Source organism: Methylobacterium bullatum, from assembly GCF_014845095.1.
Lineage (GTDB): Bacteria > Pseudomonadota > Alphaproteobacteria > Rhizobiales > Beijerinckiaceae > Methylobacterium > Methylobacterium bullatum.
The window spans coordinates 1-50,982 of the sequence record NZ_NKUG01000039.1 but is presented as its reverse complement, the minus strand read 5'-3'; the positions used below and the strand labels follow the sequence as shown (position 1 = coordinate 50,982).

At 67.8% G+C, this 50,982-nt stretch carries 45 protein-coding genes and 1 other RNA gene; 16 read left to right on the top strand and 30 right to left on the bottom strand.

What is annotated here, in order from left to right; genetic code table 11:
* Positions 1-102: DUF1674 domain-containing protein (locus MBTS_RS05700; RefSeq protein ID WP_192215234.1), on the top strand; the 102-nt coding region annotated here is incomplete at its 5' end.
* Positions 103-110: 8 nt separating this feature from the next.
* Here MBTS_RS05700 and MBTS_RS05695 read toward each other — a convergent pair.
* Together MBTS_RS05695 and bluB are read right to left on the bottom strand one after the other, a co-directional pair.
* Positions 111-626, bottom strand: a complete 516-nt coding sequence (locus tag MBTS_RS05695; RefSeq protein ID WP_026176170.1) for a L,D-transpeptidase — start codon at positions 624-626, stop codon at positions 111-113.
* A gap of 188 nt (positions 627-814) precedes the next feature.
* The gene (bluB, locus tag MBTS_RS05690; protein ID WP_192215233.1) at positions 815-1,471 is read right to left on the bottom strand and encodes a 5,6-dimethylbenzimidazole synthase; all 657 of its coding nucleotides are present in this window, start codon (positions 1,469-1,471) and stop codon (positions 815-817) included.
* A gap of 475 nt (positions 1,472-1,946) precedes the next feature.
* On the opposite strand from bluB, the gene MBTS_RS05685 reads away from it, so the two are divergent.
* Positions 1,947-2,321, top strand: coding sequence for a DUF2794 domain-containing protein (locus MBTS_RS05685; RefSeq protein WP_018045158.1), 375 nt, complete (start codon positions 1,947-1,949; stop codon positions 2,319-2,321).
* A gap of 9 nt (positions 2,322-2,330) precedes the next feature.
* Here the strand turns inward: MBTS_RS05685 and MBTS_RS05680 are convergent, their stop codons facing one another.
* The 4 genes from MBTS_RS05680 to MBTS_RS05665 all read right to left on the bottom strand — a co-directional run bounded on the left by MBTS_RS05680 (position 2,331) and on the right by MBTS_RS05665 (position 7,063).
* Positions 2,331-2,588, bottom strand: a complete 258-nt coding sequence (locus MBTS_RS05680; protein WP_238254141.1) for a hypothetical protein — start codon at positions 2,586-2,588, stop codon at positions 2,331-2,333.
* Between the two features lie 91 nt (positions 2,589-2,679).
* Entirely contained in the window at positions 2,680-3,456 is a 777-nt protein-coding gene (locus MBTS_RS05675) for a Bax inhibitor-1/YccA family protein (RefSeq protein ID WP_147833443.1), read from the bottom strand.
* 301 nt (positions 3,457-3,757) lie between these two features.
* Positions 3,758-6,328: an ABC transporter permease gene (locus MBTS_RS05670; RefSeq protein WP_192215232.1), complete on the bottom strand. Its 2,571-nt coding sequence runs from the start codon at positions 6,326-6,328 to the stop codon at positions 3,758-3,760.
* A 39-nt stretch (positions 6,329-6,367) separates the two neighbouring features.
* On the bottom strand, positions 6,368-7,063 hold the full coding sequence (locus MBTS_RS05665; RefSeq protein WP_056254854.1) for an ABC transporter ATP-binding protein: 696 nt from the start codon (positions 7,061-7,063) through the stop codon (positions 6,368-6,370).
* A 150-nt stretch (positions 7,064-7,213) separates the two neighbouring features.
* Here MBTS_RS05665 and MBTS_RS05660 point away from each other — a divergent pair, with 150 nt between their 5' ends.
* Complete coding sequence (locus tag MBTS_RS05660; RefSeq protein ID WP_238254144.1) at positions 7,214-7,831, top strand: arylesterase; 618 nt, start codon at positions 7,214-7,216, stop codon at positions 7,829-7,831.
* Positions 7,832-7,835: 4 nt separating this feature from the next.
* Positions 7,836-8,378 carry an RNA 2',3'-cyclic phosphodiesterase gene (thpR, locus tag MBTS_RS05655; RefSeq protein ID WP_192215231.1) on the top strand — a complete coding sequence of 181 codons (543 nt, stop codon included), beginning with the start codon at positions 7,836-7,838 and terminating at the stop codon, positions 8,376-8,378.
* Between the two features lie 15 nt (positions 8,379-8,393).
* Here the strand turns inward: thpR and coaA are convergent, their stop codons facing one another.
* The 6 genes from coaA to MBTS_RS05625 form a co-directional block, all read right to left on the bottom strand.
* A complete protein-coding gene (gene coaA, locus MBTS_RS05650; protein ID WP_056140833.1) occupies positions 8,394-9,389 on the bottom strand; it encodes a type I pantothenate kinase in 996 nt (331 codons plus the stop codon).
* A 26-nt stretch (positions 9,390-9,415) separates the two neighbouring features.
* The gene (locus tag MBTS_RS05645) at positions 9,416-9,739 is read right to left on the bottom strand and encodes a phosphoribosyl-ATP diphosphatase (RefSeq protein WP_056140283.1); all 324 of its coding nucleotides are present in this window, start codon (positions 9,737-9,739) and stop codon (positions 9,416-9,418) included.
* A gap of 101 nt (positions 9,740-9,840) precedes the next feature.
* On the bottom strand, positions 9,841-10,617 hold the full coding sequence (hisF, locus tag MBTS_RS05640) for an imidazole glycerol phosphate synthase subunit HisF (protein WP_056140829.1): 777 nt from the start codon (positions 10,615-10,617) through the stop codon (positions 9,841-9,843).
* 157 nt (positions 10,618-10,774) lie between these two features.
* Positions 10,775-11,764: an N-acetyl-D-Glu racemase DgcA gene (dgcA, locus tag MBTS_RS05635; RefSeq protein WP_056254156.1), complete on the bottom strand. Its 990-nt coding sequence runs from the start codon at positions 11,762-11,764 to the stop codon at positions 10,775-10,777.
* The gene (dgcN, locus tag MBTS_RS05630) at positions 11,761-12,783 is read right to left on the bottom strand and encodes an N-acetyltransferase DgcN (RefSeq protein ID WP_192215235.1); all 1,023 of its coding nucleotides are present in this window, start codon (positions 12,781-12,783) and stop codon (positions 11,761-11,763) included. The genes dgcA and dgcN overlap by 4 nt, the downstream gene beginning before the upstream one ends.
* 150 nt (positions 12,784-12,933) lie before the next feature.
* Positions 12,934-13,326 carry an energy transducer TonB gene (locus tag MBTS_RS05625; RefSeq protein ID WP_056140272.1) on the bottom strand — a complete coding sequence of 131 codons (393 nt, stop codon included), beginning with the start codon at positions 13,324-13,326 and terminating at the stop codon, positions 12,934-12,936.
* Positions 13,327-13,572: 246 nt separating this feature from the next.
* Here MBTS_RS05625 and maiA point away from each other — a divergent pair, with 246 nt between their 5' ends.
* From maiA to MBTS_RS05610, 3 genes are all read left to right on the top strand, one after another.
* Positions 13,573-14,217, top strand: coding sequence for a maleylacetoacetate isomerase (gene maiA, locus MBTS_RS05620; protein ID WP_147832476.1), 645 nt, complete (start codon positions 13,573-13,575; stop codon positions 14,215-14,217).
* Positions 14,218-14,333: 116 nt separating this feature from the next.
* On the top strand, positions 14,334-15,665 hold the full coding sequence (locus MBTS_RS05615; RefSeq protein WP_027172039.1) for an NAD(P)/FAD-dependent oxidoreductase: 1,332 nt from the start codon (positions 14,334-14,336) through the stop codon (positions 15,663-15,665).
* Positions 15,666-15,725: 60 nt separating this feature from the next.
* Positions 15,726-16,049, top strand: coding sequence for a hypothetical protein (locus tag MBTS_RS05610; RefSeq protein ID WP_018045172.1), 324 nt, complete (start codon positions 15,726-15,728; stop codon positions 16,047-16,049).
* Positions 16,050-16,059: 10 nt separating this feature from the next.
* Here MBTS_RS05610 and MBTS_RS05605 read toward each other — a convergent pair whose 3' ends face one another.
* From MBTS_RS05605 to rnpB, 11 genes are all read right to left on the bottom strand, one after another.
* On the bottom strand, positions 16,060-19,719 hold the full coding sequence (locus MBTS_RS05605) for a PAS domain S-box protein (RefSeq protein WP_147832475.1): 3,660 nt from the start codon (positions 19,717-19,719) through the stop codon (positions 16,060-16,062).
* 184 nt (positions 19,720-19,903) lie between these two features.
* Positions 19,904-21,130 (bottom strand): O-antigen ligase family protein, encoded by a 1,227-nt coding sequence (locus MBTS_RS05600; protein WP_147832474.1) that lies wholly within the window; start codon positions 21,128-21,130, stop codon positions 19,904-19,906.
* Between the two features lie 164 nt (positions 21,131-21,294).
* Positions 21,295-22,398 (bottom strand): acyltransferase family protein, encoded by a 1,104-nt coding sequence (locus MBTS_RS05595; protein WP_187273428.1) that lies wholly within the window; start codon positions 22,396-22,398, stop codon positions 21,295-21,297.
* A 106-nt stretch (positions 22,399-22,504) separates the two neighbouring features.
* Positions 22,505-23,863, bottom strand: coding sequence for a UDP-N-acetylmuramoyl-L-alanine--D-glutamate ligase (murD, locus tag MBTS_RS05590; RefSeq protein ID WP_147832472.1), 1,359 nt, complete (start codon positions 23,861-23,863; stop codon positions 22,505-22,507).
* A 136-nt stretch (positions 23,864-23,999) separates the two neighbouring features.
* A complete protein-coding gene (gene mraY, locus MBTS_RS05585) occupies positions 24,000-25,082 on the bottom strand; it encodes a phospho-N-acetylmuramoyl-pentapeptide-transferase (RefSeq protein WP_018045176.1) in 1,083 nt (360 codons plus the stop codon).
* Between the two features lie 126 nt (positions 25,083-25,208).
* The gene (locus MBTS_RS05580; RefSeq protein WP_147832471.1) at positions 25,209-26,675 is read right to left on the bottom strand and encodes a UDP-N-acetylmuramoylalanyl-D-glutamyl-2,6-diaminopimelate--D-alanyl-D-alanine ligase; all 1,467 of its coding nucleotides are present in this window, start codon (positions 26,673-26,675) and stop codon (positions 25,209-25,211) included.
* 259 nt (positions 26,676-26,934) lie between these two features.
* Positions 26,935-28,404, bottom strand: a complete 1,470-nt coding sequence (locus MBTS_RS05575) for a UDP-N-acetylmuramoyl-L-alanyl-D-glutamate--2,6-diaminopimelate ligase (protein ID WP_147832470.1) — start codon at positions 28,402-28,404, stop codon at positions 26,935-26,937.
* Entirely contained in the window at positions 28,401-30,116 is a 1,716-nt protein-coding gene (locus tag MBTS_RS05570) for a peptidoglycan D,D-transpeptidase FtsI family protein (RefSeq protein ID WP_210322679.1), read from the bottom strand. The genes MBTS_RS05575 and MBTS_RS05570 overlap by 4 nt, the downstream gene beginning before the upstream one ends.
* Before the next feature lie 121 nt (positions 30,117-30,237).
* Positions 30,238-30,714: a cell division protein FtsL gene (gene ftsL / locus MBTS_RS05565; RefSeq protein WP_147832468.1), complete on the bottom strand. Its 477-nt coding sequence runs from the start codon at positions 30,712-30,714 to the stop codon at positions 30,238-30,240.
* Positions 30,711-31,778: a 16S rRNA (cytosine(1402)-N(4))-methyltransferase RsmH gene (gene rsmH / locus MBTS_RS05560; RefSeq protein WP_056140246.1), complete on the bottom strand. Its 1,068-nt coding sequence runs from the start codon at positions 31,776-31,778 to the stop codon at positions 30,711-30,713. Before rsmH ends, ftsL begins: the two co-directional genes overlap by 4 nt.
* Positions 31,779-32,196: 418 nt before the next feature.
* Positions 32,197-32,590: RNase P RNA component class A (gene rnpB, locus MBTS_RS05555), an RNA gene on the bottom strand.
* Positions 32,591-32,757: 167 nt separating this feature from the next.
* Here rnpB and MBTS_RS05550 point away from each other — a divergent pair.
* On the top strand, positions 32,758-32,934 hold the full coding sequence (locus MBTS_RS05550) for a hypothetical protein (protein WP_018045182.1): 177 nt from the start codon (positions 32,758-32,760) through the stop codon (positions 32,932-32,934).
* A gap of 52 nt (positions 32,935-32,986) precedes the next feature.
* Here MBTS_RS05550 and MBTS_RS05545 read toward each other — a convergent pair whose 3' ends face one another.
* A complete protein-coding gene (locus tag MBTS_RS05545; protein WP_018045183.1) occupies positions 32,987-33,427 on the bottom strand; it encodes a VOC family protein in 441 nt (146 codons plus the stop codon).
* A 167-nt stretch (positions 33,428-33,594) separates the two neighbouring features.
* On the opposite strand from MBTS_RS05545, the gene pepN reads away from it, so the two are divergent.
* Positions 33,595-36,237 (top strand): aminopeptidase N, encoded by a 2,643-nt coding sequence (gene pepN, locus MBTS_RS05540; RefSeq protein ID WP_192215230.1) that lies wholly within the window; start codon positions 33,595-33,597, stop codon positions 36,235-36,237.
* Between the two features lie 191 nt (positions 36,238-36,428).
* Positions 36,429-38,834, top strand: coding sequence for a PAS domain-containing sensor histidine kinase (locus MBTS_RS05535; protein ID WP_192215229.1), 2,406 nt, complete (start codon positions 36,429-36,431; stop codon positions 38,832-38,834).
* 101 nt (positions 38,835-38,935) lie between these two features.
* Here the strand turns inward: MBTS_RS05535 and fae are convergent, their stop codons facing one another.
* Positions 38,936-39,475, bottom strand: coding sequence for a formaldehyde-activating enzyme (gene fae, locus MBTS_RS05530; RefSeq protein ID WP_056140822.1), 540 nt, complete (start codon positions 39,473-39,475; stop codon positions 38,936-38,938).
* A 257-nt stretch (positions 39,476-39,732) separates the two neighbouring features.
* On the opposite strand from fae, the gene MBTS_RS05525 reads away from it, so the two are divergent.
* A complete protein-coding gene (locus MBTS_RS05525; protein ID WP_147829894.1) occupies positions 39,733-39,954 on the top strand; it encodes a hypothetical protein in 222 nt (73 codons plus the stop codon).
* A gap of 17 nt (positions 39,955-39,971) precedes the next feature.
* Here MBTS_RS05525 and MBTS_RS05520 read toward each other — a convergent pair whose 3' ends face one another.
* The 4 genes from MBTS_RS05520 to MBTS_RS05505 form a co-directional block, all read right to left on the bottom strand.
* Positions 39,972-40,406 (bottom strand): hypothetical protein, encoded by a 435-nt coding sequence (locus MBTS_RS05520; protein ID WP_056140233.1) that lies wholly within the window; start codon positions 40,404-40,406, stop codon positions 39,972-39,974.
* Positions 40,407-40,520: 114 nt separating this feature from the next.
* Complete coding sequence (gene metH, locus MBTS_RS05515; protein ID WP_147829892.1) at positions 40,521-44,273, bottom strand: methionine synthase; 3,753 nt, start codon at positions 44,271-44,273, stop codon at positions 40,521-40,523.
* Positions 44,274-44,451: 178 nt separating this feature from the next.
* Positions 44,452-45,372: a methylenetetrahydrofolate reductase [NAD(P)H] gene (gene metF / locus MBTS_RS05510; protein ID WP_056140226.1), complete on the bottom strand. Its 921-nt coding sequence runs from the start codon at positions 45,370-45,372 to the stop codon at positions 44,452-44,454.
* Positions 45,373-45,437: 65 nt separating this feature from the next.
* The gene (locus MBTS_RS05505; protein ID WP_056140223.1) at positions 45,438-46,454 is read right to left on the bottom strand and encodes an ArsR/SmtB family transcription factor; all 1,017 of its coding nucleotides are present in this window, start codon (positions 46,452-46,454) and stop codon (positions 45,438-45,440) included.
* 176 nt (positions 46,455-46,630) lie between these two features.
* Here MBTS_RS05505 and minC (MBTS_RS05500) point away from each other — a divergent pair, with 176 nt between their 5' ends.
* From minC (MBTS_RS05500) to minE, 4 genes are all read left to right on the top strand, one after another.
* A complete protein-coding gene (gene minC, locus MBTS_RS05500; RefSeq protein ID WP_281406071.1) occupies positions 46,631-47,329 on the top strand; it encodes a septum site-determining protein MinC in 699 nt (232 codons plus the stop codon).
* A 121-nt stretch (positions 47,330-47,450) separates the two neighbouring features.
* Positions 47,451-48,149, top strand: a complete 699-nt coding sequence (minC, locus tag MBTS_RS05495; protein ID WP_051074338.1) for a septum site-determining protein MinC — start codon at positions 47,451-47,453, stop codon at positions 48,147-48,149.
* 12 nt (positions 48,150-48,161) lie between these two features.
* Complete coding sequence (minD, locus tag MBTS_RS05490; RefSeq protein WP_018045194.1) at positions 48,162-48,977, top strand: septum site-determining protein MinD; 816 nt, start codon at positions 48,162-48,164, stop codon at positions 48,975-48,977.
* The gene (gene minE, locus MBTS_RS05485) at positions 48,974-49,279 is read left to right on the top strand and encodes a cell division topological specificity factor MinE (protein WP_192215228.1); all 306 of its coding nucleotides are present in this window, start codon (positions 48,974-48,976) and stop codon (positions 49,277-49,279) included. Before minD ends, minE begins: the two co-directional genes overlap by 4 nt.
* A gap of 10 nt (positions 49,280-49,289) precedes the next feature.
* Here minE and MBTS_RS05480 read toward each other — a convergent pair whose 3' ends face one another.
* On the bottom strand, positions 49,290-50,537 hold the full coding sequence (locus tag MBTS_RS05480; RefSeq protein WP_192215227.1) for a NupC/NupG family nucleoside CNT transporter: 1,248 nt from the start codon (positions 50,535-50,537) through the stop codon (positions 49,290-49,292).
* 152 nt (positions 50,538-50,689) lie between these two features.
* On the opposite strand from MBTS_RS05480, the gene MBTS_RS05475 reads away from it, so the two are divergent.
* Positions 50,690-50,818, top strand: coding sequence for a hypothetical protein (locus tag MBTS_RS05475; RefSeq protein ID WP_056140220.1), 129 nt, complete (start codon positions 50,690-50,692; stop codon positions 50,816-50,818).
* The last annotated feature ends 164 nt before the right edge of the window (positions 50,819-50,982 follow it).

Here is a 50,982-nt window from a genome sequence, read left to right as displayed (position 1 = left end):
GCGGCGGAGATCTCCGCCGCCCGCGAGCGCCAGGGCCGTGGTGGCCTGGAGCCCGTCCGCTACGACGATTGGGAAGTCAAAGGCATCGCCGTCGACTTCTGAGAGCGGGCTCAGCGCGTGACGTAGACCTGCGTGCCCACCGAGACGCGCCCGTAGAGATCGACCACGTCCTGATTGTACATGCGGATGCAGCCATAGGACGCGTAGGTGCCCACCGAATTCGGACGGTTGGTGCCGTGGATGGCGTACTCACCGCCCGCCAGGGTCATCGCCGCCGCGCCCATCGGGTTGTGCGGCGAGCCGCCGGCGATCACGTCGGGCAGGCGCGGGTTGTCACGCTTGACCTCGCGCGGCGGCGACCAGGCCGGCTCGACATATTTGCCGTCGATCTTGGTGGCGCCGGTCCATTGCTTGCCGGGCTTGCCCACCGCCACGGGATAGCGGATCGCCGTGCCGTCGCCGTTGACGAGGTAGAGCCGGCGCTCCGAGGTGCGGACCACCACGGTACCGGGCATGACGGCCTGGTCGAAGGCCACGAGTTCGCGGGACGCGGCCGGTGACGCGGCAAACCCCACACTCAAGACCGTTGCGGCCAAACAAGCGGCGAACCCATTACGCGCGAACATCTGTCGTCATCCCCGAAAGCGAGACCGTGAGCTTCACGATAAGCAGCGATCGAGATTGCCGTTCCGGTTACCGGTGGGGGTCATCGGCCGGATACGCACCGGAATGATGGAGCGCGGTTAAACGGCGCCCCTCACACTCGCGCTAAAGGCGAACGGTCCGATTAGGCTTTGATAAAGGCTCACCTCGCTCACCGCTCCAGCAGGACGGAAGCCGTCTCGTCGCGCTCCTGCCAGCCATGCCGGACGAGTTCGGGATCGTCGTGCTCTTCCACCGGATAGCCGACGCAGAGATAGGCGACGAGGCGCCAGGAGGCGGGAACGTCGAGGTGCGACGCGACGCAATCGGGCTCGATGATCGACACCCAGCCGACGCCGAGGCCGTGCGCCCGCGCGGCGAGCCAGAAGGTGTGCACCGCCGTGACCACCGAGTAGCGCAGCATTTCCGGCATGGTGGCGCGGCCGAGGCCGAACCCGTTTGTCGTCTTCTCATCGCATAAGACCGCGAGATGGATGGGCGCCTCGCGCAGGCCCGCGAGCTTCAGGCGGGTATAGGCTTCGCGGCGCTCGCACTCGTAGGTCTCGGCCGCCGCATCGTTGCAGCGCTCGAAACTCGCGGTCACCGCCCCGCGCCGGGCAGGGTCGGCGACACGGACGAAACGCCAGGGCTGGCTGTTGCCCACGGACGGGCTCAGCATCGCCAGGGCCAGGCAGCGCTGGAACACGGCCTCATCCACGGGATCGCTGCGAAAGCGGCGCACGTCGCGACGCCAGGCAAACAGGTCGCCGAGCGTCTCGCGAAAGCCGGGATCGAACCTCACCAAAACCCGCCGTCCAACCACTGCCATCCCTTGTCGACGAGGCCGCCCCGCCTGCCCCTGTCTGTCACCGCCGGGACCCAGCTGTCCACGAACGTGGTGGTAGAACACGAAGGGCGGCCGAGGCCATCGAAAAGGATTTTTAGACCAGAGCGGACCGTCATGGCAGAAAAAAAGGCCGCACTCCGGAGAGGCGGCCTGAAGTCCTTGGGTCTCGAAACCTCTGGAGTGTCGCTCCCGTGACATCGGCAGGCTCCCGAAAGCTGGGGAGCGTGGATATCGGCCGCCCGACCGAGCACGGAACCGACGAGGTTCGGCCACAGGTATCATCTTCTATCGCGGCCGACGATGGGCGATAACGGGGCGAAATCGTGACGTTGTGTTGCCAGTCCGTGGCTGGTGCCGGTGCGCACGCGGCAATCGACCGGGCTTGCAGGCTCGGAGTGGGAGGCCCATCATTCCTCCTTTGCGGCGATCGTCGAGTCGCCGGAACCGAGGAGCGAGGATGGACGAGGGGACCGGAGCCGAGCCGCGATCGAAGGATTCCACCGGCCGTGTCGTGCCGTTCCCGACGGCTCCGGTGGTGCCACAGGTCGCCTTCGACCGTTCCGAACTCAGGACCTTGTTCAACCTCTACGGCCGTATGGTCTCGGCCGGCGAATGGCGTGACTACGCCCTCGACTTCCGCCGCGACAAGGCGGTGTTCTCGATCTACCGCCGCTCGTCCGAGACCCCCCTGTTCCGGGTGGAGAAGGATCCCAAACTCGCCCGCCGGCAGGGCGCCTTCGCGGTGATTTCCGCCGCCGGCATCGTGCTGAAGCGAGGGCACGACCTCGCCCGTGTCCTGGCGGCGCTGGAAAAGCCTCTTCGCGTGGTGTGATCGCCCCGGTCACGGGATGAAGAACGGGAGCGCCTCCCAACGGATCGGAGGCCAACCCCATCGCCGCGCGCCGATGGAATACAGGGCGCCGAGCACGAACAGCGTGGCGATGCCGGCAATGATGGCCGCGCCGAAGCCGGCCCATGCGCCGGCGCCGATCGCAGCGGCGACGCTGACGCCGACGATGGCGTAGGTCGGCACGTCGCTGGGCTGCGGCGTCTCCCGCCCTGGGCCACGCCCGATTTTCGGCACCACCGGTTTACCCACCGCGACATCCTCGCAGGTTCGCAGCAGCGGAAACGAAAAAAGGCCCCGGCGTTTCCGCCGAGGCCTTTCGATCCGCGTTCCGATGGCTCGCTTAGCGGCGATCGCCGAGGAGCTGGAGCAGGAACTGGAACATGTTGATGAAGTCCAGGTAGAGCGTCAGAGCGCCGTTCACCGACAGCTTGGCCGCGCCTTCGGCGTCGGCACCGCTGTAGAGAAACATCTCCTTGAGCTTCTGCGTGTCGTAGGCGGTAAGGCCTGCGAAGATCAGGACGCCGAGCACCGAGATGGCGAACTGAAGCGCGCTCGAGGCCAGGAAGATGTTCACGATCGAGGCGATAAAGAGGCCGATTACGCCCATGATCAGGAACGAACCCATCCCCGAAAGGCTGCGCTTGGTGGTGTAGCCGTAGAGGCTGAGACCGCCGAACGTCGCCGCCGTGATGAAGAAGACCCGGACCACGCTGGCGCCCGTGAAGGCGAGCAGCATCGACGACATCGAGGCACCCATCACCGCCGCGAAAGCGAAGAACGTGAGGCGTGCCGCAGAGGCCGACATCCGATCCATGCGCATCGTGAAGATGAAGATGAAGGCGAGCGGGGCCAGCATCAGAACGTACTTGAACCACGTGCCGTAGATGAAGACGCCCGCCTGGTTCAGCGGAACGCCCTTGTAGTTGGCGACAATGGTGCCGGTCTGGACGGCCATGTTCAGGCCGAGGGCCACGAGGCCGGAGATCCCGAGGCCGACGACCATGTTGTTGTAGACGCCGAGCATGAAGCTGCGCAGGCCCTGATCGACCTCGACCTGGGAGCCGGCATAGCCCTGGGGCTGGGCGCCGTAGCGGAAGGGACTGTTATCGAATGCCATGGGAGTTTCCCTTGGAAGCTCTCTCAGCGTGTGATTTGGAACCGAGGCTCACGCACAGGACCTCTGGCACGTGACCGCGCCTTGAGCCGAAATATGTTCCGTCATGCCGCTCCGCACAAGGGGGCGGCCGAGCTTTGCGGCCCGGGAATCACCGCTTCTGACCTCTATCTTTATTTGGATGAGGGCGGATTAAATCTCGTTCATCATCCGCGCGGCGCACCAGAGCTATAGTGACAAGTCATAAACCATGACTTCGGCGTCGTCTTTCTCCGTCGATGGGGAGGCGGACGACAGTCCGGCCTCAGAATTGACGCAGGTAGGGAGCCGGTTTCTGGCCGAGGATGCGCCATGTCCCGGCCAGTCCGAGGACGATCGCGAAGACCACCGCGAGGGTGGATGCGACGAGGGCACCGGAGAGGTCCAGGACGAAGTCGAGCTTCATCACGCGGGTCACGATGGTCCAACCCGCGAGCGTGCCGGCGAGAAGCCCGAACAGGGCGGTGGCGATGCCCAGGGCGCCGTATTCCAGCGTGTAGGCCAGGAGCAGGCGCCCGCGCGTGGCACCCAGGACCTTCAGCACCACGGCATCGTACAGCCGAGCGCGGTGCCCCGCCGCGATGGCGCCGGCGAGCACGAACAGGCTCGCCACGACGGCAACGCCGCTGGCGGCGCGAATCGCCAGGACCAGCTTGCCGACGATGTCGTTGACCGTGTCGAGGGCGTCCTTCACCCGCACGCTGGTCACCGACGGAAAGGCGCGGGCGACGTCGCGCAGGATCAGGGCCTCGGTCTTGGCATCCGGCCCGCCCGCCAGGGTAAGGGTGGCGAGGTCCGAATGCGGCGCGCCCCGGAACGTGCCGGGCGAGAAGACCATGACGAAATTGATGCCGAGGTTGCGCCATTCGACCTTGCGCAGGTTCGCGACTTTCGCCGTCAGATTCCGCCCCAGGACGTTGACCGTGACGGTACCGCCGACCGCCAGATTCAGCGCACGGCCGAGTTCCGCATCGAAGGACACCAGGGGTTTTGCCCCCTCCTCCGCATTCCACCACGAGCCGGCGACGAGGTTCGATCCCTCCGGGAGATCCTCGGCATAGGTGATCCCGCGGTCGCCATCGAGCACCCAGGCGGCATCTTCCGGCGGCTTGATCGCGGCGGCGGGGGTGCCGTTGATGGCGACGATGCGCCCGCGCATCATCGGCACGCGCTCGATCTTGCCCCCCGGCGCGAGCTTGCCGAGCTCCGCATGGAACCCGTCCGCCTCCGCAGCCGGGATGTCGAGGAAAAACAGGTTCGGTGCACGGGCCGGCAGCGAGCTCGTCAGCGTCCGCCGGACATTGGCGTCGATCAGGCTCAGCGTCACCAGCAGGGTCACCCCGAGGCCGAGCGACAGGACGATGGCGGGGGTGAGCGCGCCGGGGCGATGGAGGTTGGCCAAAGCCATGCGGGGTGCCGCCGAACGCGGCCGGGGCAGGCGCCGCGCCCCGGCCATGAGGCCGAGGGCGACGAGACGCAGAAGCCCGAAGGCGAGGCCGGCCGCCACGATGAACATCAGCGCGACCCTACGGTCGAAAGCCGTGGCCAGTGCCAGCGCCACCAGGGCGGCGAGCGCCGCGACGAGGATGAGCCGGTAGCGCAGCCGCGTCTTGCGGGTGTCGGGATCGACCACGTCCCGGAACAGGCCGGAGACCGGCACGTCATGGGCATGGCCCAGGGGAATGATGGCGAAGGCGAGCGCCGTGAGCAGGCCGTAGGCGGCGGCGAGCAGCAGTTCCGCCGGCGCCAGGGTCGGGTTCAGCGGCAGCGGAAGCGCATCGTGGAACAGGGCATCGAGGAGGAATGGCAGGCCCGCCCCGATCGCGAGTCCGATCACGGTACCGAGCCCGGCCACCAGCATCACCTGCGTGAGATAGATGGCGACGACCTGCCCTCCCGGCGCACCGACGCTCTTCAGGGTGGCGATGGACCCGCGCTTCCGCGCCACGAAGGCATTGACCGCATTGGCGACCCCGACCCCGCCGACGATGAGCGCCGTGAGCCCGACCAGGGTGAGGAACTGGGTGAAGCGCTCGACGCTCTTGGCGAAACGCGGATCGGCATTGGACCGCGAGCGCATCTCCCAGCCGGCATCCGGCGCCGCACGGGCGACGGCCGCGATCCGCCGCTCCAGTTCCGCATCGTCGGCGGCGGGCGCCTGGATGCGATAGCTCCACCGGTTGAGGCTGCCCGGCCGGATCAGCCCCGTCGCCTGAAGCGTCGCGGCGGAGACGAGGAGGCGCGGGCCGAAGCCGATGCCGTTGGCGATCTTGTCCGGCTCGGAGACCAGCGTGGCCCGGATGGCGATCGGCTTGCCGGCGATCTCGATCCGGTCGCCGACCGTGAGGTCGAGGCGCGTCAGCAGGACCGGATCGGCGACGGCGCCGAACACCCCATCCCTCTCGGCCAGCAGATCGGGGAGCGGCAAGGCCGGGTCGGTGACGAGGTCCCCGGCGGCGGGATAGGCGGCGTCCACCGCCTTGAGTTCCACCAGGGCCGCGCCCTTGTCCCCGGCCAGCGCCATGGCCCGCAGGGTCGTGACCACGGAGACCTTACCCTGCGCGTCGAGGGCGGCCCGCTCGTCGGGCGTCGCCTCGCGGTTGATCAGACTGTAGGTGAGATCGCCGCCGAGGATGCGCTTGCCCTCTCGGCCGAGACCATCCGTGAGCGAGCGCGAGATCGAGGCGACCCCGGCAATGGCCGCGACGCCGAGCGCGATGCAGGCGAGGAACACGACGAAACCGCCAAGCCCGGCGCGCAACTCGCGGAAGGCGAGGCGCAGGGTGAGCGGGACGCGGCTGGGGCGCGGAGCGGGACGAGGCAGGGTGCCATGCATGGGGTCAGGCCTTCCGCCGAACGCGCGGGTTCAGGCGGATCACGCCGCCACCGCCTCGTCCACAAGCCCCGAGCGCAGGCGCACGGTGCGGTCGCAGAGCTTGGCGAGGCCGGGATCGTGGGTGACCAGAACGAGGGTCGCGCCGCGACCGCGCTTCAGGGCGAAGAGAAGGTCCACGATCTGCCGGCCCGTGGCCTCGTCGAGATTGCCGGTGGGTTCGTCGGCCACCAGGATCGCCGGGTCGGGCGCGATGGCGCGGGCGATGGCCACGCGCTGCTGCTCGCCGCCCGAGAGCTGGGCGGGGTAGTGGTGCAGCCGGTGACCGAGGCCGACCGCTTCCAGTTCCGCCCGCGCCCGCTCGTGCGCACCCGGCTTGTCGGCGAGTTCGAGGGGCAACGCGACGTTCTCCAGGGCCGTCATCGTCGGCACGAGGTGAAAGGCCTGGAACACGATGCCGATGCGCCGGCCGCGAAACCGCGCCAGGGCATCCTCGTCGAGCGCGCCGAGATCGGTGCCCTCCACATGGATCGCTCCCGATTCCGGCCGCTCGAGGCCCGCCATCACCATCAGCAGGGTCGACTTGCCCGAGCCGGAGGGGCCGACGAGGCCGACCGCCTCGCCGCGCGCCACGTCGAGGGAGATGCCACGCAGGACATGGACCCGCGCCGCCCCCCGGCCGAGGCTGAGATCGATCCGCGACAGGGCGATCGCGGGAGCGTCCACCTTGCCGGGCATCACGGCAGGACCGATCTGTGTGAGACCATCGTCATGAACACCATAGGTCGAGGCTGTGCGGGAATGGGTCTGTGTCATACGTCACGCGACGAGGTCGATATGGTTCGTCTCGCCCCACCACGCCAGCATTCCCGCCGGGCGACGCTGGTAATGGCACTCTTTGCCGCATTGGGTACGGGAATCGGCCATGCCGCCGCACGCCCCCTCAACCTCGTGGCCTTCGGCGACAGCCTGACCGCCGGGTACCGCCTGCCCTCGGCCGCGGCCTTCCCCTCCGTGCTGGAACGCGAACTGAAGGCCAGGGGCCGCGCCGTGTCGATCGCCAATGCGGGCGTTTCCGGCGACACCAGCACCGGCGGGCTCGACCGGCTCGACTGGTCGGTCCCCGACGGGACCGACGGGGTCATCCTCGAACTCGGCGCCAACGACATGCTGCGCGGCACCGACCCCGCCGTGACGAGAAAGGCCCTCGACACCATCGTCTCCCGGCTCAAGGCCCGTAACATCCCGGTCCTGCTCGCCGGCGTGAAGGCCTCGACCAATCTCGGGCCGGACTACGTCGCGCGGTTCGACGCGATCTATCCCGATCTCGCCCGGCAACACGGCCTCGTCCTCTACCCATTTTTCCTTGAGGGCATCCTCAACGACCGGCGCTTCAACCTGGAGGACGGGCTCCACCCCAACGTGAAGGGCGTCGAGACCATCGTCGCCGGCATCCTGCCCACGGTGGAGACCTTCCTCGACCGGCTCGGCACGGCGCAGAAATAGACCGATGCCGCGCCTGTTCACCGCCCTGGAAATTCCCGACGACGTCGCCGAAGCGCTGTCGCGCTATCAATGCGGCCTGCGCGGCGCGCGCTGGATCGAGCGCGGCGACCTCCACATCACCCTGCGCTTCCTCGGCGACGTGGACGACGAAGTGGCCGAGGCGTTCCATGCCGGCCTCGTCGAAGCGCGCCCGCGCCCGCCTCTCGACGTGACGCTGTCCGGCCTCGACGCGTTCGGCGGAGACAAGCCTCGCGCGATCGTCGCAAGCGTGACTGTCGGCGCGGATCTCCTCGACCTGCAGGAGGAGCACGAGCGCATCGCCCGCGCCGCCGGTGCCGAGCCGGAGCGACGCAAGTTCACGCCCCACGTGACCCTGGCTCGTCTCGCCAAGCGCGACACCCAGGCACCGGACGTGGCGGAGTATTTCGCCGAGAGAGGCCTGTTTCCGGCTTTGCGGTTCACCGCGACGCGGGTGGCGCTGTTCTCGGCGCGGGAATCGCGGGGCGGCGGGCCGTATGTGGTGGAGGCGGCGTATCCGCTGGGCTGAGGGATACGCTCCGGCTCACAGCCGCCGCAGCGCCACGCTCTCGATTCGATGGCTCGCGCCCTTGGCCAGGATCAGGCTCGCGCGCTGGCGCGTCGGCAGGATGTTGTCGCGCAGGTTCGGCAGGTTGATCGTGGTCCAGAGGTTGTCGGCGATCTCCAGGGCCTCGGCCTCCGTTACTTCGGCGTATTTGCGGAAATACGAGAGCGGATCACGGAAGGCGGTCTGGCGCAGGCGCAGGAAGCGGTTGACGTACCAGCGGTGCAGGTCGTCCTCGTGCCCGTCGAGATAGATCGAGAAATCGAAGAAGTCGGAGACGAAGGGGATCGCGGTGCCGTCGCGCGGCAGGCGCGCCGGCTGGAGGACGTTGAGCCCCTCGACGATGAGGATGTCGGGGGATTCCACCACCCGCTCCTCGCCCGCCACCACATCGTAGACGAGGTGGGAATAGAGCGGCGCCGCCACGCTCTTCTTGCCGGCCTTGATGTCGGTGAGGAAGCGCAGGAGGGCGGCGGTGTCGTAGCTCTCGGGAAAGCCCTTGCGCTCCATCGCGCCCATGCGCTTCAGCTCGGCATTGGGCAGCAGGAACCCGTCGGTGGTGATGAGGTCGACCTTCGGCGTGTTAGGCCAGCGGGCGAGCAGCGCCTTGAGGACGCGGGCGGTGGTGGATTTGCCCACCGCCACCGAACCGGCCACCCCGATGATGTAGGGGACCTTCGCCTCGCGCTCTGCCAGCAGGAAGCGCTGGGTCGCCTTGAACAGCCCCTGCGTCGCCGCGACGTAGAGGGAGAGCAGCCGCGACAACGGGAGATAGATCGCCACCACCTCCTCGATGGAGATGGGATCGTTGAGCGATTGCAGGCGGCTGACATCGTCCCCCGTCAGCGTCAGCGGGGTGTCGGCGCGCAGCTGAGCCCATTCTTCACGGGAAAACAGGCGATAGGGCGATAGGCGCTCGGGGCCGATCCCCGTCACCGGGTCCTGGCCGAGGGCGGGATCGCGCTCGGATACGATGGCGATGGGCCGTGACGGCTCGACGGTCACGGGTGCCTCCGGGCCGCTTTCTCGGCGATGCCGCTCTGGGCGGTGCGGCGCTCGAGTTCCGCCATCACCTCCGGCAGGGCGACGCCGCCGGCGCGCAGCAGCACGAGGAGGTGGTAGAGCACGTCCGCCGCCTCGCTCACGAGCCCTTCGCGATCGCCCTGCACGGCGGCGATGGCGGCCTCGACCGCTTCCTCGCCAAGCTTCTTGGCGGGCTTGGCCGGCCCGCCGGCCAGGAGCTTGGCCGTGTAGGACTGGTCCGGCGGCGCGGCGGCGCGGTCGGCGATGAGGGCGTCCAGGTCGCTCAGGGTGAAATCGGTCATGCGATCCTAGCTCTCGGCAGGCCGGACGATGCACGCAACGGCGACGAGCCTGCGGCACGGGAAGGGATTGGGCAAGGGTCGGACCTCGGCGCCGTGACCCGTCACGGGTCGAGCCGCATGTGCAAGCCGGCCTTCGCCATATGCGCCTTGGCCTCGGCGACGGTGTGCTGGCCGAAATGGAAGATCGAGGCGGCCAGCACCGCGCTGGCGCCACCGTCGCGCACGCCTGCCACGAGGTCGTCGAGGCCACCGACGCCACCCGAGGCGATGACCGGCACCGAGACCGCGTCCGAGATCGCCCGCGTCAGGGCGATGTCGTAGCCGGAGCGCATCCCGTCCCGGTCCATGGAGGTGACGAGGAGTTCGCCGGCGCCGCGCGCCGCCACGGTCCGGGCGAACTCGATGGCGTCGAGCCCGGTGGGCTTGCGCCCGCCATGGGTGAAGATCTGCCAGGCATCCGGCTCGCCCGGGGCGGAGGTCCGCTTGGCGTCGATGGCGACGACGATGCACTGGCTGCCGAACTTGAGGGCGCCGCGCTCCACGAAGGAGGGGTCGTTCACCGCCGCCGTGTTGATCGAGACCTTGTCGGCCCCGGCGAGGAGCAGGGTGCGGATATCCTCCACCGTGCGCACGCCGCCCCCGACCGTGAGCGGCATGAAGCAGGCCTCGGCCGTGCGGCTCACCACGTCGAGCAGGGTGCCGCGGGCCTCGTGACTCGCGGTGATGTCGAGAAAGCAGAGTTCGTCGGCGCCGGCCGCGTCATAGGCCTTGGCCGCCTCCACCGGATCGCCGGCATCGCGCAGTTCCAGGAACTGGACGCCCTTGACGACGCGCCCGTCCTTCACGTCGAGGCAGGGAATGATTCGGGTCTTCAACATGGTGGACCTGTCACGCTTGCGGCCGATCCGGGTCGCACGCATCGGGCCATGCCCGTCCCTGCACCATTCCGTCAACTCGGCGACGGGGATCGGCACCATTTTGCAGGGTCGTTCGCCGAGATTTGAAACCCGAACCGGGCGTCGAGAACTCTCGGCCCTATCCCCACAGATCCGGCGTCGGCGGATGGATCAGGCTGCCGTCGAAGCGCAGGGCCGGCTCGCGGTCCCGCGCCAGCAGCAGGGGCCCGTCGAGATCGACATAATCGGCGTGGTGGGCGAGCAGCATGGCGGGCGCCATGGCCAGCGACGTGCCGACCATGCAGCCGATCATCAGCGAGAGCCCCCGCGCCTTTGCCTCGTGCGCCAGCATCACCGCCTCGGTGAGGCCGCCGGCCTTGTCGAGCTTGATGTTGATGGCGTCGTAGCGGTCGGAGAGCGCGTCGAGGCCGGCGCGGTCGTGCAGGCTCTCGTCGGCGCAGATCGGGATCGGCCGGGCGATACGGGCGAGCAACGCGTCCTCGCCGGCCGGGAGCGGCTGCTCGATGAGGCCGACCCCCGCGGCGAGGCAGGCGGCCAGGTTCGCCTCGATGGTCTCTCCGCGCCACGCCTCGTTGGCATCGACGATCAGGCGCGATTCCGGCGCGCCGCGACGCACGGCGGCGATGCGCTCGGGATCGCCTTCTCCGCCGAGCTTGACCTTGAGCAGGGGCCGGTGCGCCGCGCCGCGTGCGGCCTCCTCCATGCTCTCCGGCGTGCCGAGGCTCAGCGTATAGGCGGTGGTGGCGACCTGCGGCGGGCTCAGGCCCGCGATTTCCCAGGCCGGGCGGCCGCGCTGCTTGGCCTCCAGATCGAGCAGGGCGCAATCGACGGCGTTGCGCGCCGCTCCCGCCTTCATCAGCGTGAGCAGATCGGTGCGCGTGGCCCCCGCCGCGATCGCGTCGGCCTGCTCGGAAATCAAGGCGCAGACGCCCTCGGGGGATTCGCCGTAGCGCGGGTAGGGCACGCATTCGCCCCGGCCCAGATGGCCGTCGGCATCGTCCGTGATGGTGGCGAGCACCACCACCGCTTCCGTGCGGCTGCCCCGCGCGATGGTGAAGGCTCCGGCGATGGGGAAGCGCTCCACCGCGACCGTGAGGCGGCGGGTCATGCCGCGCTCCCGGCGGGGAACTCCGCCAGCAGACGGTCGATGATCCCGTCGACTCCGAAGCGGACCGGATCGGTGGCGGGCAACCCGTGCTCCTTGGTCAGATCCTGGAGCAGGGTACGGGCCTCGTCCTCCCCGAGTTTCTGCGTGTTCACGGCGATCCCCACCGGGCAGATGCCGGGATTGGTGAGGCTGCCGAGCTGGATCGTGAGGTCGATCACCTGCTGGATCGACGGCAGCGGATGCGCCACGCCGCGCATGGCTTTGCGGCTCGGCTCGTGACAGACGACGAAGGCATCGGCCTGGGCACCGTGGAGCAGGCCGAGGCTGACGCCGGCGAAGGACGGGTGGTAGAGCGAGCCCTGTCCCTCGATCAGGTCCCAATGGTCCGGATCCGCCGCGGGGGCGATCCATTCCACGGCGCCGGAGATGAAGTCGGCCACCACCGCATCGATGGCGACGCCTCGGCCGGAGATGAACACGCCGGTCTGGCCGGTGGCCCGGAAATCCGCATCGAGGCCGCGCTCGCGCATGCCGCGCTCCAGGGCGAGGACGGTGTATTTCTTCCCCACGGAGCAATCGGTGCCGACGCTCAGCAAGCGACGTCCCGGCCGCCGGATGCCCTTGCCGGTGTCGAAGGTCTCGGTGGTGTGGCGCACGTCGTGCAACTGGCGGCCGTTCTTCTCGGCCGCCTCGGCGATCTCCGGCAGCGAGCCGAGGCGCACGTGAAGGCCGCTGGCGATGTCGAGCCCCGCATTCAGGGCGGCCACGACCTCCGACACCCAATGCGTCGGGAGCACGCCGCCGGCATTGGCGACACCGATGACCATGGTCCGGCAGCCCTTGGCCACGGCCTCGTCCAGGGTCAGGTCCGGGATGCCGAGATCGGCGGCGCAGCCGGGCAGGCGCAACTGGCCGACGCACCAGTCCGGCCGCCAGTCGGCGATGCCGTAGGCGGTCTTGGCCGCCAACGTATCGGGCACGTCGCCGAGGAACATCAGGTAGGGCGTTTCGATCTGCATCTCGCGGGCACCCATCGCAATCGCGGTCTTCCGAACCGTTCCCGCCGTCTATGCGCGAAGCGGGCGGTGCTGCCAAATGCCGGACGACGACCGACCGCCACGGGCGGAGTTCCGCGAAACGATCTGGCGCCGACGAGGCCGCGTCAGTCCTCAGCGAGGATGGCGAACGAAGCGGATCGGGACCGTGATCACCATGTGGGACATCGGAGCGCCTTCGGGGAACGGGATGTAACGCGCGCCCACTCGAAGGATCTCCTTGGCAAGGGAGTCGATATACGGAGACCCGGAACTCTCCTTGATATGAAATTCCTCGATGATTCCCGAACGGTTTATCGTGAACATCACCGTCGTCATCCCACTGAATTGGGAGCGGTAGCCGGTGTTTCGCGCACGAACGAGGATAATCTTTGCAAGCTCGATCTGATATTCGCGCATCGGGCCGGAAAATTGGTCCGGATCGAGCCTCCAGGCAAACGAGGAGGGGATCGACACGAATATCAGACAGATTGCGACGGCGATTCTCAAAACATAGAGTTTACTCATTGATAGCGCCACGGCTCTCGCCAATCTTGAATACTAATTCTGTGAAACATAGCCATTAGAAGATCGCCGCCGCAAGCCTTCCGTAACGGCCCGTCGTTGGCCGCCCCCCGGCAGGCATTCCATCACGCGGTGACATCCGGCGAGCGCTCGTCCGACCGGCGCGGTGCACTGACGGAATCGGCACTTGCGGTCGGCATCGTTGTCGGGTGTGGTCCGCGGCGACCAAAGGCTGAAGGGGAGACGGCCATGAAGATGTACGGCAACTGGCGCTCGGCCGCCGCTTTCCGGGTGCGCATCGCCCTCAACCTCAAGGGCCTCGCCTGCGAGGAGACCTTCATCGATCTCGATGCCGGCGACCAGTTCAAGCCCGAGTATCTCGCCATCAACCCGCAGGGCGCCGTGCCGGCCTTCTTCGACGGCGACGGCCCTCCCCTCACCCAATCGCTGGCGATCCTCGACTATCTCGAGGACATCCATCCCGAGCCGGCCCTGCTGCCGAGCGATCCGAAAGCCCGGGCGCGCGCCCGCTCCCTGGCGCAGGTGGTCGCCTGCGATACTCATCCGCTCTATGTTCCGCGGGTGCGCAACTACCTGATGTCGGCCTACGACATCCCGAAGGACGGCATGATGGGGTTCGTGCGGCACTGGTTCGAGACCGGGCTCAAGACGCTGGAGACCCGCCTCGCCCACGAGCCCGGCACCGGCCGCTATGCGCAGGGAGACGCGATCAGCCATGCCGATCTCTGCCTCGTGAGCCTCTGGGTCGGCACCGGCATCTTCGGCGTCGAGACCGCGCCCTATCCCACCGTGAGGCGGATCGCCGAGGATTGCCTGGGGCAGGAGGCGTTCGCCAGGGCGCATCCCCTGCGCCAGCCCGGCGCGCCCGCGTGAGAATATCGGCCGGGCTGCGTAGCTGAGGCTGCCGTTCAAAAAAGATTTTGCCTATAAGACCCGAGCGGAGAAAAAGGCGGGCTGCCTGCCGCTCAAGTTTAAGGGACGAGGGACGCATGGTACCGGGCGAAACCGTGGACAACCTCCACCGCATCGTGGTCGTCGGTGGAGGCGCGGCTGGGCTTCAGCTCGCCACCAAGCTCGGCGACACGCTGGGCCGGAAGGGCAAGGCGCACGTCACCCTCGTGGACAGGGCACGGACCCATATCTGGAAGCCGCTGCTGCACGAGGTCGCCGCGGGCAGCCTCGATGTCGGCCACCACGCCGTGGACTATCTCCACCACGCGCATCAGCATCATTTCCGCTATCGCATCGGCTCGATGACGGGGCTCGACCGGACCGCGCGCACGATCCAGCTCGCCGCGAGCCACGATGCCGAGGGCCGCGAGGTCACGCCCGTCCGCTCGATCCCCTACGACACGCTGGTCCTGGCGGTGGGCTCGACCACCAACGATTTCGGCACGCCGGGGGTGAAGGAGAACGCCATCGCCCTGGACACGCCGGACCAGGCGGTGCGGTTCCATCAGCGCCTCGTCAACGGCATGCTGCGCGCACACACCCAGGTCGGGCCGGTGCGCCCCGGCCAGCTCCACGTGACGGTGATCGGGGCCGGCGCCACCGGCACCGAACTGGCGGCGGAGCTTCATCGCACCACCCGCGACGTGGCCTCCACCGGCCTCGACAAGATCGACCCCGCCAAGGACCTGAAGATCACCCTCGTCGAGGCGGCGAGCCGGATCCTGCCGGCCGTCCCCGAGCGTCTCTCTGCGGAGGTGATGGCGCTGCTGAACAAGATCGGCGTCGAGGTCCGCACGCAGGCACGGGTGACGGAAGTCCGAGCCGACGGCGTCCAGCTCGCCGATGGCGGGTTCATCCCCTCCGAACTCGTGGTCTGGGCGGCCGGCGTGAAGGCGCCGCCGTTCCTGCAGGAGATCGGCGGCCTCGAGACCACGCGCAACAATCAGCTCGTGGTCACGCCGACGCTCCAGACCACGCGCGATCCCGACATCTTCGCCATGGGCGATTGCGCCTATCTGGTGGAGCAGGGCTCGGACACGCCGATCCCGCCGCGTGCGCAGGCGGCGCACCAGCAGGCGAGCCATCTCATCAAGCAGATCCCGATCAAGATGGCCGGGGAGCCCCTGAAGCCGTTCAAGTACCGGGATTTCGGCTCGCTGGTGTCCCTCGGGGAATATTCCACGGTGGGCAACCTGATGGGCTTCATCCAGGGAAAGAACATGTTCATCGCCGGGCTGTTCGCGCGGATGATGTACTGGTCGCTCTACAAGATGCACGAGCGCGCCCTGCACGGCACGATCAAGACCGCCCTCGACGCCACGGCCCGCGCCCTGACGCGGCGCACGGAGCCGCGGGTCAAGCTTCATTGAACGACCGGATTCGCCGGGGGCCGTGCCGCGCCCCCGGCAGGAACGTGACGAGACACGATCATGATCGACATCATCCAGGGCCTGCAGCAGCGCAATCCGACGCTCGGCCCCTACGTCCTCGTGCTGCGCTCGGATTCCCGCGCACGAGATCCCTCCGACCCGGCACGTCTCTGCGCCGAGGCGGAGGCCTGGATCGCCGAGAAGACCCCCGGCGCGCGTCTGTCTCAGGAGACCGTCCTGATCGCTCCTTATCCGGGTGGAATGCCCACCGAGCGCAGTGTCTCGGTCATGGCCTTCAAGGATGCCATGCAGCTCGCCGCCTTCGCCACGGCCTGGACGGCGGAACCCGAGCCGGAAGACGAGCCGACACCCGAGACCGAGTGATACCGGACGGTCAGGCGGCTTGCAGCATCCTGATCGTTCCAAGGGTACCGTCCCGGACGACGACGAGGCGCTGGACCAGCAGAGCGAGGTCGTCCCCGTTGCGGCAGGCGGTTTCGATCTCGCGGCAGAGATCCGACAGACCGACGAAGCCGAGCAGCCCGGCGGCCGACACCATGACGTGCGCGTCGTAGGCCAGATCCGCCGGCTCCATGCCCGACAGATCCACGGCCTGCGGCGACGATCCGAACCGGTCGATGAGTTCGTCGGCCAGCATCGACAGCAGGACCGTCGCCCGCTCCGGTCCCACCATGTCCCTCAGCGACTCGTAGACCTCGCGATCCAGGATGGTCGGTAGGGCCGGCGCGTCGCCGGCAGCCACGGGGCCGCTCCAACGGGCGATGGCCGCGTAGAGCGCATCGCGCTTGAACGGCTTGCCGACATGATCGTCCATGCCGGCGGCCGTCAGCGAGGCGACCTTCTCGGGCAGGACGTTGGCGGTCATGGCGATGATCGGCACCGCGCAGGCGGGGGCAGGCAGGGCGCGGATCAGGCGCGTGGCGGCGAGCCCATCCATGCCGGGCATCTGGACGTCCATGAGGACGAGATCGAAAGCGAGCGGTCCGCCCGCATGGGCCTGGATCGCGGCCACCGCCTCGGCACCGTTGCCCACCACGTCGACACTGTGGCCGGCGAGTTCGAGGACCGCCCGAGCCAGGGTCTGGTTCACCGGAACGTCCTCGGCGACGAGGATCCGCACCGGCCTCGGGACCAAGGCGTTCCTCGCCACCACTCTCCCCTCCCCGGCCTCAGCGGGGCCGCTCGCCGCCTCCGCGCGCGGCAGGGCGAGGGTGAACCAGAAGGTCGATCCTTCGCCGGGACGGCTCGTGACCCCGATTTCCCCATCCATCATCGAGACGAGACGGCGGCAGATGGCGAGGCCGAGTCCGGTGCCGCCGAAGCGACGGCTGATGGAGGAATCGACCTGGCTGAAGCGCTGGAACAGATGGATCTGCTCCTCCTCCGAGATGCCGATACCGGTATCCACCACCTCGAAGCGCAGGACGGGGCCGCCCGCCTCCTCGCCGCATTGGCTGACGTTCAGGGTGACGGAACCCGCAGGAGTGAACTTCACCGCGTTGTTGAGGAGATTGAGCAGGACCTGCCTGAGCCGGTTCGCATCCCCCAATGCCCAGGGCGGCAGCGCGGGGTCGAGCCGCGAGAGGATGGTCACGGGGCTCTTGAGCGCGCTGCCGCGCACGATCTCCACCGTATTCTCGATGAGGTCGCGCAACGGGAAGGGCAGCAGTTCCAGGGTGAACTGCCCCGCCTCGATCTTCGAGAAGTCGAGAACGTCGTTGACGATGGTGAGAAGCGCGGCGCCCGCCCCTCCGATCAGTTCGAGGCGGTGCCTGTCGTCCGGCGTCCGGCTCGGCTCCTCCAGCAGGAGGTCGGCATAGCCGAGGATGCTGTTGAGCGGCGTCCGGATCTCGTGGCTCATGGCGGCGAGGAATTCGCTTTTCGCAGCGCTGGCCTGCTCGGCCCTGACTGTGGCCGCCTGCAACGCGGCCTCCACCGTCTTGCGCTCGGTGATGTCGAAATGCAGGCCCACCATCCGATAGGGCGCGCCGGCCGCGTCGTAGAGCACGCGACCGCAGGTCGAGATCCAGCGCTCCTCCGCGTCCACGACAATGCGGTACTCGGCGACGTAGTTGGTCCGGTTTCGGATCGCGTTGGCTGCTTCCTCTCGGACCGCCTCCCGGTCATCGGGATGGACCAGCGGGATCCAATCCTGGACGGGCATGGCCCGGGCGCCCTCGCAGGGGAGGCCGAACAGGCCGACGGCTTTCGGGCTGAGGGTGATGGTATCCGTCCAGAGGTCGAGATCCCAGGTGCCCGCATCGGCCGCGTCCTGGGCGATGCGCAGCAGGTCGGTGGTCTCCTCCAACCGCTGGCGTGCAGTGATGATGTCGTCGATGTCGAGGGCGGTGCCGAGCCATTCGGCGGCATCGGGCGCCCGGTCGTCATGGGTCGGGATCGGGATCATCACGATCTTGTGCCAGCGGTAGACGCCGTCATGGCGGCGCAGGCGTCCCTCAACCGTGAAGGTCCGCCCCCAGGCATGGGCGTTCCGCCAGGCGACCGCCATGCGTTCGGCATCGTCGGGATGGTTGCGCGCCGTGCGCTCGGTCCGCTCGGGACCGATATCGCCGTAGAAAGCGGTGAAGGCCGGATTCACATAGGTCGCCGTCCCGTCCGGCGGGCGGGTCGTCCAGATCAGGGCGGGCAGAGCCTCCGCGAGGGTGCGGTAGCGATCCTCGCTACGCTGGAGCTCGAGTTCCGCCGCGCGGCGCTCGGTGATGTCGCGGGTGATCTCGGCATAGCCGACCACGGCCCCCTCGTCGTCGCGGATGGCGTCGATGGCGACGCTGGCGAAGAATTGCGAGCCGTCGCGGCGAACCCGCCAGCACTCGAACTTGAGCCGCCCCTCATAGGCGGCGGTGGCGAGCGCGATGCGCGGCGCCCCCGCTTCGAGCCCCTCCGTCGTATAGAAGCGCGAGACGTGGCGCCCGATGGCGTCCTTCGCGGAATAGCCGGTGATCCGCTCCGCCCCGCTGTTCCAGTTGGCGACGTGGCCGGTCCGGTCCAGGGTGACGAAGGCGCAATCGCTCACCGCGTCCACGAGACGGCGGAACTGACTCGTCCGCTCCCGCAGGGCGGCGTCGGAATTGCGGGCGTCCGTCACGTCGATGGCGGTGCCGACCAGACCGACGGCCAGACCCGCCACGTCGCATTCGCAGATGCCGCGAACGACCATCGTCCGGACCTCCCCATCCGGACGAACCATCCTCGCTTCGAAGGCGAAAGCCCCCCTTCGCTCCAGCGCATCGGAGATGCTGGAGCGAACCAACTCACGGTCGTCGGGATGATGCAGATCGATGGCCCGCTCGAAGGACGGGGCGAAGGTCGCGGGATCGAGCCCGGAGATCACGTAGATGCCCGTGGACCAGAAGGTCTGGCCATCGGCGAGCCGGACGCGCCAATGGCCGATCCCGGCGACCTCCTCCGCCATGGAGAGCAGGTGATGCGCGCTGGCGAGCGCGCTCTGGCGCTGCTGCAACTCTTCCCGCTGGTCGGCGATGGTCGCCTGGTGGGCCGCGCGTTCCTCGGCCTCGCGGACCAGCCTCACATGGGCGTCCGCGAGGCGAAGATGGGCGGTGACGGTGGCCGCGAGGTCGTGCAGAGCCGCTTCATCCTCCACGCCGAACGGGCGCGGCGTGCTGTGCATGAGACAGAACGAGCCGACGCGGAAACCCGATTCGAGGCACAGCGGCACGCCGGCGTAGAAGACGATGGGATCGGGGCCGGTCACCAAGGGGTTTCTGGCGAAGCGCGGATCGAGGCGCGCATCCGGCACCACGAGCATGTCGCCACCGGCGATGGTGTGATGACAGAACGATTCGAGGCGCGGCATCTCCTTGTGGCCGAGATCGCAGTCCGACTTGATCCACTGCCGGTCGGAATCGATGAGGGCGACATAGGCCTTCTCGACCCCGAAAAGGCGTTTGGCCGTGCGCGACACCGCCTCGAAATGCTCTTCGGGAGGCGTATCGAGGATACCCAGGCCGTGAAGCGCGGCGACGCGCTCGGCTTCATGAGACGGCGTGATCAAGGATCGGGCCTCGTTGAGCTGCGGTGGCAGCCTTGCGGAGCATCACATATGCGGGTCGCTAGGATAACGTTCTATGTCTCGCGTGAGAATTTCGCCCTTCGCCGCCTCATTCGCGACGGCGCACGGCATCATTTCCTTCGCCGGCGAGACGTCGCCGCCCCGGCGATGGACGCAGCGTGAGATGTCAGGTGGTCGATCGCTGTCGAAACACCCAGCGAACGCGTGCGGCCTCGAGCCCCCATACCATTCCAAGCATCATATAGAGGTGACGCCACTTCTCGATATCGATCTGAAATGCCTGGAGGAAGAACATCAGAAGGGCCGGAAACACGATCTGGGCGAGCCCCTGATAGGGTGACGGTTTGAGGCACAGGCGAAACCCGACGAAGATCGATGTCAGGACGATGGAGACGAACGCGAAACCTCCGAGCCAGCCGCCATTCGCGAAACTGCCGATGTAGGAATTGTGCGGCTCCAGATCGAAGACCACGCGCCATCTCAGCGGCCCGAAACCGAGGGGGCGATCGATGAGCATCGGGATGCCGCGGCGCTGATTGCCGAACCGTCCGGTCTCGCCTTCGTCGTAATCCTTTGTGACCTGCGCCCGGTCGGTGAACCGCTCGGAGACACCCTCCATCGACAGGAGGCCGCCGATCAGGAGCGCGCCGACGAGGACGGTGAGGGCCGACAACCGGGCGATGCGCCGCCGAATGGCCCGCGACGGAGAGGTTGCCCATGTGAGGCCGATCGTCAGGCAAATGCCGAGGAGGCACGCTCCCCAGGATCCGCGCGAGAACGAGAGGAAGACGCAGGCCAGCAGGACGAGCAGCGCCATTGCCGACAGGAACACCTGTCGCGTCTCCCCCACCAGCATCCTGCGGATGAGATACAGCACCGACAGGATGAGGAAGGATCCGAGCAGATTGGGGTCCTGGAACACGCCCGAAGCGCGTCCGTCCATCTTGAACAGCACGTCTTCGCCGAGCACGTCGAAATAGCTGAAGATGCCGCAGATCGCGGCAAAGAGCGCTCCCGCGAGGTACGCCTTGAGGACGAAACCGACTCTGTCGGACGTATCGTCCGAGAAGAACATCACGAAGAAGATACCGGTCAACCCGAGATAGACGGCCTGATAAGTCCAATCGACCGAATTGCTCTCGTCGAGATAGGGGATCAGCGCGATGACGATCGCCACCAGATAGATCAGCAGAAGTGCGACGATGACGATCGTCGAGCGGTAGAACCTGATCCCCAGCAGGAACCACAACGCGATCGTCGGCAATGCCAGAAAATCATAGGGCGACGGCTTCATGAAGGTGAAGCACGTGAAGAAGATGACCAGCGCCAACAGCGCGTAGCCGAGGGTGTGAAGCGAGCCCGACGAGACGCGGCGAGGAGCAGCCGACGCCATAGCGACGCCCGCCTCACTCGCGCTCCATCTCCCGCCTGCCGCCATTCCGCCCGTCCAACCCACCTCAGGATATGCGCCCGGCCTCAGCATGAGGCAGTCCCGTCAGCGAAGGCTTAAGCAGGCGGCGTTGCATCCCTCGCATGCTGAGGACTGTCGCCCAAGCGTCAGGCTGTCGCTGTCCTGGGAGGCCGGGGGCGGACCAGGATTCCCTGGATGAAGCGGGTCACCGGCCGTTCCACGAACCGGTGCACGAACACGGCAAAGACACAGCAGGATACGACCGTGAAGGCGAGCATCGGCCACGCCCTCGTCGTTTCATCGAGGCCTGCCCATTGCATGGCCTTTCGGATCCCGACGATCACGAAAGGATGGCTCAGGTAGAGCGCATACGATGCGTCGCCCAGATGGACCCCGAGCTTGGAGAGACGGGAAGGCTGCCCCTGACGGCCGAGGACGGCTGCGCAGACGATCAAAGCTGCGGGGAGTCCCCAGCCGAGGACGCGCCAGGCGTCGTTGGGCGTCGTCCAATCGATGGCCTGATGCGACGAGTCGATTGGGTCGGCTATGAGGATGGCGACCCCGCCGACGAGAAAGGCTCCCCGGATCAGTCCCGATAAAACCACACCATGGCAGAGGAGCAGAGCGATCCCCATGCCGAAGACGAATTCGAGAACGATCGGGCGGGTCCAGAAGAACGGGGCGGCGGCACTCGGCTGCAGGACGAATCCCATGAGAACGAGTCCACCGAGCAGGGCCGCCACAGCGATCACCGTTCGACTGCGTCGCAAGGCGATGAAGACCGCGAAGACGACATAGAAAAACATCTCGTAATTCAGCGTCCATCCGAGTTCGAAGACGGGCATTGGAGCCTCATGCCCCGTGGCATAGGCTGGCCAGAAGGCAAAGGATGCGACGATGCTCGGCCAGCCGGGAAATTCCTTGGTCGTGCCCACGAGCGCGATCACGAGAAACAGGATGTAGAAGGCTGTGAACATCCAATAGAGCGGGACGATCCGCGCCACTCGCCGCGCCAAAAACTCGATCGATGCACCCTTTCGTCCAAATAGATCTTTGGAAGCGTAGACCATGATGAAACCGGAGATGACGAAGAAGATATCGACACCAGCGCGCCAAGGTAACAGATGAACACGCTCGAACGAACCGCCGAGCTTCAACGTCTGCACGAGGGTGTGATGCTGGGCATGGCCGAAAACGACCATGAATGCCGCCAGTCCTCGCAGGATCTGAACGGAAACGATCTGTTTCACAGGGCGCGGCCTCGCCAGCGGCATGATGCCGGTCGCAGCGGATGATGAGTCCGGGCCGGTTAAATCCCGATAAAGCCGGTCGCGGAAAACGGGGTCCGGGGTCGGATCATCCGATCAGCCCCCGCACGAGCGCGCGGAACTGGTCGCCCCGATCTTCGAAACTCTTGAACTGGTCGTAGGAGGCACAGGCCGGCGAGAGAAGGACCACCGGCTCCGGCGCTTCTGATCTCGCAGCAGCCTCCGCCGTCTGCTTCGTCGCCACGTCCAGGGTGCCGCAGCGCGTGTAGGGCACCCTCCCCTCCAGCGTCGCGGCGAAGGCGTCGCTCGCCGCGCCGATGAGGTAGGCGTGGGCGACGCGGTCGAACAGCGGTGCCAGCAGGTCGATGCCGCCCTCCTTCGGCTTGCCGCCGAGGATCCAGTGGATGTCGCGGAAGGCCGTGAGGGCCTTCTCGGTGGAATCCGCGTTGGTCGCCTTGGAATCGTTGACGAACAGAACCCGCCCGCGCCGGCCGACCTCCTCCATCCGGTGCGGCAGGCCAGGGAAACTCACGAGTGCCGATGCGATCTGCCCATCGGTCACGGCGAGAGCCTGGGCCACGGCGATGGCGACGGCGGCGTTCTGCCAGTTATGCGCGCCCCGGAGCGAGCCGATGCCGGAGACATCCGCGATGGCCTCCCCGGAGCGCCCGGCCACGATCCCGTCGCGGACGGTCAGCCCATCTACGTCCTGTTGCGCGACACCGATCCGTACGAGGGGTCCCCGATGCCGGTCGGCGATGGCGCGGCTCGGCTCGTCGTCGACGCCGACCACCGCGAGGGCGGAGCCCCGGATCAGCCGTTCCTTGATCGCCGCGTAGTTTTCCATCGTCCCATGCCGGTCGAGATGGTCGGGCGTGATGTTGAGGAGCACTCCGACGCTCGGGTTCAGGGACGGCGTCAGGTCGATCTGGAACGAGGACAGTTCGATGACATGGTAGCGCCCCGGAGCCGGCGGCTCCAGCGACAGGATCGCCGTGCCGATATTGCCGCCCATCTGAACGTCGAGGCCCGCGTCGCTCAGGATATGCGCGATCAGCGCCGTGGTGGTGGACTTGCCGTTGGTGCCCGTGATGGCGACGAACGGCGAATTAGGCGCGATCTTGGCTCGCTCGCGGCAGAACAGCTCCACGTCGCCGACGATCTCGATTCCGGCCGCCTTGGCGAGATCGACGGTCCAATGCGGCGCGGGATGGGTCAGCGGTACGCCGGGGGCCAGGATCAGGGCGGAGAAGCCCGACCAGTCGGCGCTGCGCAGATCCGCGACGCCGATGCCCCGTTCGCGCGCCCTGGCCCGGCTCTCGGGGCTGTCGTCCCAGGCGACGACGCGGGCGCCCCCGGCCTGGAGCGAGACCGCCGTGGCGAGGCCGGAGCCGCCGAGGCCGAACAGGGCGACCGTGCGGCCGGCGAAGGTGGTGGCGGGGGTCATGCGGGTCTCGAACTCGCCAATGCTCTGATCTCTGTCCCCCTCCCTCTACCTCATCCTGAGGCGCCCGCGCGAGCGGGCCTCGGGACGAGGTGATCGGCGGGAGGAAGACCGGTTGTGGCGAACCGTCATACGACGCTCAGCGCAGCTTCAGCGTCGCGAGGCCGGCGAGCGCCAGGATCACGGCGATGATCCAGAACCGGATCACGACCTGCGGCTCCTTCCAGCCCTTCTGTTCGAAATGGTGGTGGATCGGCGCCATGCGGAAGACGCGCTTGCCGGTGAGCTTGAACGAGGCGACCTGGATGATCACCGACATGATCTCCAGGACGAACAGGCCGCCGACGATGGCCAGCACGATCTCGTGCTTCGTGGCGACAGCCACGGTGCCGAGCAGGCCGCCGAGGGCGAGCGACCCGGTATCGCCCATGAAGATCTGCGCCGGGGGGGCGTTGAACCACAGGAAGCCGAGCCCGGCGCCGATCACCGCGCCGCAGACGACGGCGAGTTCGCCGGTGTCGCGGACGTAATTCACCTGGAGGTAGTTGGCGGTGAAGACGTTGCCGACGAGATAGGCGATGACCCCGAACGTGCCGCAGGCGATCATCACCGGCACGATGGCGAGGCCGTCGAGGCCGTCCGTGATGTTCACCGCGTTGCCGGCGCCGACGATGACGAAGCCGGCGAACAGGACATAGAACCAGCCGAGGTTGAGGAGCGCATCCTTGAAGACCGGGAAAGCGAGCTGGTTCTGGAGCGCGGGCGCCGAATAATACGAGATCAGGGTGCAGGCCGAGATGGCGATGGAGGCTTCGAGCAGGAGCCGGAACTTGCCCGAGAACCCCTTATGCGACTGCTTCGTCACCTTGAGGTAGTCGTCGTAGAAGCCGATGGCGCCGAATCCGAGGGTCACGGCCAGCGTCACCCAGACGAAGTGATTGCGCGGATTGGCCCAGAGCAGGATCGCCACGATGGCGCCGGCCAGGATCATGAGCCCGCCCATGGTCGGCGTGCCGCGCTTGGTCAGGTGGGTCTGAGGCCCGTCCTCGCGGATCGGCTGCCCCTTGCCCTGGCGCAGGCGAAGCAGCGAGATGATGAGCGGCCCGAACCAGAACACGAACAGGCCCGCCGTGAACAGCGCGCCGCCGGTACGGAAGGTGATGTAGCGGAAGACGTTGAGGGGCGAGAGCGTGCCGCTCAGGTCCGACAGGAGATACAGCATCCGACACCCGGTCGCGGTTTGTCTGGGAATGGATCGTCGGGGTTGGAGGAGGCCGCGCGCCTTTCCATCCCCGCCATGCCGCCCGGCTCGCGGGCTCTCCCGGCGAGCCGGGCCTGACACGGAGGTCTATTGGCGGATCGCGGCCTGCGCCGACTCGGCGCGGTCCACGGCGCCCGCGTAGCGGGCTTTGAGGGCTTCGACAATGCGGCCCATGCGGATGCTGTTCGATCCCTTGACCATCACAGCGTCTCCGGCGCGCAGGGCACCCAGGAGCGGATCGACGAGATCCGACGACGCTCCGGCCGAGACGCCGCGCCGGCTCACCGGCAGCGCCTCGAACAGGTGGCGCATCATCGGGCCGGCGGTGAAGACGAGATCGATCCCGGCCTCTTCCACGGCCGAGGCGAGGGAGCGATGGTGCTCTTCCGCCGCCGCTCCGAGTTCCAGCATGTCGCCGAGGACCGCGATGCGGCGCCCGCGCGATCCGGTCTCGATGCCGGACAGGGTGGCCAGGGCCGCGCGCACCGAGGCCGGGTTGGCGTTGTAGCTCTCGTCCACCAGGAAGGCCTCGCCGTCCTTGAGCTTGAGCGCCGTGCGCTCGCCGCGCCCGACGGGGGGCTTCAACGCGGCCAGGGACAGGGCGGCTCGCGCCAGGTCGGCGCCCAGGGCATGGACCACCGCCATGACGCCCAGCGAGTTCATCGCCGTGTGCCGGCCGGGCGTTCCGAGCTGGTAGGTGACGGGGATACCCATCACCGATGCGTCCACCACGGAGAGATCGGGCCGCATGACGATACGAAGGGCGCGGACATCCGCCTCCTCGTGCTCGCCGAACGTGACGACGCGGCCAGCCTGCGAGGCATGGGCATGGGCGAGCAGGCGCGAAAAATTCGGATTGTCGCGGTTGATGATGGCGGTCCCGCCGACGCTCAGCCCGGAGAAGATCTCGCCCTTGGCATCGGCGATGGCCGAGAGCGAGGCGAAATGCTCGATATGCACCGGCTCGACGGTGGTGATCAGCGCGATGTCCGGCCGGACCATGGCGGTCAGCGGCACGATCTCGCGCGCGTGGTTCATGCCGATCTCGAACACGCCGTAATCGCTGTCGGCGGGCATCCGCGCCAGGGTCAGCGGCACGCCCCAATGGTTGTTGTAGGAGGCGATGGACGCATGGGTCCGCCCCTGCGCGGACAGGACGTGGAGCAGGGCCTCCTTCGTGCCGGTCTTGCCGACGGAGCCGGTGACGGCGACGATGCCGGCATCCGTGCGCCGGCGCGAGGCCGCCCCGAGGGCACGCATGGCCTCGAGGATCGGATCCTCGCCCGCTCCCGACACGGCAAGGACGCCGCCCGCCCCGGAGAATTCCTCGGCCCGGTCGGCGGCGACCACTGCCGCTCCGGCACCGCGCGCCAGGGCATCGCGAACGAAATCATGGCCGTCCCGCGCCTCGCCGCGAATGGCGAAGAACAGGTCGCCCGGCTGCAGCGTCCGCGTGTCGATGGAGGCACCGGTGATCGGCTTCGGATTGCCGAGCAGGCTGCCGCCGGTGGCGGCTTCCAGGGCCTCGGGGGTCCAGAGGGGCGAGGCAGTCATCGGCGAGTCACTCGTAATGAACGGTCGGACGCATCCCCTCTCCCCGCCTGCGGGGAGAGGGCCGTGTCTCCCCCCTGTCGGGGAGCACGGCGAGGCGGCAGCCGATGGTGAGGGGGCGACGACGGACGAGTCTCCTCCGGAGATCCCCCCTCACCGTCGCTCCGCTTGCTTCCTGCACGGCGAGGTGCAGGAAGCCCTCTCCCCGCCTGCGGGGAGAGGGGGACGCACACCCTTCGCATCGGATCGACCGACGACCGTTTCACGCCCCCACCTCCGCGATCGCAGACCGGATCACCTCGTGATCCGAGAACGGGAGCACCTGTGCGCCCACGATCTGGCCGGTTTCATGACCCTTGCCGGCCACCACCAGCACGTCGCCGGGCCGGAGCCCGCGCATGGCGGTGCGGATCGCCTCGGCCCGGTCGCCGATCTCGATGGCGCCGGGAGATGCGGCGAGGATGGCGGCGCGGATCGAGGCCGGATCCTCGCTGCGCGGATTGTCGTCGGTGACGATGACGAGGTCGGCTTTGCGTGCCGCGATGGCGCCCATGAGCGGGCGCTTGCCGGTGTCGCGGTCGCCGCCACAGCCGAAGACGCAGGTCAGGCGACCTGTCGCGAAGGGGCGGAGCGCGTCGAGCACGCTCTCCAGGGCTTCGGGCTTGTGGGCGTAATCCACGAGGCAGAGGGCGCCGTTGACCTCGCCGATCCGCTCCATGCGGCCGGGCACGCCGGTGAGGTGTTCGAGGGTGGCGAGAACGTCCGCCATGCGGTCGCGTCCGATGGCGGCGCCGACGAGGCCGGCGGCGAGGAGCGCGTTCTCCACCTGGAAGGCGCCGACGAGGGGCAGGTCGACCCGGTGCGTCCCCGGCTCGTCTCCGAGCCGAATCGTCAGAACCTGGGCGAAGCCTTCGGTCCGGGCATCGACGAGGCGGATGGCATCGCCCTTCATGCCGGTCGTCAGGACATCGTGCCCGGCGGCACGCGCGGCCTCGATGACCCGGTCGCCATAGGGACCATCGGCATTGACGATCACGGGCCGGCCATCCGGCAGGAGCGTCGTGAACAGCCGCAGCTTGGCCTGGAGATACTCCTCGATGGTGGCGTGATAATCGAGGTGGTCGCGGCCGAGATTGGTGAAACCGGCCACAGTGAGCGTCACGCCGTCGAGGCGGCGCTGCTCGATCCCGTGGGACGACGCCTCCATGGCGAGATGGGTGATGCCGTCATCCGCCAGCCGCGCCAGGGTCTCGTGCAGCGAGACCGGATCGGGCGTGGTCAGCGAGCCGTATTGCGCGCCGCGATCGGTGACGATGCCCACCGTGCCGAGGCTCGCCGAGGCGAATCCCAGACGCGACAGGATCTGGCGGACGAAATCGGCCACCGAACTCTTGCCGCTGGTCCCGGTGACCGCGATCACGGTCTGCGGCTGGCGGCCGGAGAAGCGCGCGGCGGCGAGCGCCAGGACACGGCGCACGTCGGGAACGGCAATCCAGAGAGCCTCTGCCGGCAGGTCGGCGGGCCGGTCGCCCTCCCCCAGGATGGCGACGGCGCCATCCGCGAAGGCCTTGGCCGCGAAGACCTTGCCGTCCACCCGCGTTCCCGGCACCGCCACGAAGACGCCGCCGGGAACGACCCGGCGGCTATCGGCGGTGATGCCATGCACGGCATTTCCCGCCGCAGCACCGAGGTCGGCCTCGGGAAACAATCCGCCGAGGGTCATGCCGCTCATCGCCCGTCGAGCATCGTCGCGTGATACGCGCCGAGCTTCACCATGAGGGGGAACGGCTTCACCGGCGGATCGAATTGCGGCGGCAGACCGATGATCGGGGCGACGCGCTCGATCACCCGCCCGGTGACGACGCCCGAGTTCCAGGCGGCGGTGGCGTAGCCGCCGGATTCCGGCAGGCCCTGCGGCTCGTCCATGATGGTGACGAACAGGTATTTCGGGTTGTTCATCGGCGCGGCGGCCATGAAGGTCGTGAACAGGCGGTTCTTCACGTAGCGGCCGTGGATCACCTTCTCGGCGGTGCCGGTCTTGCCGCCCACGTAGTAGAGCGGGATCGACGCCTTCTTGGCCGAGCCTTCCACCGCGTTGAGGCGCATAATGAAGCGCATCGCCTCACTGGTCTCGGGCTTGAGCACGCGGGTCGCCTTCTTCAGCGCCTCGGCCTCGGTGGTCTTGAGGAAGGTCGGCACGATGAGGTTGCCGCCATTGGTGATGGCGCCCACCGCCGCCGCCGCCTGGAGGGGGGCCACCGCGAGACCGTGTCCGAAGGCGATGGTGATGGTGTTGATCTCGGTCCAGCGCGAGGGAACGATGGGCTCCGCGCTCTCGGGCAGTTCCGTCCGCATCCGGTCGGTGAGGCCCATCTTCTTCAGGAAGGCCTTGTGGCCGGGCACGCCGATGCCGAGCGCCATCTTGGCCGAGCCGATGTTGGAGGAGTGCGTGAACACCTCCGGCATGGTGATGGTGCGGTTGGTGCCGTGATATTCGTGGATCTTCTGCCGGCCCCAGGTGAGCACGCCGCCGCGGGTGTCGAAGGTGGAATTGACGTTGTACTTGCCGGAATCGAGCGCCATGGCCAGCGTCATCGCCTTGAAGGTCGAGCCCATCTCGTAGACGCCGACATTCATCCGGTTGATCCGGTCGGGATTGTTCGCCTCGGCCGGGTTGTTCGGGTCGAAATCCGGCAGGGAGGCGAGCGCGATCACCTCGCCGGTGGTCACGTCGAGGATCATGCCCGCCGCGGCCTTGGCCTTGAAGTGGTCGAGGCCCCAGGCGAGCTCGTCGCGCAGGGCGAATTGCGCCCGCAGGTCGATGGAGAGCTGGACCGGCCGGAGGTCGGTGGACTTGGCGACGAAGCCGAGGCTGTTGAGGTCCTTCAGGCCGGTATTGTCGATGTACTTCTCGATGCCGGCGATGCCGATATTGTCGAGGTTGGTGACACCCAGGATATGGGCCGCCGCCGTGCCGTTGGGGTAGACGCGCTTGTGGTCTGGCAGGAAGCCGACGCCCGGAATGCCGAGGCGATGCACTTCGAGTTGCTGCTTCGGGGTGATCTCGCGCTTGACCCAGACGAAGCCCTTCTTCGTCGAGAGCTTGGCGCGCAGGTCGGTGGCGTTGAGCTCGGGCAGGACGGCGGTGAGGAGCTCCACCGCCTCGTCCTTGTCGTAGATGTTCTTCGGCTCGGCGAAGACCGAAACCGTGCGGATGTCGGTGGCGAGGATCTCGCCGTTGCGGTCGACGATGTCGGGCCGGATCGCGGTGGTGGCCGCGGCGGCGACGCGGTTGTCGCCGTTATCGGCCTGGGGGAAGGCCGCCATCGCCACGAGCCGGCCGGCGATGGTGAGGAACACCACCGCGAAGCCGAGACCGACGAGGCCGACGCGGGCATAGGACCGCTCGATGGCCAGATGGAACATCGCCCGCACCACGCCCATCACCGTCCAGGGCGGACGTGCGGCGGGCGCCGGCTGCGGAGCGCTCCCGGGGTGGTGGGCGCCCCCGGCCTCTTCGGCGGTGTGGGGCGCGTGATCGTGAACGGTCTCGTCTGACACGGGACTACCTCGAAACCGTATTGGGCGTTCTGGTGGTTTGGACGGTGGTCGTCTTGGTCGCCGACGCGGTGGTCGTCGGCTTGGTGGTCGTGGTGCGCGTGGTGATCGAACCGGTCGTCCTCGGCTCGTCGGAGGACTTCGCCGCCGACTTCTCCTTGGGCGTCGCGGTGGCGGCCAGCAGGCGGCCGATCTCGTCGCCGCGGTCGGGACGCATCGGCAGGTCGGCGAGGCGTCCGAGATGGCTCACGCCGATGGGCTCCAGGGCGAGATGCCGCTCCACCGCCGCCTGCAGGCGGTCGGGGCGGGTCAGCAGCTGCCACTCGGCCCGCAGCACCGCGATGGCCTGCCGCTCCTTGTGGAGCTGGCTCTTGGCCTTCGAGACCTGACCGGCCTGGTACAGCGTGTCGTACTTGATCGAGTAGGCGTAGATCGCCGATCCGATCAGGCCGAGGATGGCGAGGACGTTCAGCAGACGGATCACCGACGCACTCCACCGCTCTTCGAGACGAGGTGACCGCGCTGGGCGGGAAGGGCCGCCAGCGCTTCGATGGCGGCCAGCGGCGGCGCGACGGGCGCCATGGTGCGCTCGGCGGCCCGGAGCTTGGCCGAGCGCGAGCGCGGATTGGCATGGATCTCGGAATCCGATGCCGTCACCGGCCCCTTCGTCACCATGGTGAAGCTGCGCGGGGTCGGCGCATCGGCGCTCGGCAGGTGGCGGGAGGCCTGGGCCGCCCGGCCGCTGCGCGCGGAGAAGAACTGCTTGACGATGCGGTCCTCCAGGGAATGGAAGGTCACCACGGCGAGGCGCCCGCCCGGCCGGAGGATCCGCTCGGCGGCATGAAGCGCCTGGACGAGTTCGCCGAGTTCGTCGTTCACGGCGATGCGCAGCCCCTGGAAGGTCCGCGTCGCCGGATGGATTCCGCTGGCGGGATCCGCCCAGACCACGCTCGACACGACCTCGGCCAGCGCCGCCGTGGTCTCGATCGGGCCTTTCCGCCGCGCCTCGATGATGGCCCGGGCCACCGCCCGCGAGCGGCGCTCCTCGCCGTAATGGTAGATGATGTCGGCCAGCGTCGCCTCCTCGGCGCCGTTGACGAGGTCGGCGGCGCTCTGGCCGGCGCGCTCCATGCGCATGTCGAGGGGGCCGTCGTTGCGGAACGAGAAGCCGCGGTCGGCCTGGTCGATCTGCATCGAGGAGACGCCGATATCAAGGACGACGGCGTCGGCCGTCTCGGCGCCCTGGTCGCGGACGAGGGCGTCGAGCGTGCCGAACCGGCCCGGCACCAGGGTCAGGCGCCCTTCGGAGGCGGCCACGAGGGCCGCGCCGCCAGCGATGGCGTTGGGATCGCGGTCGATGGCCAGCACGCGAACGCCCGGATCGGCCTGAAGCATCGCGCGGGTGTAACCGCCCGCACCGAAGGTGCCGTCGACGGCCAGGGACGCGCCGGTCAGCCCGAGCGAGGCCACCACCTCCGCGAGCAGCACGGGAATGTGGGGCGGGGTCGCCGCCGGGCCGTCGGGGGCGCCGTCATGAAGGACCGTCATGCCGCGAACCGGCCGATGGCGAAATTCGAGACGAGCCGGGGCGAAGCGCGCCGAAGCGGAACGGGTCGAGGACGCCGGACGGCGACGGAAGAAAGGATGTGACGCATGCGTCCCTGCGGCGGGCATCGACCGCTCCGAGGCGGCCGGAAGAGACGGAACGGCAAAGGAAGACGGGACGTCGCGGACGCGGCCCGCACTTCGCCCCAGACGAGCGCCCTGCGCGTCCGCCGTTCCCAAAATCGCCGCTGACGAAGTGATTCCGGGTAACATGAGCCTCTGAGCACCGTCAACGCGCGGACCCGCATGGGCTCCGTCGAGACCGATCAGACCTCAGCAAGGTTAACCGACGGTAAGTTTCGTCGGTTTTATGCAGCGTATTCGATGCGTGCGAGGAAGCTCGGCAAGCGCTGGCGAAAAGCGGATCAGCCGGCCTTTAAGCCGGGTTCTGTAGGGCCCGGGAGCGAACTCCCGGACGTGGCGGCCATTCCTCTGGGACGATCGTTACCGAACGCCTCGAGCAACCAACCCGGGCGACGAGCCTGGAGAGAGGGCTTGCCCCGTCCTGTCGGACCGAGCGTGTCGCCCCTATTCGGTTTTGCTCCCGGTGGGGTTTGCCGTGCCGTCCGCGTTGCCGCGTCCGCGGTGCGCTCTTACCGCACCCTTTCACCCTTACCCTGCATGAAGCAGGGCGGTCTGCTCTCTGTGGCACTGTCCCTGGGGTCGCCCCCGCCGGACGTTATCCGGCACCGTCTCTCCATGGAGCCCGGACTTTCCTCCCCGGTTCGCACCGGAGCGGCCGCCCGGCCGACTGATCCGGCGCGGATGTGCGCCGCCATCGCGCCCGAGGTCAAGGAGCCGGATGCCCATCCGGGCGCCATGGCGGGATTTTGTTCGGCGGCTTGCTCGACGATCCAGGCGGCCCTAGCTCACCTGGTGGGCCACGCCCGTCGCGGCGGCCCGCCAACGTGAGGAGGTGACCATGGCAACGAGCGATTCGGCCTGGACGCTCGAAAACGTATCCGAACTCCGGACGCTGGCGCGCGAGCGCGTGCCGGTCTCCATCATCAGCCTGAAGCTCAAACGGCCGATCGAAGCCGTCTCGGCCAAGCTCGCCGAACTCGGCATCACGCCGGCCAATGAATTGGGCGGCGCATAGGTTCATGACCCGGTGCGCGGGGCGCGCGGACGCGCCCCGCGATTGCGCCGTCCTACCAGGAGCCGGTATTCTCCATGGAGGCCCACGGCTCCTGTGGGGCCTTCGCCTCGCCCTTCTGCAGGATCTCGATGGAGATCCCGTCCGGCGACTTCACGAAGGCCATGTAGCCGTCGCGCGGTGGCCGGTTGATGGTCACGCCCTTGTCCTGCAGGCGCGCGCAGAAGGCGTAGATGTCGTCCACCTGATAGGCGAGGTGACCGAAATTGCGCCCGCCGGAATAGGTCTCCGGATCCCAGTTGTAGGTGAGCTCCACCTGGGGCGCCTTCGTCTCCAGGGCCGTGTCGTAATCGCCGGGGGCCGCGAGGAAGACGAGGGTGAAGCGGCCCTTCTCGTTCTCCACGCGGCGGGTCTCGCGCAGGCCGAACGTGTCCACGTAGAAAGCGAGCGCCTTGTCGAGATCCGCCACGCGGACCATCGTGTGCAGGTATTCCATGGGCTGGGTCGTCTCCGGTTGATGCCGCCTATGTGGCCCGGCTATGCCGGACGTCAACGCCGCGATGCCCCCGACGCTCCCGCCCCCTCACGCCCCGAGGGTGGAAGCCGGGCGGACCGGCGACACGGAGCCGTTCTCAATCCTCGCTCCCGATCAGGACCGACCGCATGCGTACCGAAAGCCCGACCCTGATCCGTCTCGAAGATTACCGACCGAGCGACCACCTCATCGACACGGTGGAACTCGACGTCCGGCTCCATCCCCGCGAGACCAGGATCGTCGCGACCCTGGCCCTGCGCCCGAACCCGGACGGACGCTCCGACGCGCCCCTGTTGCTGGACGGTGACGATCTCACGCTGACGCGGCTGTCGCTCGACGGCGAAATCCTCGATCCGGCGGCCTATTCCGCCACCGCCTCGGCGCTGACGGTGCATGAACCGCCGCGACAACCCTTCACGCTGACGATCGAGACGCGGGTCGACCCGACCGCCAACACCAAGCTCATGGGCCTCTACCGGTCGAGCGGCGTCTACTGCACCCAGTGCGAGGCCGACGGCTTCCGCCGGATCACCTACTTCCTCGACCGGCCCGACGTGATGTCGGTCTATACGACCCGGATCGAGGCCGATGCCGACGAAGCACCGGTCCTTCTCGGCAACGGCAACCTGACGGAAGCCGGGCCTGCCGGGCAGGGCCGGCATTATGCGATCTGGCACGATCCGCACCCGAAGCCCGCTTATCTCTTCGCCCTCGTCGGCGGCCGCCTCGACCGGGTGTCCCGCCCGTTCACCACGATGGAGGGCCGCCCCGCTTCCCTCGCCGTCTACGTGGAGCCGGGCAAGTCGGACCGGGCCGCCTATGCCCTCGACGCCATCGCCCGCTCCATGACCTGGGACGAGGAGGCGTTCGGCCGCGCCTACGATCTCGACGTCTTCAACGTCGTGGCGGTGTCCGATTTCAACATGGGCGCCATGGAGAACAAGGGCCTCAACATCTTCAACGACAAATACGTCCTCGCCTCGCCCGACACCGCCACCGATGCCGATTACGCGGCGATCGAGCGGATCATCGCCCATGAGTATTTCCACAATTGGTCGGGCAACCGCGTCACCTGCCGCGACTGGTTCCAGCTCTGCCTGAAGGAGGGTCTCACGGTCTTCCGCGACCAGGAATTCTCGTCGGACATGCGCTCGCGCGCGGTCCATCGCATCGGCGAGGTCAGGACGCTGCGCGCCCGCCAGTTCCCGGAGGATGCCGGGCCGCTGGCCCATCCGGTCCGGCCCCGGGCCTATGCCGAGATCAACAACTTCTACACGGCCACCGTCTACGAGAAGGGCGCGGAGATCGTGCGCATGCTGCGCAGCCTGATCGGCGCCGCCGCCTTCCGCGCCGGGATGGACCGCTACTTCGCCGACAATGACGGGCGGGCCGCCACGGTGGAGGATTTCCTCGCCGCGTTCAGTGCCGAAACCGGGCGCGACCTGTCGGATTTCGCGCGGTGGTACGAGCGGCCCGGAACGCCGGTGGTGAGCGTCGAGGGGGATTACGACGCCGCGGCGCGGACCTATTGCCTGCGCTTCCGCCAGCGCTTGGCCGGCGCCGAGGACAGCCCGCCCCTCGTCATCCCCATCGCCCTCGGCCTCGTCGGCGAGGGTGGCCCCATCGCCGCCGCCTGCGAGCGCGTGGGTGAAGGTGTGTTCGTCCTCGACCGCGCCTGCGACGAGATCGTGTTCTCAGGGGTCGACGAGAGGCCGGTGCCGTCCCTGTTGCGGGGCTTCTCCGCCCCGGTCCGGATCGAGATGGCATCGAGCGATGCCGACCGCCTGAGACTGCTCGCCCGCGACACCGATTCGTTCAACCGCTGGCAGGCGGCCCAGAGCGTCGCCATGCGCCTCATCGTCGAACGGACGAGGGCCGATGCCCCGCCGGCGGAGGATGCGGGACCGGACGCACGGGCCTTCGTCGAGGCTCTCGCCACCTTCCTCGATGCCGAAGCCCTGAGCGATCCGGCTTTCGCCGCCCTCGTCCTCGGTCTGCCGAGCGAGGGCGACGTCGCCAACGAAATCGGCGGCGACGTCGATCCCGATGCGATCCACCGCGCCCGGCGGACCCTGCGGCGCCAGATCGGGCAGGGTCTCGGACGACGACTGGATTCCCTCCACGCCGCCATGACCGACGCGACGGGCGTGGCCTTCAGCCCCGATGCGGCCTCGGCCGGGCGCAGGGCCCTGCGCAACGCCGCCCTCGACCTCATCGCCGCGGCGGACGAAGTCCGAGGCGGCGAACTCGCCGCCACTCAATTCGCCGAGGCCGCCACCATGACCGACCGGCTGGCGGCCCTCTCGACCCTGGCCGCGATCCCCGGCGAAGCGAGGGAGGCGGCCCTCCATGCCTTCGGCGTCCGTTATGCCGACGAGCCGCTGGTCCTCGACAAATGGTTCGCCCTGCAGGCGATGATCCCGGAGGATGGCACCATCTCCCGCGTCGCGGCGCTTCAGGGCCATCCGGCTTTCGCCATCACCAACCCGAACCGGGTACGCGCGCTTCTCGGGACCTTCGCCATGGCGAACCCGACCCAGTTCGCCCGACCCGATGGAGCGGGCTTCAGATTGATGGCGGACGCGATCCGGACCATCGACGGGACGAATCCACAGCTCGCCGCGCGGCTCCTCACCGCGTTCGGTTCGTGGAAAATGTTGGAATCCGGACGGCGGACTCAAGCTACGGTCACGCTTGGCGAATTCGCCTCCGCCGGGGGGCTTTCGCGTGACGTGGCCGATATCCTCGGCCGGACACTCGAGAATGGTTAACGCTTTCTAAAATAAGGTCAAATTCGAACTATCGATTCTTCGAATCCGATTGTCACACCGAGCCGAGAGTCAAGCGCTCGCCCAAGAATTTCGTGGACAAGTTGCCTGTGGAAATGCTGAATTGGATACGATTCGAAGCGTGACTCACTCCACGCCGAGGAACGACTCATCCACAGCTGCGGGGACTTGTCATGCTGGAGGCGGATTCCGCTTCCCTCTCCGCACGTGCGGATACGATTCTTGGTATTCACCGCCCTCAGACTGCGGCCCATACCCGGTTCGTCCGTGCCGAGATCTGGCTCCGCTATGCGGTGCCCGCCTTTCTGGCCACGTTTCTCGTCTGCCTCGCGGCTGGCGCGGCGCTGCAACTGCGCGGCGAGCGCAGCGAGATCCTGCGCGATACGGTCACCGACATCGAGACCTTCACGCGTCTCGTCACCGGCGCCCTGGCGGATGTGGAGGCGACCTCCCCCGCGATCCGCTTGCGCCTGGAGACGCTCCTTCCCGCGTCCCTGATGCCGGCCGGACGCCAGATCCTCGTGACCTCGGCATCCGAGACCATCCTCGGCGCCCATCCGGCACTGACGGATCTGAGCGGGACCCTCACGGACCGCCTCGGCGAGATGCAGGCGCTCAGCACGCTGGGCGAGCGCGCCGGCGTGATGGCCCTCACCCTCGCCAATGGCGAGCAGGCCTTCGCAGCCCTGCGGACGCTTCCCAAGGGCCGCGGCCAGATCGCCGTGATCCAGCCCATCGCGCCGATCCTCGACGCCTGGGCCATGCGGATGCGGCATCAGGTGGTTCTCTACGGCGCCGCCGCCCTCGTCATCATCGGGATCGGGATCGCCTACGCGCTCCAGACCCAGCGCGCCTACGCGGTGGACAGGCTCTGCGAGCAGATCAAGCAGCGGCTCGACACGGCGCTCGGTCGTGGCCGCTGCGGATTGTGGGACTGGGATATCCCGCGCGGCCGGATCTACTGGTCGGATTCGATGTACGCCCTGCTCGGATACCGCCGGGAGCGGGAGTTCCTGTCCTTCGGGGACGTGAACGCCCTGGTCCATCCCGATGACGGCGACCTCTACGCCCTGGCTCGCCAGCTGGCCGCGAGCCAATCCACCGTCGATCACGAGTTCCGCATGCGCAGCGCCAATGGCGGCTGGATCTGGCTGCGCACCCGCGCCGAGATCGTCCCCGATCAGGTCGATGGCGGCCGTCACCTCGTCGGCATCGCCCTCGACGTCACCGAGCAGCGCCAGCTCGCCGAATCCAACGCCACCGCCGACATGCGCCTGCGGGACGCGGTGGAGGCGATCTCCGAAGCCTTCGTCCTGTGGGACACGAGCAACCGTCTCGTCCTGTGCAATTCGAAGTTCCGCCACCTCCATGCCCTGAGCCCGGACGACGCGATTCCGGGCAAGCGCTACCACGAGATCATGGGCCGGGGCGTCCTGCCGCCGGTGCGCCGCGAATTGCGCGAGATCGAGGCCTCGTCGGCCACGGCCCGCACCTTCGAGGCGGAGCTCACCGACGGTCGCTGGCTCCAGATCAGCGAGCGGCGGACCAAGGACGGCGGCTACGTCTCGGTCGGCACCGACATCACCAACCTCAAGCGCCAGCAGGAGCAACTCGTCGCCTCGGAGCGGGAGCTGATCGAGACGGTCAAGGACCTCAAGCGCTCGCGCCGGACCCTGGAACTCCAGACCCAGCAGCTCGCGGACCTCGCCGAGCGCTACCTCGACCAGAAGGCCCAGGCCGAGACCGCCAACCAGGCGAAGTCCGAGTTCCTCGCCACCATGAGCCACGAGCTGCGCACGCCGCTCAACGCCATCATGGGATTCGCGGAGTTGATGGAGAGCGGGGTCTACGGGACGCTCGGCTCCCCGCGCTACACCGAGTATTGCCGCGACATCCGCTCCAGCGGCGACTACCTGCTCTCGGTCATCGACGACATCCTCAACATGTCGCGCATCGAATCGCACCGCGTCCGTCTGGCCCTCCGGGAGGTTCCCCTCGACGACGCGGTCCAGAACGCGCTGAAGCTCGTGGCCGAGGCGGCAAAGGCGAAGTCGCTGACCATTGGCGTCGACGTCGCCACCGATCTGACCCTGCTGGCCGATGGCCGCGCCCTGCACCAGATCCTCCTGAACCTCATTCAGAACGCGGTGAAGTTCACCCCCGGAGGCGACGGGCGCATCGTCGTCAAGGCGCGCCCCTCCGGCGATCTGGTCAACATCTTCATCGAGGATAACGGGATCGGCATCCCGAAGGCGGCGCTCCGCCGCCTAGGCTCGCCCTTCCAGCAGGTGGAGACGAATCTCACGCGCACCCATAAGGGGTCCGGGCTGGGTCTCGCCATCGCCCGCTCCATGGCGGAGTTGCATGGCGGTTCGCTGCGCATCCGTTCGGAGGAGGGCCTCGGCACCATCATCATGGTGCGCATGCCGATCCCGACTGCGGAACGGCGGCGCGATCTCGTCGCCGCGAGCTCCGACGAGACGGTGGACTCCTTACGCGAAGTGTCGGGCGCGCGGCCCCGCGGCGGCGCCGGAACGGCCGGGATGCAGCCACGGGTCCTGGCACCCGTATCGGCCTGAGGGCGGCCATCCCCGCCGTACCGGCCGCTTTTTTCGGATAGGGATGGTCCGCGGGTGGAGGAACGCCCGCGCATCCCTCCGCCCTTGGGTTTTCCGGCCTCTCAGTACTCGATGATGTCTTCGAGCGCGTAGTGCTTCACCGTCTTGCGGTTGGCGATGAGCTCGTCGATGCTCGGTTCGCCCTTGATGGCGCGGGCGATGGCGAGCTTCGTCGCCTCGTAATTGGTGCGGTAGAGATCCTTCTGGTCGAGATTGGCATCCTCGGCGCAGCGCGGGTCGAGCCAGATCATGATGATCATGCACAGGTCGTCGAGCCCGTCCTTCGGCAGGATGCCCTCGATCACGCAATCGACGATGGCGTCGCCCGTGGCGGCCTGAACCACGCCGCCCAACAGGTTGACGTATTCCGCCGTGTGGATCGTCGCCTTGGTGGTCATCATGGTGGAGGGGCGCACGAGCTGGTTCAGGTCGCGCACCACGAACATGCGGGTATGGCCCTGGACCTGCCCCATCATGCCGGCGAAGGCCTGACCCACCGGGCCGCGGGTGGAGCCGATCAGCACCTCCGGCATCGCGTCGGTGTACTGGCCATCGGCGGCGAGGACGGTGGCCTCTCCGGTGCGGAACCAGATCTCGGACATGTGGGCGTTTCCTTGTTCCTGGGCGAGGGTTGCCCGGCCGGCGATCCGGCCGTTTCGCGGGCGGAGAAACACCGTTCCGCCGCCGCCCGTCAATCGCCCGCGTCCGAGAGAGTTTCGCAGGGGGCGCTTCCCCTCTGGCCCTGCGCGCCGCAATCGGTCATTCCATGCGCGGTTTCCGGCATCGCGACATCGGCGTGGTCCGGTGGATCGCCGCCCATCCTCGGGCCGATGCCGCGAGCCGAACGGGAGTGGGGTACATGAACGGGCAGCAGGAACGGGACTGGAGTCTCGCCGTCGCCGCATTGCCGGACGGTGTGCGGCTCGAACTCGGCCTCGCGGACCTGTCCGGGACGCCCTTCACCGCCATACTCGCCCTCGACCGGCGGGAGGCGCGCGACCTCGCCCGTGCCCTGCTCGCGGCCTCGGGCGATGCCGCGGAGCGGACTTTTCCGCGTCCGCCCTCAGCCAACGGGGACTGACGGGCGGACCGGGCTCTTCAACCGCGACCGGGGAGCCTGGGCACCTTGAGGCCGCGCTCTTCCGGCGTCGGCTTGCAGATGTAGGAGAACTCGGTCTGCAGGTCGGAGAAGATCGCTTCCCCGGTGATCTTGCAATTCTCGCGGGCCGTCTCGTCGAGGAAGGCCCGCGCCGCCTCGCGCAACCGCTTGGCGCGGGTCTCCGCCGGGCCGCCCTGCCCGTCGTAGCGCTCGTCGATGCCGCAGCCCGTGATCTCCCGCAAACCGTCGGAGACGACGAGCATCTTGCTCACGCGGCGCTGGTCGTAGACGGAATACGGGTCCTTGCAGCCGATGGTCACCACCTGGACGCCCACGGTGGCGTAGTTCTTCGACAGGTAGGAGAAACCGGTGCAGCCCGAGACTCCGAGAGCGAGCGTGACCGCGACGGCCAGGATTCCGGTGGTCCGGTTCAACGTGGTCGCGCTCCGCTCAAGCCATCGATCAAGGGATCGCATTGAAGCGCGGGCGGTCCGACGGTCAAGCCTCGCCAGGACACACCCGCGCTCCATTCCACCGAATCGCGTACGTTACTCCGCCGCCGCCGCGAGATAGCGTGCCGGGTCGTAGTTGAGGATCGGCCCGAGCCAGCGCTCCACCTCCCGGAGGTCCATGCCCTTGCGCAGGGCATAATCCTCCACCTGATCCCGCTCCACCTTGGCGACGCCGAAGTAATGCGCGTCCGGGTGGGCGATGTAGAGCCCCGAGACCGACGAGCCCGGCCACATGGCATAGCTCTCGGTGAGCTTCACGCCGATGCGCGACTCGGCCTTGAGCAGGTCGAACAGGGTGACCTTCTCGGTGTGGTCGGGCTGGGAGGGATAGCCCGGCGCCGGGCGGATGCCGGCATAGTCCTCGCGCACGAGATCTTCGGGAGCGAAGGTCTCGTCGGGGGCATAGCCCCAGAACTCCTTGCGCACCCGCTCGTGCATGCGCTCGGCCAGCGCCTCGGCGATGCGGTCGGCGAGCGCCTTGACCAGGATCGAGCGGTAATCGTCGTTGGCCCGCTCGAACCGCTCGGCGATCCGCACCTCTTCCAGCCCCGCCGTGACCACGAAGCCGCCGACGTAATCGCCGATGCCCGTCTCCGTCGGTGCCACGAAGTCGGACAGGCAGGTATTGGCGCGCCCGTCGCGCTTCGACAGCTGCTGGCGCAGGCCGTGGAAGGTCGCGAGTTTTTCGGAGCGGCTCTCGCCGGTATAGAGCGCGATGTCGTCGCCCACCGAATTTGCCGGCCAGAAGCCGATGATCGCCTTCGGGTTGAACCAGCGCTCGTCGACGATCTGCTTCAGCATCTCCTGCGCGTCGTCGAACAGGGCCTTTGCCGCCGGACCCTGGTTCGGGTCCTCGAAGATCGCCGGGTAGCGGCCCTTGAACTCGTAGGTCTGGAGGAACGGCGTCCAGTCGATATACGGCACGAGGTCGGCGACCTCGTAGGAGGAGTAGACCCGCACGCCGGTGAAGCTCGGCTTGGTCGGACGGTAGCCCGACCAGTCGATCTTGAACGGGTTGGCGCGGGCTTTGGCGAGCGGCAGGCGCTGCTTGTCGAGTTCCGAGCGGGCATGGGCATCCGAGACCTTGCGGTACTCGGCCCGGATGTTGGCGATGGTGGTGTCCCGCGTCTCCTTCGAGAGCAGGCTCGAGACCACACCCACGGCGCGGCTGGCATCCGTCACGTAGACGGTCTGGCCACGGTTGTAGGACGGGTGGATCTTCACGGCGGTGTGGACACGGCTGGTCGTGGCGCCACCGATGAGGAGCGGCACGTCGAAACCCTCGCGCTCCATCTCGGCCGCGACGTGAACCATCTCGTCCAGCGAGGGCGTGATGAGGCCCGACAGGCCGACGATGTCGACATTCTCGCGCTTGGCCACGTCGAGGATCTTGGCCGCCGGCACCATCACGCCGAGGTCGATGATCTCGTAATTGTTGCAGGCGAGCACGACGCCGACGATGTTCTTGCCGATGTCGTGGACATCGCCCTTCACCGTCGCCATCAGGATCTTGCCGGCGGCCTGGCGCTTGCCGTCGCCGCCATTGGCGAGTTTTTCCGCCTCCATGAAGGGTTCGAGATAGGCCACCGCCTGCTTCATCACGCGGGCGGACTTCACCACCTGCGGCAGGAACATCTTGCCCGAGCCGAACAGGTCGCCGACCACGTTCATGCCGGCCATCAGGGGGCCCTCGATGACGTGGAGCGGACGTTCGACGCCGAGGCGCGCCTCCTCGGTGTCGACGAGGATGTACTCGGTGATCCCGTTGACCAGGGCGTGCTCGATGCGCTTCTCCACCGGAGCCTCGCGCCAGGACAGATCGGCCGTCTTGGCCTGCACGCCGCCACCCGACTTGAAGCGCGCGGCCGCATCGAGCAGCCGGTCGGTGGAATCCTCGCGCCGGTTGAGGACGACGTCCTCGCACAGCTCGCGCAACTCGGCCGGAAGCTCGGCGTAGATCGCGAGCTGGCCGGCATTCACGATGCCCATATCCATGCCGACCTGGATCGCATGGTACAGGAACACCGCATGCATCGCCTCGCGCACGGGCTCGTTGCCCCGGAAGGCGAAGCTGAGATTCGAGATGCCGCCCGAGATATGGGCATGGGGCAGAGTCTCGCGGATGGTCTTGGTCGCCTCGATGAAGGCGACGCCGTAGCCGTTATGCTCCTCGATGCCGGTGGCGACGGCAAAGACGTTGGGATCGAAGATGATGTCTTCCGGCGGGAAGCCGACCTGCTCGGTCAGAACCTTGTAGGCCTTGGTGCAGATCTCGACCTTGCGCTCGTAAGAGTCGGCCTGGCCCTGCTCGTCGAAAGCCATCACCACCACGGCCGCGCCGTAGGAGCGGCAGACCTTGGCGTCACTGATGAACTTCTCGACACCCTCCTTCATGGAGATCGAGTTCACGATCGCCTTGCCCTGGACGCATTTGAGCCCGGCCTCGATGACGTGGAATTTCGAGGAATCGATCATCACCGGCACGCGGGCGATGTCCGGCTCGGCGGCCACGAGGTTAAGGAACTCGACCATCGCCTTCTCGGAATCGAGCAGGCCCTCGTCCATGTTGATGTCGATGATGCTGGCGCCCGCCGCCACCTGATCGCGGGCCACGTCGAGAGCGGCCGCGTAGTCGCCGGCGGTGACGAGCTTGCGGAATTTGGCCGAGCCGGTGACGTTGGTGCGCTCGCCCACATTCACGAAGGGAATCTCCTTCGTCAGCGTGAAGGGCTCGAGGCCCGACAGGCGCATCAGGCGGGGCACCTCCGGGATCGCGCGGGGCTTCACGCCCTCCACGGCCTGCGCGATGGCGCGGATATGGTCCGGCGTGGTGCCGCAGCAGCCGCCGACCATGTTGACGAGGCCGGAGGTGGCGAACTCGCCCACCAGCCTGCCCATGGCTTCGGGACTCTCGTCATAGAGGCCGAACTCGTTGGGGAGACCCGCATTCGGATAGGCGCAGACCAGGGTGTCGGCGATGCGCGAGAGTTCGGAGATGTGAGCGCGCATCTCCTTGGCGCCGAGCGCGCAGTTCAGCCCGATGGTGAGCGGGCTGGCATGGCGCAGCGCGTTCCAGAACGCTTCCGGGGTCTGGCCCGAGAGGGTACGACCGGAGAGATCGGTGATGGTGCCCGAGATCATGATCGGCAGGGTGGTGCCGGTCTCCTCGAACACCGCCCAGGCCGCCGCCACCGCCGCCTTGGCGTTGAGCGTGTCGAAGATGGTTTCGATGAGGATCAGCTCGGCGCCGCCATCGATCAGGCCGCGCACCTGTTCCATGTAGGCGGTCTTGACCTGATCGAAGGTCACCGCCCGGTAGCCCGGATTGTTCACGTCCGGCGAGATCGACAGGGTACGGTTCGTCGGGCCGATGGCGCCGGCGACGAAGCGGCGGCGCCCATCCTGCTTCTCGGCCAAAGCGGCGGCCTCGCGGGCGAGGCGCGCGCCTTGCGCATTCAGCTCGTGGACGATCGATTCCATGCCGTAATCGGCCTGGGCGATGGTGGTGCCCGAGAAGGTGTTGGTTTCGCAGACGTCGGCCCCGGCCAGGAAGTAGTCGAGGTGGATCTGCCGGATCGCGTCGGGCTGCGTCAGGATCAGGAGGTCGTTGTTGCCCTTCTGGTCGTGTCCGTGATCGAGGAAGCGCCCCCCGCGAAAATCCGCCTCGCCGTAGCCGAGGCGCTGGATCACGGTACCCATCGCCCCGTCGAGGACGAGGATTTTTTCCGCTGCCCGCTGGCGCAGGGCGGTTTCGATCTCTTTTCCGTCAACGGGGCGGAGGTCTGTCATGTCGTATCCTTGGAGACGCGAAGTCCCACCAATCCACCTCATCCTGAGGTGCCGGAGCGTAGCGAAGGCCTCGAAGGAGGCCTCCAGGTCTCGTTGCGCGATCTGGATCCCTCCTTCGAGGCCCGCTTATGCGGGCACCTCAGGATGAGGTCCGAGGGTTGGAGCGCGCGTTCCTGTTTCAGGCCGCCTTCGCCGCCGCCACCTTCGGCGCCTGCGCGCGCAGGCCGAGGAGATGGCAGATCGCATAGACGAGGTCGGAGCGGTTCATCGAGTAGAAATGGAAGTCGTTGACGCCTTCGTCCACCAGATCGAGCACCTGCTCGGCCGCGACCGCCGCCGCGATCAGGCGGCGGGTATCGACATCGTTGTCCAGCCCCTCGAACCGGGCGGCCAGCCAATACGGCACCGAGGCGCCGGTGCGGCGGGCGAAATTGGCGGATTGCTTGAAGTTCTGCACCGGCAGGATGCCGGGGATGATCGGGATCTCGATCCCGGCCGCGCGGACCTTGTCGACGTAGCGGAGATAGACGTCGTTCTCGAAGAAGAACTGCGTGATCGCCTGGTCGGCGCCCGCATCGACCTTGGCCTTCAGGGCGTCGATATCGGCGTCGAGGGTAGCCGCCTCGGGGTGCTTCTCCGGATAGGCCGAGACCGAGACCTTGAAGTCGCCGATCCGCTTGATGCCGGCCACGAGATCGCTGGTCCTGGCATAGCCGCCGGGATGCGGCCGATAGGCGGTGCCGACACCGTCCTGCGGGTCACCGCGCAGGGCCACGATGTGGCGTACCCCGGCATCCCAATAGGATTGCACGACCTCGTCGATCTCCTCGCGGGTGGCGTCCACGCAGGTGAGATGGGCGGCGGGCTTGAGGCTCGTCTCCTTGATCATCCGCGCCACGGTGTTGTGGGTGCGCTCGCGGGTGGAGCCGCCGGCCCCATAGGTCACCGAGACGAATTTCGGCTGGAGCGGGGCGAGCCGCTCGATCGACGACCACAGGACCTTCTCCATCTCGTCGGTCTTCGGCGGGAAGAACTCGATGGAGACCTGGATCGGACGGTAGCCGTCGCGGCTGGCGCGGTGATGGGAAGCGGTGGGCATCGGGTCGTCCTCAAGATCTTTCGGTTCAGACGTGTGTATTCGAGACGGATTTCGGCATCGGCCGGTCAGGCCACCGCGCGCTCCGCCTCGGAAGCGAGGGTCGGCTCCGCCGCCGAGGCGGCGAGCCAGAGGGTCACGGTGAGCTGGTGCCCGCTCTCGTCGGCCGGGGCGAGATGCCGTGTCGCCACCATGCCGAGCCCGGCATCGGCGAGCCAGCCCGTCACCTGCTCGGCGGCGAAGCCGAGGCGGCGATGGGCCTGCTCCTCGCGCAGGAATTCGAGATCGTGCGGCGCGAAATCCACCACGAGAAGCCGGCCTCCGGGCGCCACGAGCCGTGCCGCCTCGCGGAGCGCACGAGCGGGATCGTCGAGATAATGCAGCACCTGATGCACCACCACGAGGTCGAAGCTGCCCCGGCCGAAGGGCGGCGCATGGATGTCGCCCTGGCGCAGGTCCACGCCGGACAGCCCGGCCCGCTCCAGATTGGCGCGGGCGACGGAGAGCATGGCGTGGCTCGAATCGAGCCCCGTGGCGCGGGAGGCCCTGGGAGCGAGGAGCCCGAGCATCCGCCCCGTGCCGGTACCGAGATCGATCAGGCTCCGCACCGGCCGCGATCCGAGGGCGTCGATCACCGCCGCCTCCACCATCGCCTCCGGCACGTGGAGCGAGCGGAGCTGGTCCCATTTCGGGGCGAGGCGGGCGAAGAAGCTCTGCGCGGCATCCGCGCGCTGGGCCCGCACGCCCTCCAACCGGGCCCGATCCTCGGACAAAGGCGGGCTCGACCGGTCGAGACCCCCGACGAGGGGCTCCACCAGACCCGTCCTCGCCTCGATCAGCCGAAAGAACGCCCAGGCCCCCTCGCGATGCCGCTCCACCAGCCCGGCCTCGACGAGAAGCTTGAGATGGCGAGAGATGCGCGGCTGCGACTGGCCGAGGATGTCGGTGAGATCGGAGACCGACAATTCCCCCTGCATCAGCAAAGCGAGGATGCGCAGGCGCGTCTCTTCCGCCGTGGCGCGCAGCACACCGAGGGCATCGGAGAAAGGAAGGACGACCGTCGCCTTGGCACTCTCTTGAGACATAAAGATATCTTTATGTTCGATCCGGACGCATGGCAAGGGGAAACGGCGGCTGGCCGGAGTCCTGAGAGAAACAGGCGTGGGCGACGATGCCGGGAGGGGAGCGTTCCGGGCGATCTGCCGATATGGTCGGCTCAACACGTCCCTTGTCGATTCCGGAACAACAGAAACGCCACCGCGTGACCCAGCCGAATTCCCGTCCCCCGATCCGTTTCCGTGGCCGCTCCTTCATGGCCCTGGTGCTGGCCCCCTCGGCACCGGTGCATGACTGGCTCGAAGACCTCGACGCGCTGTCCCGGCGCTCCCCCGCTTTCTTCGTGGGGCGCCCGGTGATCCTCGACGTGTCCGGCCTCGGGCTCGACCGCGCGGACCTCACCGCCCTGGTCTCCGAGCTCAAGGCCCGCGACGTCACCGTGATGGGAATCGAGGGAGCCAAATCCGGCAGCCTCGGCGAGGGGCTGCCCCCCGCCCCGGCCGGCGGACGGCCGGTGGACGAGGTCGCCACGCCGGACGCGCCCGCGCCGACGCACGCGGAGCCGCCGCGCGCCGCCCGTTCGCTGATCCTCGACCAGCCGGTCCGGTCGGGCCAGACGATCCTGCATCTCGAAGGCGACATCACCATCATGGGATCGGTGGCCTCCGGGGCGGAAGTGATCGCCGGCGGCTCCATCCATATCTATGGAGCGCTGCGGGGGCGGGCCATCGCGGGCGCCTCCGGCAATCCCGATGCCCGCATCACCTGCCGCAAGTTCGAGCCGGAACTGCTCGCCATCGACGGTCTCTACCGGACGGCCGACGATCTGGGGCCGGACCGCCGGGGCCAACCGGCGCAGATCCGCCTGGACGGGGATGCGATCAAGGTCGCCGCGCTGGAGTAGCGCCGACACAGGAACCCGGGATCGCAGGATTATAGGGTCACAGGATCACAGAAAGCCGGCTCGTTAACCAAGCGGTAACCATAAGGACCGTCAATGGTTCGGTAAGGAATCGCGAGAGCCCGTGACACACGCCCCTCCATCCCGCCGATCCGTGACGCTAAGAGGCCGTGCCTTCAAGGCACTCGTCCTGGCTCCGGAAGCTCCGCTTCCCGATTGGTTCGCCGATCTGGACGCCTCGCTGAAGCGGTCGCCGACCCTGTTCGACGGCCGCCCCCTCATCCTCGACATCGCGGCGCTCGGGTCGGACCCGGACGTGCTCGGCAAGGTCCTGGCCGATCTCGGTGCCCGCCGCATCCGCATCCTCGGCATCGAGGGCGCGGCGGCGACCCTGGCGGGAACGACGATGCTCGACGGTCTCGCCCTGCCCCCGCTCCTCGTGAACGGACGGCCCACCCTCGGCATCGAGATTCCGAAGGATGCCGAGCCGGAAACCACGTCTCTCATGATCGAGGGCTCGGTCCGGTCCGGCCAGTCGATCACGCATCCCACCGGTGACGTCACCGTCATGGGTTCGGTGGCCTCCGGCGCCGAGATCCTCGCCGGCGGCTCGATCCACGTCTACGGGGCGCTTCGCGGCCGGGCCATCGCCGGTGCCGCCCGCAACCCCCGCGCCCGCATCTACTGCCGCAAGTTCGAGCCCGAACTGCTCGGGATCGATCGCCTCGTCCGCACGGCCGAGGACATGGGCACGACCCTGCGCGGGAAACCCGTGCAGATCTGGCTCGATAGCGGCTCCATCAAAATGGCAACCTTGGATTAAGGAGACACACGCATGGCCAAGGTTCTGGTCGTTACATCTGGCAAGGGCGGCGTCGGCAAGACGACCACCACAGCGGCTCTCGGCGCGGCACTCGCGCAGGCCGGACAGAGCGTCGCCGTCGTCGATTTCGACGTCGGCCTGCGTAACCTCGACCTCGTGATGGGCGCCGAGCGGCGCGTGGTCTACGACCTCATCAACGTGGTCAACGGCGATGCCAAGCTCAACCAGGCGCTGATCCGCGACAAGCGGCTCGAGAACCTGTCGCTGCTGCCCGCCTCGCAGACCCGCGACAAGGACGCCCTCACCGACGAGGGCGTCGCCAAGGTGATGGAAGAGCTGCGCGAGAAGTTCGACTGGGTGATCTGCGATTCCCCGGCCGGAATCGAGCGCGGAGCGACCCTGGCCATGCGCCACGCCGACCTCGCCGTCGTCGTCACGAACCCGGAAGTCTCATCGGTCCGCGATTCGGACCGGATCATCGGTCTCCTGGATTCCAAGACGCTGAAGGCCGAGCGCGGCGAGGTGATGGAGAAACACCTCATCCTCACCCGCTACGACCCCGCCCGCGCCGACCGCGGCGACATGCTGAAGGTCGACGACGTGCTCGAGATCCTCTCGATCCCGCTGCTCGCCATCATCCCCGAGAGCCTGGAAGTGCTGCGCGCCTCCAATGTCGGCTGCCCGGTGACGATGAACAACCCGCTCAGCGCCCCGGCCCGGGCCTATATCGACGCCGTCCGCCGCCTGAAGGGCGATACCGTGCCGATGACCGTGCCGTCCGACAAGAAGTCTCTCCTCAACAAGCTGTTCACCCGGAGGGCGGCATGAGCCTGCGCAACCTCTTCAGCAAACGCGCCTCGGCCCCCACGGCCCGCGACCGTCTCCAGCTGATCCTGGCCCATGAACGGGCCGGGGCCGGCGGCTCCGACCTGGTGATGCTCCTGCGGGAGGAGATCCTCGCCGTCATCGCCAAACACGTCACGGTGGAGCGGGACAAAGTCCAGATCCGCCTGGAGCGGGGCCAGGACATGTCGACCCTCGGGGTCGACATCGAACTCCCGGTCAGGGCTCCGGCCAAGGCCGCCCCGGCGGCGGCCAAGCCGTCCAAGGCCAAGCGCGCCGCCGCGTGACGGTCCGCCGTCAGCCGATGAACAGGCCGGCGATCGTCGCACTCGTCAGGTTCGACAAGGTACCAGCCAGGATCGCGCGCATTCCATAGCGTGCGATCTCGGACCTCCTCTCGGGGACGAGGCTCGCCAGACTCGCGAGCTGGATCGCGATGGAAGCCAGATTGGCGAAGCCGCACAGGGCGAAGCACAGGATGGCCGTCGTCCGGGCATCGAGCGTGCCGCCCTTGAGCACCGGCGAGAGCTGGGCATAGGCCAGGAACTCGTTGAAGGCGATCTTCTGCCCGATGGCGCCGCCGACCAGACCCGCCTCGCTCCAGGGCACGCCCATGAGCCAGGCCAGCGGCGCGAAGGCGAGCCCGAGCACGCCCTCGATGCTGAGGGACGGATAGCCGACGAGTCCGCCGCCCCATCCGGCGATGCCGTTGAGAAGGGCGATGAGCCCGGTGAAGGCGATCAGCATGGCGCCCACCGACACCGCGATGACGAGGCCCTTCTGCGTGCCGTCGGCCGCCGCCTCGATGAGGTTCACCGCCCGCGTCTCGGCGAATTCCACCCGCATCGTTGTCACCCGCGTCGGCTCCGTCGAGGGCATCAGGATCTTGGCGTAGAGAAGCCCGCCGGGAATCGCCATGACGCCGGCGGCCAGCAGATATTCCATCGGCACGCCCAACGCGGCGTAGCCGGCCAGGATCGATCCGGCGGTGGACGCGGCCCCGCTCGACATCACGGCGAACAATTCGGCCCCGGTCAGCAGGATCAGGAACGGCCGCAGGGCCACCGCGATCTCGCTCTGGCCGATGACGATGGTGATGACGGCCGAGAAGGTCTCGATGGGCGAGGTGCCGAGCACCCGCTGAAGCCCGGCCCCGATGAGGCGGGCCAGCGTCTGCATCACCTTCAGATGATACAGGATCGCGATCAGCGCCGAGACGTAGAGGATCTGCGGCAGCACCCGCAGGGCCAGGATGAAGCCGCTGCCGCCGAAGAGCTCGAACATGCGCGGCTCGACGAGGCCGCCGAACAGGAACAGGACCCCGCGATCGCCATAGGCCAGAACCGTCTGGACCAGCGTCGCCGCCGCATCGAGGGCCTGCCGCCCAACGGGCACGAACAGCACGATTGCCCCGATGGCGATCTGCAGGGCGAGGGCCGAGACGACGGTCCGGGGCCGGATCGCCCGGCGATTGGTCGAGAACAAAATCGCGACGGCGAGGAGCAGCGCCAGGCTCGCGCCGGCATGGAGCAATCGCTCGGTCATCGTGTCCCCTCTCTCCACCCGAGAGGAGCAAGGGCGATGCCGGGACGGGCGCGGGTCATGTGGGGGTTCATCCGGAACGGGAGGACGTCCGGCGTGTTGACCGTCAAGCTGCGCCGTAATGCGGCGCATAACCGGTTTGAAGGGATACAGCCATGAGCCTCATCGGACGCCTCGTCACCAAGCTTCTCGGCAACGAGAACCGCCCCGTCGTCCGCGACGACCGCAACTACGATTCGAGCAACCCGATCGGCCGCCTCGTGACGAAGATCCTGCGGAAGTAAGCTCGACGAACAATCACTCTTCCCGCACGCAGTGAGTGGGAAGCAACGCCCCCGTCTTCATTGTGGCGGGGCGGCAGCTGGGAGTGAGGGACGATCGATCCCGGAGGAGTTTCCCCTAGAATCGCTCCTCACGCCCTACCACGAACCTCATCCTTGTAACTTAC

Excerpts from the sequence above, each read along its gene's own strand:
- murD (WP_147832472.1), bottom strand. The coding sequence starts at position 23,863 with ATGACCCCCGCCACCACCTTCGCCGGCCGCACGGTCGCCCTGTTCGGC.
- MBTS_RS05670 (WP_192215232.1), bottom strand. The coding sequence starts at position 6,328 with ATGCATGGCACCCTGCCTCGTCCCGCTCCGCGCCCCAGCCGCGTCCCG.
- MBTS_RS05480 (WP_192215227.1), bottom strand. The coding sequence starts at position 50,537 with ATGACCGAGCGATTGCTCCATGCCGGCGCGAGCCTGGCGCTGCTCCTC.
- thpR (WP_192215231.1), top strand. The coding sequence starts at position 7,836 with ATGCCGCGCCTGTTCACCGCCCTGGAAATTCCCGACGACGTCGCCGAA.
- MBTS_RS05695 (WP_026176170.1), bottom strand. The coding sequence starts at position 626 with ATGTTCGCGCGTAATGGGTTCGCCGCTTGTTTGGCCGCAACGGTCTTG.
- bluB (WP_192215233.1), bottom strand. The coding sequence starts at position 1,471 with ATGGCAGTGGTTGGACGGCGGGTTTTGGTGAGGTTCGATCCCGGCTTT.
- MBTS_RS05545 (WP_018045183.1), bottom strand. The coding sequence starts at position 33,427 with ATGGAATACCTGCACACGATGGTCCGCGTGGCGGATCTCGACAAGGCG.
- MBTS_RS05625 (WP_056140272.1), bottom strand. The coding sequence starts at position 13,326 with ATGAGTAAACTCTATGTTTTGAGAATCGCCGTCGCAATCTGTCTGATA.
- mraY (WP_018045176.1), bottom strand. The coding sequence starts at position 25,082 with ATGCTGTATCTCCTGTCGGACCTGAGCGGCACGCTCTCGCCCCTCAAC.
- MBTS_RS05645 (WP_056140283.1), bottom strand. The coding sequence starts at position 9,739 with ATGACCGATTTCACCCTGAGCGACCTGGACGCCCTCATCGCCGACCGC.
- hisF (WP_056140829.1), bottom strand. The coding sequence starts at position 10,617 with ATGTTGAAGACCCGAATCATTCCCTGCCTCGACGTGAAGGACGGGCGC.
- MBTS_RS05615 (WP_027172039.1), top strand. The coding sequence starts at position 14,334 with ATGGTACCGGGCGAAACCGTGGACAACCTCCACCGCATCGTGGTCGTC.
- metH (WP_147829892.1), bottom strand. The coding sequence starts at position 44,273 with ATGACAGACCTCCGCCCCGTTGACGGAAAAGAGATCGAAACCGCCCTG.
- MBTS_RS05610 (WP_018045172.1), top strand. The coding sequence starts at position 15,726 with ATGATCGACATCATCCAGGGCCTGCAGCAGCGCAATCCGACGCTCGGC.
- MBTS_RS05580 (WP_147832471.1), bottom strand. The coding sequence starts at position 26,675 with ATGACTGCCTCGCCCCTCTGGACCCCCGAGGCCCTGGAAGCCGCCACC.
- MBTS_RS05665 (WP_056254854.1), bottom strand. The coding sequence starts at position 7,063 with ATGCCCGGCAAGGTGGACGCTCCCGCGATCGCCCTGTCGCGGATCGAT.
- MBTS_RS05685 (WP_018045158.1), top strand. The coding sequence starts at position 1,947 with ATGGACGAGGGGACCGGAGCCGAGCCGCGATCGAAGGATTCCACCGGC.
- MBTS_RS05505 (WP_056140223.1), bottom strand. The coding sequence starts at position 46,454 with ATGTCTCAAGAGAGTGCCAAGGCGACGGTCGTCCTTCCTTTCTCCGAT.
- MBTS_RS05550 (WP_018045182.1), top strand. The coding sequence starts at position 32,758 with ATGGCAACGAGCGATTCGGCCTGGACGCTCGAAAACGTATCCGAACTC.
- minD (WP_018045194.1), top strand. The coding sequence starts at position 48,162 with ATGGCCAAGGTTCTGGTCGTTACATCTGGCAAGGGCGGCGTCGGCAAG.
- MBTS_RS05525 (WP_147829894.1), top strand. The coding sequence starts at position 39,733 with ATGAACGGGCAGCAGGAACGGGACTGGAGTCTCGCCGTCGCCGCATTG.
- MBTS_RS05535 (WP_192215229.1), top strand. The coding sequence starts at position 36,429 with ATGCTGGAGGCGGATTCCGCTTCCCTCTCCGCACGTGCGGATACGATT.
- pepN (WP_192215230.1), top strand. The coding sequence starts at position 33,595 with ATGCGTACCGAAAGCCCGACCCTGATCCGTCTCGAAGATTACCGACCG.
- dgcA (WP_056254156.1), bottom strand. The coding sequence starts at position 11,764 with ATGACCCGCCGCCTCACGGTCGCGGTGGAGCGCTTCCCCATCGCCGGA.
- MBTS_RS05570 (WP_210322679.1), bottom strand. The coding sequence starts at position 30,116 with ATGGGCGTGGTGCGGGCGATGTTCCATCTGGCCATCGAGCGGTCCTAT.
- MBTS_RS05475 (WP_056140220.1), top strand. The coding sequence starts at position 50,690 with ATGAGCCTCATCGGACGCCTCGTCACCAAGCTTCTCGGCAACGAGAAC.
- dgcN (WP_192215235.1), bottom strand. The coding sequence starts at position 12,783 with ATGCAGATCGAAACGCCCTACCTGATGTTCCTCGGCGACGTGCCCGAT.
- MBTS_RS05675 (WP_147833443.1), bottom strand. The coding sequence starts at position 3,456 with ATGGCATTCGATAACAGTCCCTTCCGCTACGGCGCCCAGCCCCAGGGC.
- maiA (WP_147832476.1), top strand. The coding sequence starts at position 13,573 with ATGAAGATGTACGGCAACTGGCGCTCGGCCGCCGCTTTCCGGGTGCGC.
- metF (WP_056140226.1), bottom strand. The coding sequence starts at position 45,372 with ATGCCCACCGCTTCCCATCACCGCGCCAGCCGCGACGGCTACCGTCCG.
- rsmH (WP_056140246.1), bottom strand. The coding sequence starts at position 31,778 with ATGACGGTCCTTCATGACGGCGCCCCCGACGGCCCGGCGGCGACCCCG.
- MBTS_RS05660 (WP_238254144.1), top strand. The coding sequence starts at position 7,214 with ATGGCACTCTTTGCCGCATTGGGTACGGGAATCGGCCATGCCGCCGCA.
- MBTS_RS05575 (WP_147832470.1), bottom strand. The coding sequence starts at position 28,404 with ATGAGCGGCATGACCCTCGGCGGATTGTTTCCCGAGGCCGACCTCGGT.
- minE (WP_192215228.1), top strand. The coding sequence starts at position 48,974 with ATGAGCCTGCGCAACCTCTTCAGCAAACGCGCCTCGGCCCCCACGGCC.
- fae (WP_056140822.1), bottom strand. The coding sequence starts at position 39,475 with ATGTCCGAGATCTGGTTCCGCACCGGAGAGGCCACCGTCCTCGCCGCC.
- MBTS_RS05600 (WP_147832474.1), bottom strand. The coding sequence starts at position 21,130 with ATGGCGTCGGCTGCTCCTCGCCGCGTCTCGTCGGGCTCGCTTCACACC.